This window comes from Segatella copri (assembly GCF_009494395.1).
Taxonomy (GTDB): domain Bacteria; phylum Bacteroidota; class Bacteroidia; order Bacteroidales; family Bacteroidaceae; genus Prevotella.
Genome location: NZ_VZCB01000095.1, coordinates 115,344 through 163,401, shown reverse-complemented (window position 1 = coordinate 163,401; position 48,058 = coordinate 115,344). Strand labels below are relative to the sequence as shown.

Below are 48,058 nucleotides of genomic sequence, written 5' to 3'. Positions count from 1 at the left end.
ATTAAAGGGTTACACTTATATCTAATAAACGCAGACCGTATCAAAAACTTGCATGAGATTTCATATTTTTCTTCATGTGCAATATAAATCACCCTATCAAGAATTTTGTGAATCAATAAGTCAATACGACAGTGAATATCCAAGCGTCAAAGATGCGACCATTCTCAACTAAAAGCATTTGTCCCTCCGTAGAGTTGCAGGACAATGGCTGTTTTCTCTTTTGCTCCGTACAACCTCTTGAAGATATCATCACGAAGTTGCGCTGCACCATTGGAGGTTAGACGGAAGCAAATGGCAACAACCATAGGGAATCCATACAGCGTTTGCCAAACATCTTTGGAAAGTTTTTGCCTCTTTTGGACTTCCGACATCAACAACATACCTTCTTTATATATGGCTCTTATCACGGCTTTGAGCCTCGGGGTTGTGACATAAAGCATATCTACCAACTCATTTTCACTCATCCACAAGTCCTCCACATTGGACGGAATGGAAAGCCTTCCATTTCCGTCCACGGTGATTACAGTCCTTTTCATGCCATCCCTCCCATTGCAGGCAAATGCCCCTTGATTCGACTTTCAAAGACTGATATGTCATGGTCAAGTTTGGTGCTTGTCACCTTGGCATATATCTGTGTCGTGGTGATATTCGTGTGACCAAGAATCTTGCTCACGCTCTCTATCGGCATTCCGTACTCCAAGGCTAAAACAGCCCAACTATGACGTGAGACATGAAACGAGACACGCTTCTTGATGCCACACATTGCAGCAACTTTCTTTATGCGCTTGTTGATGCTGTCAAGGTTGCCGATATTGAACAAGTGACTTCCTTTTCTGAAAGCCTTGTATCTCCCAATAATCTGCATGGGAATGTCCATCAACTTGATTTGGAACGGAACGCCTGTCTTCTGACGCTTGGAAACAATCCAAGGAGCACCGTTTATCATGCTGATGTTATCTTCCGTCAAGTTTTTGATGTCGATGAAAGATATACCTGTCCAACAGCCAAAGATAAAAAGGTCTCTCGCAAATGCCATGTTCGGGTCATCCAACTTTATCTGTGTCATGGCGGTAAGCTCGTCCAAGGTCAAGAACTCACGTTCCTTGTGGTCTGGGTCAACGTGGTACATGGCAAATGGATTTCTCGGTATCTTGCCGTTGTAGTGAGCTGCCGTTACAATATGCTTCAGTGGTATGGAGTAAATCCAAATGGAGGACTGCGCAAGTCCGACGACATTCTTCAGATACAGGCAATAGTCACGGATGAATTCCTCAGTAAGCTCGTTCATGGACATATCGCTACGCTTGTACTGATACTTGATGAAATCGGCAACATACTTTCTTACCGTCAGATACTTGCGGTAGGTGTTCTTGGCTCTATCCTTGCCCACACGCTTGGCAAAAGCTGCGTTCTCCTTGTCAAAGGCTCTGAGCAATGTCTCGTATTCCGTGCCTATGCCTTGGTAGGCGTTTCTCACCATTTCAGCGGTAACGAACGCCTCACGGTCGGAAAGTCGTTGGTAATGCTTGGCGATTTGAGCCTTGATGTTGTCAAGCGCAAAGTTCACCTCCTTGGCTTCCTTGCTCTTGCCAATGGCTCTGTTGCCCTTGGCATCCCAGATTGCCTTGGTCACGCTCTGCTTGCAACTGAACTGTGCGATAGTTCCGTTGATTGTCACTCGCCCCATGATTGGGACAATTCCATTTCTCTCCTTGCTTCCATTTACATAGAAGACTGTCTTGAAAGTGCATCTCATAATTCTTACTTTTTTGTTCGGTGCAAAATTAAACTATGAGAGTTGCATGGCAAAATCAAAACTTACGCAGAACGGGGAAATATGAACCGTCACCGTTAAAAATGCTTATTAGGGCGTTTCTGCGAGGTAATGATTTGAAAGCGTTTCTATTTCGTCAATCTGCGTTTTTTGCTTTTCCTCATCTGTGCCACTTCAAGCCAATGACTGCCACAACCACTTGAAACTCAAAATAAAAGCATCATTCTGCTATTTCTTGCTTTTTTAGGCGTTATTTTCATGCAAAAAACATGAAAAACTCGGTTTTTGCAACAATTTGGTTTGTAGTGCTTTATCAATAGTGTCCTTTGCGGAAAGCTTCTTTTTATCTATCTTTGCATCAGAAATTTCGAACATCGGAGTTTATGTTATGCTACGTTTATATAAATGTCAGCAGACTAAAAACTGAGCACGGCTCTGGTGGCTTGGGGATGAATAACATAAGTTGTCCTATATGACCCAAGTAAGTGCTAGGCAACGATTAATACCTCATAAAATATGAAAAAGGTATTATCTATAGGAGAAATCCTCAATGAGTATTTACTCCACAGCAACGCCCCTCTGGCTGCGGCTTATCGCAAGCACGTGCAGGAGATGATGGCAAGTAATGAATCTGTTGATTATATCAGGAAAGGAAAACGGTATGATTAATAAAGATTCTAAACAGAAATTGGATGAAGTAGTGGCTCTGGCTGCTCAGTTGCAGACAGATCCACAGAAGCTGGTTCAGGCTCTTGCTCCGGGGGCTGCTCAGCAGCAGGACAGGGATAGCTTTTTCAATGTGTCCACTTTAAAAGAGGACCTGGAGAAAGGACGGAAAATGAAACCTCCGAAGGAACTTATTCCCCATATTCTTGTGGAGCATGAGACTACGATTCTCTTTAGCGGCCCGGGTGTGGGTAAAACAGTCCTCGCCATTCAGATAGCTATCGAGTTGGCTGAACAGGGAATGCGGGTACTTTATGTCAACTTTGAGCTTTCGACTCAGCAATTGGCTCTGAGATATCCCAACAAGGATAGTCCTGATACACTCTACCACGCTAGCATCGATTATACCAAGATGCACGATGTTACCGACCAGAGCATGATTCTTTCTGAGATTGAGCGAATGGCACTGGAACTGAATATAGAGGTGATAATCATAGATAACTTTACCAATCTCTGTATCAATTCTAAGGAGGCAGCTGAAGCTGGAAAAACCATGCAGCAACTGGTAGCTATGCGTATGACTCACAACTGTACCATGCTCATCCTTGCCCATACGCCTAAGCGCAAGCAGGGCGATCCGCTTACAATCGATGACCTGGCTGGTAGCAAGCTTCTCAGTAACTTTGCCGATAACATAATTGGTTTCAACAAATCGAGAAAGGACAAGGATATGCGCTACTTCATCCAACTGAAGTATCGTTCTCTCCCAATCGAACTTGATTTCAAGAACGTGCAGGAACTTACGTTGACCAGTTCTGACGGATGGCTCCATTTTGAATATGGTGGCTATGATGAGGAACGGGCTCATCTGCCAAGATCAAGAGATGAAAGGGCAGAACTGGAGCGCGATATCATTCGTGAACTCAAGCAGCCTAACGGTTCTTCTTATCGGGATATTGCTGACAAACTGGGTACCAGTTCGAGTATGGTTCAGCGTGTTGCCAAGAGCAATGGCTTGAACAGAAAAGGCAAGTAAGCCTTACAAGAAGTAAGTATTTGTATCAGGGATGTATCATTCCGATTTTTGATACAAAATGATACTTAATTAATTGATATAGATATAGTTAAGCCGTATCATGAGTGATACGGCTGCTGTATCTGATACAAAGGGAATGTATCATCTTTGATACATGATAACCTTCTGAATATCAATAGGTTAATGATTGTTTTGTGTCGATTCGGAAATGATACACTCTGATACTTTTTTTTTATCATTAAATTTCAGAAAAAATGAAGAATGATATAAGATTTATTTTGGAGCGCTATCATGCCGGTGGAGCCAACCGCTATGTCTGTCCTCAATGCGGACGCAAGAAGTGCTTTACCGATATGTGGACCTGGAGACGGGCGAGTATGTGGCTGAGGACTGTGGTAAATGCGACCATACGGCATCCTGCGGCTATCATTATCCACCACGTCAATATTTCCATGATCATCCGGAGCTTAGCTGCAGGGATGATTATCAGACGGAATACGTAAACGGTAAACCCTTGCTGGGATTGGAAAAAAGGAGACAGGGCTCAGATAACGACCTGAACGTTCATAAGAACAGACTGATGACGCAACCGCAGGATAGGCGACAGACTGAGTTCTTCAGCCCTGAATGGGTACAGAAGGCAATGCTGAGACCGAGTGCTTTCAGTATGTGGTTTAAAGGTCTGAACATCGGTGGTGATGCCCGGCAGGTGCTAGCCGATTATTGTGTGGGAGGTACTGCCCGAGACGTCGTTGTGCAGGGGGTGAACTATGGCAGGGCAGTGGTGTTCTGGCTGATAGACGAACAGCAGCGGGTGCATGATGCCAAGCTGATGGCTTATCGCAATGACGGTCATCGGGTACAGGGATGGGCCAATACCATGCGTTCCATCTGCGAACGTTCTCATGTCGGACCGCAACTTCAGAATACCGAAAAGGTGCTCTTTGGACAGCATCTGCTTCCCCGCTATCCCGATAAGACGGTATGCATCGTGGAGAGTGAGAAGACATCGCTTATCTGTGCCTGCCGCTATCCACAGTTCCTGTGGCTGGCAACGGGCGGATGTGGCAATCTGCAGACCGATAAGCTGCTCCCCTTGCAGCATCGAAGACTCGTGGTTTATCCCGACAGCGGAGAGTATGACAAGTGGAAGGAGCAGATGGCTAAGAGCGGATGCCGGGATTATAGGGTAGTGGACTTCATGGAGCAGTTTGAGGCGAATACTGATATTGCCGATATTCTGTTGGGTGAGGCTCAACAGAAACCCGAAATCCTGCTGCCACCTCCTTCTGATGTCTGCCCTTTCTAAACATAAGGTTTACGCTCCGTAAGTATCATCTTTACGAGGCGTAAGTATGGGGGTAATAATTTTATTCATTGTGTAATTTCAAAAGATTGATAATATGACAGAATTTAAAGTCAGAGCCTATGGCAAGTCAGAGCTTGCCTGGCTTTATTTTCCAACAGCCAATTCGGCTCATACGGCTGTGAATCACTTGATGGCTTGGGTACGTCGCAACCCGGATCTCGTAAATGGGCTCCATAAGTTAGGCTATCGTAAGTCGGCCAAGTTTTTCACTCCTAAGGAGGTGGCTCTTATCATTGAATACCTGGGTGAACCGTAAAAAATCCTTATAAAGTATGCTATCTCACGCAACGTATGCTATCGTCTGAATGACCTTTCAAAATGTTGTATCTTTGCTATGTAAACCAAAGGGGTTTACTCGATGAAACTCTCTGACGGACAAGGCGATGGATCCTATGCCTTTGAAGAAAAATAGAGATGTGGATTAGACAGTAATTAACTCAAAATTTTGAAAGGTATGATTAAGTACGTTTTGAAGCAGAACAAGAACAAGAAGAGTCTTGCTTTTGGTAAGTGGTATGCTTTCCCTGTGGTAGAAGAGACGATGGATTTGGCAGAACTTGCCAAGCACATGGAGGAGCACAATACGGGATTCACTGAGGCGATGTGCCTGGGTATGATGACTGCCATGGTGAAGTGTATCAAGGAGCAGCTCCTGGCTGGTAAGAATGTGAAGATTGACAACCTTGCCATCTTCAGCGTGGGTATCCGCAATAAGGAGGGAGCCAAGACTGAGGCTGAATTTACTGCGGCAAACAATATTGCTGGTGTGAAACTCAGAGCTCGTGCTACCGGTACCTTGAGCAATGCTAACCTTAACAGTTCTGCCAGTGTGAAGAAGGCTAGTGTTGTGAGTAGTGCTTCAACCAGTGAAGGTGGTAATACTCCATCGGGTGGCAATTCCCAAACTGGTGACAGTTCTTCAGACAATAATGGCACCAATGTTGGCTTATAATACAAATTCCTATTTATAAGTTGATAATTAAGTATGAAAAATCCCTCGTCCGATTCTTTTCGAACGAGGGATTTTACATTATTCTTTTGTTTTCTTTCTTCCTTAAAATAAGGAATTTACTTCTTCTTAGTCAGCACATAGTGCTTAGCCATGGCGCCTTCTGGCTCAGTTCCGAGCGAGTCGGTCATGATGAGACTGTTGGCATCCTTTACCTTGAAGTAGGTTGTCTCGCCGCTGGATGGGCGGGTGATTTCCACCATGTTGTTAGCCAATACCTTGAAGATACCGCTTGCTTCGTCGTGACCATCCTTGCGCTCCAGATAGTCGGCTGAGTACTGATAGGTACTGTCGGCATTGAGCGTCAATACAGTCTTGATTCCCGGGCAGTCGGCAGCAGGGAGTGTTCCCTCATAGGTGCCGGCGATGGAATCGAGCACGATATCGTTAGAATTGAGCGAATCATTTCCTGCATAGCTGAGGCTATCTTGATCAGCTCCCTGGCTATTTGTCTTCTTGCCATTGCAAGAGACAACTGACAATGCAGCGATAACGGCTGCTGTCAAAACTAATTTCTTTTTCATACTATACTGCTTTTTTAAGTGAATACTTATTTTATTGAATACATCCCTTCTGGGTTTATAGAATGCTTCCTTTAAGAGTCCTTCTCCTGGGGATAAATTCTTTTCGCAAAAGTACGCTTTTATCTATTACGAGCAAACTTTTTGCATAGAATTTATAGAATATTATACTATTTTCTCAATTGATGATGACTGGCACAATCTCTTCTTCGTCAGGCCAATGAGGCAGATAGAGGAGCGGGCGAGGGGTTCCCCCCAAGCCCGTCCAATCTATCTGTTTCACAAAGTCGAAATCGGGAGGACCGAAGTCAAAACTTCTGCCATAAAGTACGATGGCACCTCTGCCTTCGTCTATCTTCCACAATCCGCCGCCGTAGGTGCATTGCTCGCCTGGAGCCAGCATGTCGCGATGCAGGTAGACGTGACCGAACTTCAGCACTCCGTCTCTATTGATGATGAATTTCTGAAACATCTCTATTTCTTCTCCCAGAACATTTTGTCGATGAAATCATAGCGCTTCTCCATCTGGGCATCAGATTTCACGACGGTATTCTCATCAATCTGAAGCACTGGGGCTACTGCCTTGCCGTTGGTGGATGGCCACTCCGGCAGACCCAGACCATTCGGATTGCCGGTCTTTATGAAATTGACGTAATACTGGTTGAAGATGTCGCTGATCATGTAATCGTCAGGCTGCCAGTCGAATACGCGGTTGGTTGGCAATGTGCCCATTGCATACTCGATGTCGGCAGAGTGAACGGCACCCTTATCTCGTGGAGCAGGAGCTGTACCTTCCTTGGCATCTACCACGCCGCCAGCCAAAGCTGCCACCTTGCCCTTGATTGCCATCGCAGGACGAGGATGACAATAGCGGTAGCGGTAAACTGGCTGTCCGCCGGTCAGCTTATGCATGTTGCCCCACTTCCAGGTAGTATAATCGAGGAAGATATCCGAAGCCAGATCTACACCCGGCTGCTCCAACACATCCTTGTCGCTGTTGATGCCGTAAAGGCGGAAGAGCTCATCGATGTTCTCTGACCCGAAAGTAGCCTTGGCGCCAGCCTTCAGATTTTCTACGGTAGGTTGTTTGCCCATCAATACCGCCCATGGAGTCATCTCCTGGTTGTTACCGCCAATGAGCAGAGGCACTTTGGTCTGTTCGCCCTTGGCAAATACCTCTACAGGCTGTTCTTTCATGAAATATCCGTCGATGTTATAGACCGGAACGGCTCTTATGCCCGCCAGTTTCATCAGTTTCTCGGCAGGCAGGGCACGAAGTTCGTCGAGGTTCTTCATTCCTACGTTCTTTTTCACCTTCTTGCCTGTTTCCTTACCCATCTTTTCGGCTATTTTCTGGGCAAGCTGCACGCCTTTCTCCTCGGCTTCCTTCTGGGTGGCAATCTTCTTGAATCCCATCACCGAACCGCTGGAACCCATTGCCTGGGCAAAGAGTCCCTGGCAGAGAGGGGAAGCCATCAGGGCGCTAACCGACATGGAACCAGCCGATTCGCCCACGATGGTGATGCGGTTAGGGTCGCCGCCGAAGGCCTCGATATTGTCCTTCACCCACTGGATGGCAGCCACTTGGTCCATGAAACCATAGTTGCCGGAACCCTTATAGGAGGTCTCCTTGGAGAGCTGAGGATGAGCGAAGAAGCCGAAGATGCCTTCACGATAGTTGGCTGTGATGGAGATGATTCCCTCGCGCGCCATTGCATCGCCCGCATATCTAGGTTCGCTTCCGCTACCAGCCATCAATCCTCCACCGTTGAAATAAATCAAAACCGGCAGATGCTCCTTCATGGTCTTTGCCGGAGTCCAGATATTCAGATAGAGACAATCCTCGCTGTTGGTCTTCGTACCGAAGTTCATATCGCCGAAGATGGGTTCCTGCATCGGGTTCGGTCCGAACTCCTTTGCCTCGCGAACGCCCTGCCATTTCTGGACTGGCTGAGGAGCCTTCCAGCGGAGATTTCCTACCGGAGGGGCTGCGAACGGAACACCCTTGAAAACTGTGATGCCTGAGAGGTCTTTTCCTTCGAGGATACCTTCGGCAGTCGTTACCTGAGTTTGCGCCATCATTCCCATACCAGGGTGCAGAAAGGCGATGGATAAAAGTAGTTTCTTCATACCTTAATCTTTAGTTTCTTAAATTTCATAGAATCGTTTTGCAAATCTTGATTATGCATTTCTGCAATGATAATGCAAAAATAAACAAAATATCGGTAACTTGGTTTGTTTACCTCAATTTTTTTTCATATTTTTGCAGAATATAATGTTGTATCTTTAAAATCCTAATGATTATGATGAAAGGTTATGAACAGAAGAAGTATCCGGTAGCCACCAAGCGCTACGTGCAGTGGTTGGAACTGGAATCTGATGAGGAGGCTATCCGTGAATATCGCCGCCTGCATTCAGAAGGTGTGCAATGGAAGGAGATTCGTGACGGAATCCGTCAGGTTGGTATCCTGGAGATGGAGATTTACATCTTCGGCAACCGACTGGTGATGGTTGTGGATGCTCCCGTAGATTTCGATTGGGACAAGAAAATGGCAGCGCTCGCCACCCTTCCTAGACAGGCAGAGTGGGAGGAAGTGGTAGGCAAGTTCCAGAAGTGCGGCAAGGGTGCTACGAGCGATGAGAAGTGGCACATGATGGAGCGCATTTTTTATCTTTACGATTAAAACAGTAAAGTATGAAGAAAAACCTAAATGATTTCAAGCGTCTCTTGCTGACGGCTTGCTGCACCTTGGTGCTTTCGTGTGGCTGGGCAACGGTCAACGAAAAACCTTTTGTAATCCCTGAACTCAAGCAATGGAGCGGGGCAGAGGGTATGTTTACCCCATCGGGCAAATACGTGGTGAAGGGCGGAAAGAACGCCCAGAAGGTGGCGAAACTCTTTGCTGCCGATTATCATGACCTGGTGGGGAAAACGCTCACGCCTAAGACGGGAAAACCCTCTGCCGGCGACATTGTGCTGGTGCTCCAGTCTGATAGGAAATCAGCCCGACTGCTCGGCAAGGAAGGCTATCGCCTCACCATCGGTGACGTAACTACCATCACGGCTTCTTCGGTAGAAGGACTGGTATGGGGAACCCGCACCGTGCTGCAGCTTTCAGAGCAGCAGCGTTCGGCAGGTTTCGTGCTGCCAAAGGGTTCTGCCCAGGATACGCCTGCCTATGGGCTGCGAGGCTTCATGATGGATTGTGGCAGAAAGTTCATCCCGATGTCTTATCTGCGCTCGCTGGTCAAGATGATGTCTTATTACAAGATGAACACCCTGCAGATTCATCTCAACGATAATGGATTCCGACAGTTCTTCGGTAACGATTGGGCGAAAACTCCGGCAGCCTTCCGCCTGGAATGCGACACCTATCCGGGACTTACGGCGAAGGATGGCAGCTATTCCAAGGCTGAGTTCATCGAACTCCAGAAACTGGCAGAGCAGTATGGCGTCAACATCATCCCCGAGATAGATGTGCCTGCCCATTCGCTCGCCTTCACCCTTTACAAGCCGGAAATCGGTTCCAAGGAATATGGCATGGATCATCTCGACCTCTTCAATCCCGAGACCTACAAGTTTGTGGATGGGCTCTTCAAGGAGTATCTGGAGGGTAAGAACCCCGTGTTCCGGGGCAAGGTAGTGCATATCGGAACCGATGAGTATTCCAACGCCAAGAAGGAGGTGGTGGAGAAATTCCGTTACTTCACCGACCATTATATTAAATATGTGGAGTCGTTTGGCAAGCAGGCAGCCGTTTGGGGCGCACTTACTCATGCCAAGGGCGACACCAAGGTGAAGTCGGAGAACGTGATGATGCTTTGCTGGTACAATGGTTATGCTGACCCGAAGGAGATGAAGCGCCTGGGCTATAAACTGGTGAGCATTCCTGACGGATTGGTTTACATCGTTCCGGCAGCGGGCTATTATTACGATTACCTGAATTGCCAGTATCTTTACGATTCTTGGACTCCGGCGCAGATTGGCAACGAGAAGTTCAAGGAGAACGACCCTGCCATTCTCGGCGGAATGTTTGCCGTATGGAACGACCATGCAGGCAACGGCATTACGGTGAAGGATATTCACGACCGACTGTTCCCTGCCCTGCAGACGCTGTCGGCAAAGTGCTGGACGGGTGCAGCCACCTCTTTCTCCTTTGAAGATTTCAATCGTCTTCGTCTTGCGCTCAGAGAGGCTCCTGCGGTTAACGAGGCGGCACGCTGGCAGAAGGGCAAGCAGCTCTGGATAGAGACATTGAACCCTGGTCAGACCACGGGCGAGAAGGAAGTAGGCTATGGCTATCGGGTGGAGTTCACCATTGAGGGAGCTGATGAGCCGAAGGGCACGGTGTTATTCTCATCAGATAACGCCATCTTCTATCTTTCTGACCCTGAAAGCGGCCAGCTTGGTTTTGCCCACGAGGGTTATCTCAACAAGTTCAACTACAGGGTAGAGAAGGGAAAGAAGGTAACCCTGGCGATTACGGGCGACAACAAGAAGACTTGTCTTTATGTAAATGGCAAGTTGCGCGAGGAGTTGGGGCCTATCACTCTTTATGCGATGCAGCAGAAAGACCTGGCTACATTCCAGAAGAGCGATGCTACAGCCACTCAGCCTATCGTGTATAATCCTTCTGCCAAGATGCACTATCAGCGCACCCTGGTGTTCCCGCTCCAGAAGGCAGGCGATTTCAAGAGCCGGATTACGGGAGTGAAGGTGGAGCAGAAGTAAGTAGAAACAACTGAGACTCTGAGATTGAGATTATAAGCAAAAAAAATCACTTTTCCAATTGGAGAAATATATTTCTCCAATTGGAAAAGTGAAAAAGGTTGCTGGATGTGAAAGCCCTGTTATAAAGCCTTGGCTTTTTCAGGTTCATTCGTTGTCACGTAATCGATGCCTTGCTTGAAGAAATATTTGATGGCTTTCAGATTATTGACAGTCCAGACATTGGTGATCAGACCGAGCTTCTTGGCTTCCTTGATCCAGGTTGGATGGTCTAAGAAGACGCTGTCTTCGTAATCGATACCAGCATAACCTGCATCTTTGGCATCAAGCGGAGAGAGGTCGCCATTGAGATAGGAAACCTTGGCTCCTGGAGCGTGGAGAACGAGATAATCGCAGGCGTGCTTGCTGAAGGAGATATACTCTGTTCTTGCTTCTAGCCCCGCCTCTCTTACCATCTTCAGGGTGGCGTCGATGCAGCGGTCTTCATCGCTCTTCTGGATGTGCTCCTTTACTTCGAGGATGAGTTTCATATTGCCCAATGACTTGGCTGCATCGAGATATTCCTTCAAGGTAGGAATCTTCTCGCCATTCTTGAGTCGCTTGTCTCTGATGTCGGCATAGTTGGCATTCTCTATCTTGATGCCATCTACGTCATCATCATGAAAAACTACCACCTCGCCGTCACGGGTGATGTGAACATCAAACTCAGAACCGTAAACCCCAATCCTGTGGGTGTTCTGAAGTGAGGAGATGGAGTTCTGTGCAGAACCTTCCGTCTTCCAATAGCCTCTGTGGGCAATCACCTGCAGGGCTCTATCCTTGGCTGAGGATGGGAGAATCACTCCCATCAACAGCATTATATAAATCAAAACTCTTTTCATTATTCTTTTTTTTTTATCATAGAAACGTTTTTTCTATAGCACTTATTGCCTTAGAATCCCATTTTAAACATCACACCGACCACAGAACGGGAACCGCCGATGTAGGTTGGGAAATCAATCTGACGGCCGGAGTTACCTGCATCCACGATGTATTTCTCATCGAGCACGTTCTTGCCGAAGGCGCCAATCTCATAATAAACCTTGCCTGGCTGGAAACGGTAGCCGGCGGTGAAGTTGAGCAATCCGTAGGCATCCTGTATGAACTCAGGCTCGTTGCTCTCCTCGAAGAATACCTTCGACTTCCATGAATAGGTTGGGCGGAGATAGAAGGAAGCCTTCTCGCCGGCTGGCACGTTCAAGTCGAAACCGAAGGCGAAACTGTTCTTTGGAGTAAGGCGGAAACGGTTGCCGGCATAGAGCTGTGCGTTTCCGTTCTCATCCTTTTCGTTGAACTTGCCTTCGATGTACGACCAGTTGCCGAAGAGATTGAGGTAGCGACATGGAGAATAGCTGATGCTTGCCTCCAGACCGAGACTGTGGGCACGACCTGCATCATCGTATTCAAACTTGCTGGTGGTGGCGTTGAAAACCGATGTCTGATAATTATACCAATCATAATAGTAAGCACAGAAATCGTAGTTCAGACGGCCTTCCAGGATGCTTCCCTTCACACCAGCCTCGTAGCTGTAGATGATTTCAGGGTCGAGAGTCTCGAAATCCTTAGGATCGTTGTTGAAGTAGAGTACTCCCGGACGACGGCCACGAGCCACGCTGGCGTAGATGTTGTTGCGGCCAATCATATAGTTGAGGGCTGCACGACCTACCCATGACCAGTAGCTGTCCTTGGCTGTAACCTTGGCGCCACCCTCGGTAGGGTAATAAAGCACGGCACCAAACATGCTTGGTACGGTAGAGGATGAATAGCCTGTTTCCTGGTTCTCATAAGTTCCGCGGATACCCAGGGTGAAGTTCAGGTTCCTGGTCAGCTTGAAGGTTCCGTCAGCGAAGACCTCTACAGCCTGGTTGGTACCGTAATTCTTGCCCTGCTCGGTATAAGCAGTATCGAGCGTTTTACCAGAAATGCCCTGCAGGGTAGTCTGAATCATCTTGCCGTTATCGCCCATGCCTGCCAGAACCTGGTCTAAATCCATTCCCACAGCACCCAGAGCAGTCTTCAAATCGCCATAAATATCAGGAGTGGCGGTCTGTGGCTTCAGTTTGCCATCGGCATCTGTCTCCGGACTCTCAGGGAACCATTTGCTCATCAGCTGTGAGAGCGTCAAATCCACCATCGGCTGATAATCGGCAGGAAGATACTGGCTGAGCAATCCCTTCACATGATCTATCTGACTGCTGAGCGAAGCCTTCACACTCTTCTGGATAAACACCGGATAGAGGTATTGGAGATTCGCCTTGGCGTTGACATCCTGCGATGAATTCTCGTAGAAATAGCTGGCTCCCACGAAGCCCGAGAAGAATTTCTTATCATCATAATTGAAACGGAATTCCTGGCTGAACTGGGTTCCTTTTTCCTTTTCCTCGCAGAGCAGGAGTGGGAGATAGGTACCGTCTGCATCGAAATGCTCATCGCTGTTGAAGGCTCTGAAACCGGTGATGGAATTGAACGACCAACGGTTGTTGATGTTGTGCTCGATATTGAGCAGGGCGCCACCTACGTTTCGCTTGATGCCCAACTGCTTGCCGGCTTCCAGGTTGGCAGGACTGTTAGGGTCGCTATTGCCAAAGGCTGGATTGATGCTGTGGAAGGAAGTGCCTGGATAATCATCGTGCTGATAATCGAGTACCACGCCTACAGAAGTATCATCGTTAGCCCACCACTGGGTAGAGTTTCTGAAAGCCAGGGCATTCTTGCCGTTCAGTCTGCCACCTGCCTCGTTCTTGATGAAGCCGTCGCGGGCATCATAGTCGAAAGCAAAGCGGTTGGCAAGCTTGTCCTTGATGATTGGGGTGTTGATGAAACCTGTTACCTGACGCTGGTTGTAGCTGCCATAGTTCATGGAGAGTTCGCCCTTGAGTTCGTTTACAGGTTTGTGGCGGATGATGTTGATGCCGCCAATCTCAGCACCTCTTCCAAAGAGGGTTCCCTGAGGCCCCTTTACCACTTCCAGTCGCTCCAGGTCGAAAAGTTCTACGGCAGAAGAACGACTTCGTGAAGTTGAAACGCCATCCATAAACACGGAAACTCTTGGCTGGGAATAAGCCTCGCCGCCATCAGAAGTCACACCACGGATTACGTAGCCGGGGTTGTTTGGGCTCTGCAGCTGAATCTGAACGCCCGGGGTAAACTGAGCCACGTCGTCCATCTGATGAAGGTTGAGTTTCTCCATCACGCTACCGGTTACGGCACTTACAGCTACAGGAATCTCCAGGCTGCTCTGCTTCTTCTTCTGGGTAGTAACGATTACCTCGCCCAGGGCTTGTGTGTTTTCCTTCATCACCACCTTCATGTTGTTGTCGTCAGCATCTTTGGTGATGGTGTTGTAACCTATATAAGTAAAGGTGAGCTTGTCGCCATCGTTCACGTTGACGTGGAACTCGCCATTCAAGTCAGTCTGTACATTCGTGTTGCCGCAGCGAACCACCACGCCAGGCAAAGCTTCGCCCTGTTCGTTGGTAACCTTACCGCTTACGGCATTCACGCCCAATGCTTTAGAATTAGTTTTGTTACCTTCTGGAGTGTTGTCGGCTTTCGCCTCCAGACATGTGGCACCCTGCACGAGCAGGGAAGCCATCAATACAATCTTTAATTTGTTCATAACCTATTTATTATCTTGCATAATTTTTTTCGGGTGCAAAAGTAGAATGATTTTGTTACATAGTAGTTTCTATCGGGTGAAGAAAAGATGAAGTTGAAACCCGTATTTCTTCTTCATTTTTCTTTCATCTGTTTGTAACATGATGGCAACATCCTATAAATACCTTTGCAGCGGTAAAAAGTGTTACAGTAATTTTAAAGAAAGAAATGAATAAGGTATTTAGTTTTATTGCGTTGGCATTTCTGGGATGCGGAACGGTTTCTGCTCAGCAGGTGAATGCTTCTAATGTTCAGCGCCCCAAACTGGTAGTGGGTATTGTTGTTGACCAGATGCGATGGGATTATCTCTATCGCTATCAGAAACGCTATGGAGAAGGAGGATTCAAGCGATTGCTCAACGAGGGATTTTCTTGCGAAAACACCCGTATTCCGTATGTTCCATCGGTTACAGCCATCGGTCATACTTGTCTCTATACCGGAAGTGTTCCATCTATCCATGGAATCGCCGGAAACAATTTCGTGAAGAATGGCAAGAAGGTGTATTGCACGGATGATGAAACCGTGAAACCGGTGGGCTCCAACAGTAAGGCGGGCTTGATGTCGCCTAGAAATCTATGCGTTACCACCCTGGGCGATGAGATGAAGATTGCATCCAGCGGCAGAGCCAAGGTGGTGGGTGTGGCCTTGAAAGACCGTGCTTCCATCCTTCCTGCCGGACATAATCCGAATGGCGCTTACTGGTTTGATGATGAGAGCGGTAAGTTCATTACCAGTTCTTATTATATGAACCAGTTGCCAAAGTGGGTGGATGCGTTCAACAACCAGCATCTGCCTGAGCGTTATCTTTCGGAAAAATGGAACACGCTCTATCCTAAGAATACTTACATCGAGAGTACGGAAGATGAGAACGAGTATGAGGATGGAATCCGCAAGGGGGTGAAGGCTACGCTGCCGCTCAATCTCCCGGCTCTTTATAAGAAATATGGTTACAGTATTATCCGCAAGACTCCTTTTGGCAATTCGCTGACGATAGATTTGGCGAAGGCGGCGATAGACGGAGAGCAGTTGGGTGCAGATGATGAAACCGACTTGCTGGCAGTAAGTTGCTCCAGCACCGATTATATCGGTCATCAGGTGGGAACTCATGCGGTAGAAACCGAGGATACTTATCTGCGACTGGACAAGGCGATAGCTGATTTCCTTTCTTATCTCGATGAGAAGGTGGGAAAGGGCAACTATCTGGTTTTCCTGAGTGCCGATCATGGAGCGATGAACAACGCCCGTTTCCTGCAAGACCGCCGCATTCCTGCGGGCAGTTGGGATGGTGATGCGGTGACTAAGAAGCTGAACCAGACCCTGGCTCAGGAGTATCCTAACGTGGGTAATCTGGTGAAGACCGTGATGAACTATCAGGTGTTTTTCAATCGAAACATCATCAAGGAAAACAAGTTGGATTTCGCCAAGATCAAGCAGAGCGTGGTGGATGTTTTAATGGAAGACAGCTGCGTGCAGTACGCCTGCGATATGGAGAAAACGATGACCGAGAGCATTCCTGAGGATGTGAAGATGCGTATCGTGAATGGTTACAACCGTGAGCGTAGCGGAGATGTGGCCATCGTATTGAAGCCGAATTTCTATGCCCATGGCATGAAGGGAACCGATCATGGTGAGTGGAATCCGTACGATACTCATATTCCGCTGGTTTTCATGGGTTGGGGCATTCAGCACGGTGCCACCACCAAGCAGACATTCATGACCGATATTGTGCCAACCATCGCCGCCCTGCTTCATGTGCAGGCACCAAATGGCTGCGTAGGTCAGCCGATATTCTAAGTTTTAACCCTATCTTCATTTTTCTCTAACATCTTTGAAATATGAAACTTATACCTTTGCACTCGGAAAGGGGCGATGAACTGTTTCGTGTAACATGCATCTGCCACTTCGCCAGCAAAATAAGATGTTTTAAAGATGTAAAAAAGAAAAATGAAGGTAATTTTTGTAATTCAAGGAGAGGGTAGAGGTCATCTCACCCAGGCGTTGGCGCTTAAGCAGATGCTTCTGCACGAGGGCCATGAAGTTGTGAAGGTTTTAGTGGGCAAGAGCAAGAATAGGGTGATTCCCGAGTTCTTCCAAGATAAGATAGGTACTCCTATCGAGGTTTTTGACAGTCCGAATTTCTTGCCGTCTAAGGACAACCGCAAGTTCAATCTCCTGCGCTCCCTGGCTTACAATACGCTCTTGGTTCCCAACTATCTTTCAAGTATCCATTTGATACGGAAGAATATCCAGGAGAGTGGAGCCGACATCATCATCAATTTCTACGAGGTGTTGTGCGGCATTACCTGTTCCCTTTTCCGTTTCGGAATCCCGGAGGTTTGCATCGGTCATCAGTACCTTTTCCTCCATCCTTCTTTCCAGATGCCTGGAAAGTATTCTTTTTCAGAATCATTGTTGAAGTTCTTTACCCGCATCACCTGCGTGGGAGCCACAGCCAAGTTGGCACTCTCCATCCGTGACTATGAGGATGAGCCTGTGCACGGCATCAAGGTGGTTCCACCGTTGCTCCGTCAGGAAGCCAAGACCATCATCCGCCATCATGGTGACTACATCATGGGCTATATGCTGAATGCCGGATTTGCCGAGGATGTAAAGGCGTGGCACGAGAAGCATCCCCATACCCGTTTGCATTTCTTCTGGGATCAGCCAGATGCGCCCGAAGAACTGAAGGTGGATGATACGCTCACCTTCCATCACATCAACGACGAGAAGTTTCTCAAGATGATGGCAGGTTGCAAGGCTTTCGCCACCACCGCCGGCTTCGAAAGCGTCTGTGAGGCACTCTACATGGGCAAGCCATGCATGCTGATTCCGGCTCATGTGGAGCAGGAATGTAATGCGATGGATGCAGAAAAAGAAATGGCTGGCATAGTAAGCGAGGATTTCGACATTGATAAACTGAAGGCTTTCGCCCGTGATTACGAGGAGGATGTGGAGTTCAGAATGTGGGAGAACCATGCTGAATGCCGAATCGTTGCCGCCATAGAAAACGCTTACGATACTTATTATCATAGAAAGGAGAACCAGGCTTATGAAGAAGAAAATGATTCCATTGTTGTTGCTTCTTCCCTTGTTGTTCCTGCTCGCCGTGTATGGCAAGGATAGCAAGAAGGAGGAGTCGCGAGTGGTAGTGATTGCCATTGATGGTTTGAGATGGCAGGAGGTGTTTGAGGGCGCCAGGCGCGACAGTCTGATGCCGTTTCTCTGGGAGATGGGCAGGAAGAAGGGCTGCATGATAGGCAACCGTAACCGGAAATCGAAGATGGAGGTGGCAAACGGCATCTGGAAATCCTATGCCGGTTACAGCGAGATGCTCTGTGGCGTGACCGATGATGAGCACATTTTTGATAACCGCAAGCAGTATAACCCCAACCGCTCGGTTCTGGAGTTGGCTGAGGCTTGTTCTGAGTATAAGGATCGGGTGAATGCCGTGGCGAGTTGGGATGTGATTCCTTATATCCTGAATTATCGCAGAAGCGAGTTGCCGGTGGATTTCCGCTCTCCTTACAGGGTGAGCAAACAAGTTAGAAATGATAGCGTTACTCTGAACCGTGCCTTGAAGACGCTCAAGGAGAAGCATCCCAAACTTCTCTTCGTAGAGTTTTGCGAGACCGATTATTATGGGCATCATGGCAAATGGAAGGAGTATCTGAATGCTGCCCATCAGAACGATCAGTTTGTTCGACAGTTATGGGAATGCTGCCAGCAGGACCCATTTTACAAGGGCAACACCACCTTTCTTATCACTTGCGATCATGGTAGGGGAGAAAGCCTGGGCGTTCACGCCAACCGTGGCGAAGTAGATTCCAAAGCTTCCTGGACAGAACATGGTAAAGAAATCAAAGGCAGCAACCAAACCTGGCTGGTGGCTTTCGGAAAAGACATTCAGCATCTGGGAGAAATGGAAGGGGGCAGAACCATCTACACCAAGCAGGTGGCTCCTACCATTGCCAGCATCTTGAAGGTTCCGTTTACGAATGATGATAATCAGCAGCCGGTGGCTTCGCCGATTTATAAGATTCTCAAATAAAGTTTTGGATAGATATCAACATTTAATTGACAGACAACAAAATAGATTGGCCATTTAGCCGTTATTATACTATATAATTAAGGTATATTCTAATTTGGGGATAATATGAAAAAATGGCATTTATGGATAGCGGCTTCCATCGGCTTGGTGGTCATCGCTGGAATGATGATTCGGGAGTTTGACGTGGAAGCTCTGAGCAGGATAGATTTGTCTCCCAGGTTCTTTCTGGGGGTAGTAATGGGCGTGTTGCTCTTTGCGGTCCAGAATCTGATACTCACCCTCCGTTTCCGTCATCTCTGCCAGCGTAAGTTATCCGTAGCCGAGGCGTTCCGTATCAATGTGCTCTGCGAGTTTACTTCTGCCGTCACTCCTTCGGCGGTGGGTGGAAGCGGTTTGGCTTTCATCTATCTCAACCGCGAGGGAGTTTCTATGGGCAGAAGTATCTTCACCATGTTTGCAGCCCTGCTGGCTGATGAGGCTTTTCTTGCCATTAGTTGCGTGTTGCTCTATTTCTGTGTTCCATCGCATCTCTTGTTCTGCTTGGCTGATGGAGTGGGGATTTCTGCGGATGCTACGAACGAATGGATTAAGGGCGGAGTGCAGGTTATTTTCATAGTCAGCACCCTTATCGTGGCTGTCTGGACGGTCATCCTCTACCTCTTGTTGTTGCATCGTCCTCAGATTCTGGGCTGGGTATTGAAGGGATGCTGCAAGATTCCTTTCCTTCGCAGATTCCTGCCCAAGGTAGAGAAGTTTTCCGAGGAGATGACGATGGCTTCGGAGGAGGCAAAGCTGGAGGGCGGAAGATTCTGGCTGCAACTGATGGGTTATACTTCCCTGGCGTGGCTGTCGAGATTCGCCATCGTGGTAGCTATTCTCATTGCCTTCCATTGTCAGGGCAACATGCTGGTGGCTTGGTGTCGCCAATGGGTGATGTGGATGATTTCCATCCTGAGTCCTACGCCTGGCGGAAGCGGCGTGGCGGAGTTGATGTTCCGCCTTTATTATGCCGATTTCCTGCCCGATGCCTCGGTAGCCATCCTTGCCGCCATGCTCTGGCGTGCCATCTTCTATTACCCTTTCCTGGTGATGGGCACCCTGGTTTTGCCGAAATGGATTGCTAGGAAGAATGTTTCAAAAAGAATAAACGAAAAAGATGACTAGACGTCTTGCCGAGTCATCTTTTTCGTTTATTCTAGAAACTGACATAGAGTCGGGCACTAAGCGTCGTGAAGTCTCCATTGTCGTTTTTGATGTATTGGAACGATGGCTGAAGGGAAATGGATTCCGTCAGCTGTCTTTTCCACGTTACTTCCAGCGAATATTCCGAACCCTGCTGGAAGCGGGCGTACTGGCCAGACAGGCCGCACTCGTTCTTATCGTCCTGATAGGCGCCGCCAAGTTCGGCGTATCGGTAGCAGGCATTCTGGTGACTGGTGTTCTCGGAATACTGTACCATGCACGAAATGTTCTTGTCGCCAGCCTTCCAAACACTCTGCTCTCCGTAAACCCACCAGGCACAGGTGACCTTGCCCTTGGATTCATCGGCAGAAACCATTTCGCCATCCTCGTTGATTGGATATTGACGGGTATGGACGGCGGCACCCGCAAAATATTTTCCACCTTTATGTTCATACTCCAACTGCGACATGTTGAAGATTCCATCCTTCTTCGGGCGAACCTGGAAAGGATTGTCGTGGGCTTTCCAGCCATTATATCCCGCACCATTATACAGACTGTTTCTGAAAGTCCATCCTCCCTTGGTTACATCAAAGTAAAGGGTCAAGCCCGAATACGGATAGTTGGCTATCGGATAGCTGGATGCAACCGTAGGAAAGATTCCCTCAGAACTGTTCTGGAAAAGCGCCGTAACATCAGAGGTAAAGAAATCCTCGTTTACGTTTCTCACACCCACAAACAGATGGCCCGAATTCCACTCGTGCATGTAGCCCAGCACGGCAAGCATGGCGAAGTTGTTGTCTGCATCTATGTTCGAAAATCCCTGCCAGTCATCAATAATGCCATCGTTGGTCTTTGCCACATGCAGCGTAGCCGCCTCGAACGAATCCTTTCCTTTTCCTATCGGAACACTCAGTTCCAATCTCAGTTGATTGATCAGATTGGTATTCTTGTTCATGTCCCATTGCCATTCAGAAATATATTGTCCGTTAAAGCTCTGTGCATAAGCAAGGCAAATATTGATGCTGCCTAAAATAATAAAAATAATTCTCTTCATTTCTTTATGTTTTTGTATAATCTTCATGTTTTGTATCATTTCTTGTTCACTTACTCGCCGCCTGCGAGCATCTCGCTAATTCATGCTGCAAAGGTACTGGGTATTTGAAAATCCTGCAATACTTAATAATCGGTATTTTCATTTCTTCTAAATAGTGGAGGCTTTATCTTTATCCCCATTTCTAGGTATTTTTATTTATTCTAAATAGTTTAGGATCCGTCTGACCCTCTATTTTCAGGTAATCAGAGGGAATTAATAATAATATTTTTTAAAAACTTTGCCTTATCAGATATTATTCGTACCTTTGCGTTGTCTTTAAACAGTTTAATCAGTAAGAAATCAGTTAAAAATCAGTTTAATCAGTTGGAAAAATGAAGAAGATATTAAATCCATATTTGAACAAGGAGGGTTACAACTGCGTTTGCTGTGCCCCCAACAATCCTGTAGGATTGCATCTTGAGTTTTGGGAAGAGGGTGAGGATGTGCTTACCATCTGGAATCCCGGCGAGAATTATCAGGGCTGGATCAATACCCTGCATGGCGGAATCATCAGTATGCTGATGGATGAAGTGGCAGGCTGGGTCATCAACCGCAAACTGCAGACCACGGGTGTGACGATGCAGCTCAACGTGAAGTACAAGAAGCCTGTAATGACCACCGATTCGCAGATTACGGTGCGTGGTCACATCGCCAGTCAGCGCCGCAACATCGTCACCATCCACCTGACTCTGGAGAACTCCAAAGGCGAGATTTGTGATGAGGGCGAAGCCATCTACTTCACCTTCGGTCCTGATAAAGCCAAGGAGATGGGATTCGACAGCTGCAAGGTAGAGGGGGAGGAATAACTCTCCCCTTATGGTGAGGAATTTGATAAGGAAGCCTTTCTTATGAAGACTTCCTTTTATGAAATCTTTTTACGATGCAGCAACGGCTTTCTTGTTAAAGAGGCAAATCGACAGAATGATGATTGCGATGCTTACAAGGCTGAGGCTTGCTTCCGTCATCGGAGTGCTGGCGATGTAAGTATCGTAGCATTCTTCAGGAATCAGGCAGAGCGTATTGTTGGTGATGTGGATGATGATGCCCGGAATCAAACTCCTGGTTCGGTAACACATCCACGCCATGAATATTCCCAGAATGATGGCTCCTGGAATCTGTGCCGGATTGAGATGGATGAGGCCGAACATGATGCTTGAGCCGATGATAGCATACCAGGGACTGATGTTCCATTTCAGCATCTTTCGCATCATCAATCCGCGGAAGAGGTATTCTTCGGCTATAGGAGCAATGATGCAGAGCACCAGGATTCCAATCGGATTATGTGCCTGGTTAACAAAATCCTGCTCCATGTAATTAGGCAAATCCATGAAGTTCTCTAATGCAGTCATAGGAATGGTCTGGAACAATCCCACCAAGAAAACCAGCAAGAAGATGATTGCCTTAGGCATCTGCTTAATCTTTTCTAGGCGAACACGCAGATGGAATTTCTTCCGGCATTTATGAATCATATATAGCTCTGCAGCCAGCATATAAATTGCCATGGCCCATGCAGAACTATTGATGGTTGTCTTCGTCAGGAATTCGATAAATTCGCAGCTCAAAGCTGCTGTAATGCCAACCGGAAAGGCTGCAAGCATGGACTTCAGATAGACGGAGATGGCACTTCTGGTGCCAGGCCATGCACGATACAGAAACCATCCCTTGGTTCCGTTTCTTCCTTTTGACAGGATTGTTGAAAGTTTCTCTTTTTTCATAAAGTTGTAGTTTTGTTTGTTACTGAAATCTTATCTCTTGTAGAGATACTGCCAACGAGCGCTATGAAAGCTTGCTTTCAGATTGCCGAGTGCAGCAAATATGGGGGCAAAGATATAATAAAATCCTGGCTTGTTGGGTTAAGTGCATGTTATCTTTATGTTAAAATATCGCCACCCTCGAAGAAGTTTAGTTTTGTTTATCATGTTCTGTCTGCGTTTAAAAGTTCCTTGAATCACAATTCCCCAGAAAGCCGTTTCCTGCCCATTTTGTGGTCTTCATTGGTGACCAGCGCCTGCCATCTATTAAGACCAGCCTCGGTCGTCATAGATGACCGACTTTTGGCACAAGAAGACTGTTCTTTCGATTGCCGGTGCAAAGATACAAAAATTCTAAGCAGAAAGCAAGCTTTTTCCGGTAGAATGTTGAAAAATAGTGCGTAAGTAGCTGATGTGTAGAGGTATAAGTGTTTTCGGTTTGTGCATCTGATTGCAAAAGTAACCTTGGATTGTTTTTGATGTTTGAAAAGCGGGGAAATGTGGAGTGGTGTCATTAAGGGTCAGTGTCATTAAGTGTCATTAAGGTTTTCGGGGGGCGCAAATATCTCTATAGTATAATAATAAATATTATTTATATTATACTATGGCTCTAAATGACATTTGCTTTTTTCTTAATGACCCTTAATGACACTGACCCTTAATGACACGATAGAGTTTCTGAAAGCTATTCTGGAAGGATGTGGTGTTGAATGTATCGTATTGATAATCAGCTTGATAGTCGTTGGTTGAACTGTTTCGTTTCCCTCGTTTAATGCTATTAAAACGCACAGAATCTCCTTCGCTCTACCCCAGTTTTTCTTGCTTTTTTACTAGAATCTTGACAAAATATATCAAGAAATTCCTCGTTTTTCCCCTTTCATTCAGCCTTTTACCCCTCTTATTTTTTCCTTCAGAAGGGGTGAAAAGTGTTATCGGAACCACTTTTTCTTGCTTCTAAGGGCATTTTTCTCCTCCTTTCTCTGTAAAAAAACAATCCGGCCTTTCTTGTCATTTTTGCTTGGGTAATGTGATTTTCTGTTGACAATGGAGTCTGGCTATTTAGGGGATAAGGTCATTAAGGTCAATGTCATTATCGGTCATTAAGGTTTTCCAATCCCTTAAAAGTCCTTTACGATTTGCCATGGAAATCGCCTTAACTAAAAAGAGTATTTTATGGGGTAAAATCTTTGTTTTATAAGGCTAAAATCCAGCTTTTTTCAGAAAAGTGTGGTTTCCAGCCCCTATTTTCATAGGAAAAGTGTATTTAAGTAGGGGATATAATAATGGCAGGTTCCCAATTAACGCATCAGGAACCTGCCATTTTCTTTTATTTTACGCCAATCTCAACCTCAGCGAATTAAGCACTACGCTCACACTTGAGAAGGCCATCAGGGCACTTGCCCACATCGGGGTTATCTGGAAATCAATGCCGAAGATATGAAGGGCGCCGGCTGCCAACGGGATGCAGATGATGTTGTAGATGAACGCCCAGAACAGATTCTGCCAAATCATGTGAACCGTCTTCTGACTCAGTTTTACGGCTTCCGGAAGTGCCAGGAGGTCGTCGCTCATTAGCGTAATCTGCGCCACATCCATCGCCACATCCGTTCCCTTTCCTATCGCCATGCTCACGTTGGCAAGGGCCAGGGCCTGGGTGTCGTTGATTCCGTCGCCTACCATCGCTACCTGCTTGCCTTCGTCCTGAAGTTTCTTTACCAATGCCTGCTTGTCGCCAGGCAGCACCTTGCTCTGGTAATGCTTGATGCCGGCTTTCTCCGCCCAGTAGTGAGCCGCTTCCTCCTTGTCGCCACTCATCATATACACCTCTATTCCCTTTTCCTGCAACTGCTTCATCGCTTCCTGGGCATGAGGCTTGAGGGTCTCTCTCGTCTCCAGATCCAAATCCTCCTGCTTGGTGAAATCGATGTTCTGGTTAGGAATGGTGAGGGTGCCGGTCTTGTCGATGACGAGGGCGTTGATCTTGTGGAGATTCTCCAGTGCCGACGCATCCTTGATGAGAATCTGCTTCTGCGCCGCTTTGCCGATGCCCACCATCAGGGCGGTAGGAGTAGCTAAGCCCATGGCGCAAGGACAGGCGATGACCAATACGGCTACGGCTGAAAGGATGGCCTGCGGAAGAGCAGCGTTGCCGCCTATCAGCCACCATATTATAAAGGTGATGAGGGCGATGGCTGCCACGGCTGGAACGAAAATCAGAGCCGCCTTATCCACAATGCGCTGCACGGGAGCCTTACTGCCCTGCGCCTCCTGAACCATGCGGATGATGTGCGCCAGGGCGGTGTTCTCGCCAATCTGCTTGGCTCTCATGCGAAGCTTTCCCTGACTCGGAATGGTGCCAGCCAGCACGTTGTCGCCTGCCTTTTTCATCGCCGGAGTCGGTTCGCCGCTGATCATCGCTTCATCTACATAGGCAGCATCGGGAGTCATGAAACTCTCTGCCTGGGTAACCACGCCATCCACCGGAATCTTCTCGCCGGCTCTTACCTCTATCATGTCGCCTATCTGAATGGTGGAAATCGGAACTTCCTCCATCTTGTAGTCGTTGGTGCCTTCTATCTTCTCGTAAGTCACCAGTCGGGCGGTTTTCGGCTGCATTCCCATCAGTTGTCGGATGCTGCTCGCCGTACTGTCCTTTGCCTTTTCTTCCAGGCATCTGCCGGTCAGTACGAAGGTGATAATCATCACGGAAGCATCGAAATAAGTGTGCCATTCTATGCCTCTCGCTCCCCATACCATTTCTCCGAAGAAGGTGTTGAAGGTGCTGAAGAGGAAGGCGATGAGGGTGCTGAGTGCTACGAGCGAATCCATGTTTGCCGTATGATGTAGGAGCTGCTTCCAGGCGGAAACATAAAACTGTTTGCCGCAGTAGAGCAGGTTGGCGAGTGCCAGGAGCAGACAGGTCTGGTTGGCGAAGGAACTCGAATGATGAGCCGAAGCAACGCCATCTGAAATCATATTCTGTTCCATACCCAGTGAAATCCAGCCCATGGAGAAACACATGGTCAGGATGGCGAAGAGCCAGGAAGCGAGGGCTCGGCGGCGCAGGAGGGTGAACTCACGACGGTTGATTTCCTCCACGCTTCTGTCGTTTTCGATAACGAGGTCGTAGCCGGCGTTGCTGATTTCCCGTTTCATATCTTCCAGAGAGATAATGTCGGGGTTATAATCTACCAGGGCAGTTCGGCTCGCCAGGGAAACCGAGGCGGAGTTGATGCCATCGAGCGACAGCAGCTTCTTTTCTACATTGGCAGAGCATACGCTGCAAGCCATGCCTATTACTGGAATTGTTTTCTTCATCTGTTTTTATATAAATGTTATGAATTTTATAAGCAGAAGCTTTGATATCTGCTTTTCTGCCTGCAAAATTACATATTAATTATGACCCCCGCAAGATTTATGGAAGAAATATCCCGATGGATAGATGAAAACCACTATAATAAGGTAGATGAAAAATGTGATGGCTCAGGTAAGGGCACAAAAAAAGGCAGGTTCCAAATTGCCTTGGAATCTGCCTCAATCATTTATGGGAGATGATTATTTGACTTCGATATTCTTGGTAGCCTTAGCCTCCTCCTTAGGAGCAAGCTTTGGAATCTCAACCTCAAGAACACCATCAGCTACCTTTGCTGAAATCTTCTCACGGTCAGCGTCCTCAGGGAGTGTGTAGCTCTGCTGATAGTTGCTGTAAGAGAACTCGCGGCGCAGATAGTGCTCGTGCTTATCTTCATCCTTGTGTTCCATCTTGTTCTCGATAGCCACATTCAGGTTGCCATCGTTATCGATGTTGATGCGAACCCATTCCTTCTTCAGTCCAGGGGCTGCAATCTCCATCTGGTAAGCTTTCTCGGTCTCCTTCACGTTAATGGCAGGAGCGGTAGCATTCATACGTGGCATCATGTCGGTGTTGAAGAATGCATCATCAAAGAAGTTACTCAACCAATCTGAATTATTATTTCTACGTGCTAACAACATAATTAAAACCTCCAATTTTATTTTACTCGTCCTCTCGGTTCCTTGCGGTCCCGTCGGGATTTCTGCTTGTTATTTATTTATCTGTTCTTTTGATTGCCTTCACCTCGAAACTCCGTTGTCCTTTCGAACTCCTTCATCTTTTAGCTTCAGCTTTCACTCTCTTACTGAGCAACTTGTGTGCCAGCGGAAAATGAATGGCAATATTGGCAGCAAAGTATAATTATTTTAAACTTTTCTGTCAAATTGTGCGGTTGTTTCGAATAAAAAATGTAACTTTGTCACCAATTATAAAACAATCTTTAGGACAAAGCATAATAACATAAGAAAATGATGAAGAAACAACTACTATCTATGGCGATGCTGATGGTGATTTCGCTTTCTGCCAGCGCCCAGCAGCTTCTTCCTTATCAGAATCCAAACCTTTCTGCTGAGGCAAGAGCCAACGATTTGCTTTCCCGTCTTACCCTGGAAGAGAAGACGAAGTTGATGATGGATACTTCGCCAGCCATCGCCCGATTGGGCATTCCGCAGTTTCAATGGTGGAATGAGGCGCTTCATGGAGTGGGAAGAAACGGATTTGTTACCGTTTTTCCTATCACGATGCACATGGCGGCTTCGTGGGACGATGACTTATTATATAAGGTGTTTACTGCCGTGAGCGATGAGGCGAGAGCCAAGGCACAGGAGGCGAAGAAGAGCGGCAACATCAAGCGCTACCAGAGTCTGAGTTTCTGGACTCCGAACATCAATATCTTCCGCGACCCACGATGGGGACGTGGACAGGAAACTTATGGAGAAGATCCTTATCTGACCACAAGAATGGGACTTGCTGTGGTGAATGGATTGCAGGGACAGACCTTTGATGGCAAACCGATGTCGGCTCCGGGAGTTCTGGCTACGGCTTCCTCCCAGGTTCCCCAATATGTCAAGCTCCTGGCCTGTGCCAAGCATTTTGCCGTGCATAGCGGTCCGGAATGGAACCGGCACATTTTCAATGTAGAGGATTTGCCTGAACGGGATTTGTGGGAGACTTATCTGCCCGCTTTCAAATCGCTGGTGCAGGATGGAAATGTGGCTGAGGTGATGTGCGCCTATCAGCGCATTGACGGAGCGCCATGTTGCAGCAATGCCCGATATGAGCGTCAGATTCTTCGTGATGAATGGGGATTCAAGGGACTGATAACTTCCGATTGCGGAGCCATCAACGACTTCTATGTGCCAGGCAGACATGGTACGGCGAAGACTCCTGCTGAGGCTACGGCGCAGGCGATTGGTGCCGGAACCGATGTGGAGTGCGGAAGCGTTTACCGTTCGCTTCCTGAGGCGGTGAAGACAGGAATGATCAGCGAGGAAAAGGTGAACGAGAGCTTGAAGCGCCTGCTGATAGCCCGTTTCCGCCTGGGTGATTTCGATCAGGACGAGAACGTGCCTTGGACTCAGATTCCATCTTCCGTCATCGCCAGCAAGGCGCATAAGGATTTGGCAGAGAAGATGGCAGAAGAGGGAATCGTGCTTCTTCAGAACCGGAACAATCTTCTGCCGCTGAAAGCATCTGGAATGAAGTTGGTAGTGATGGGGCCGAACGCCAATGATTCCATCATGCAGTGGGGCAACTATTCGGGTTATCCTACTTCTACCACCACCATCCTGCAGGGCATCAGAAAATATGTAAAGGACGCCAAGTATATTCCTGCCTGCACGTTGACAAGAAATGAAGTTTCTGAAAGCCGGTTCAATCTCCTGACTTCTGCTGATGGCAGCAAAGGCATGAAGGCTACTTATTGGAACAATTCTGAGATGAAGGGCGAGCCTGTGGCTACTGCCATGATGACTTCGCCAATCAATCAGAGCAATGGCGGAAATACCGTCTTTGCACCGGGCGTGAACCTTACCAACTTCTCAGCCCGATACGAGGGCCTGTTTACTCCGGAAGAGGATGAAACCTTGAACGTCAGAATGGGATGCGATGATGGCTACCGACTCATCATTGATGGCGATACGGTGGCGAATGTATGGAAGGGACGTGCCCGTGTGCAGATGCTCAACAAGCCAATTTCCGTGAAGGCGGGAAAGCCGATGAAGATACAGGTGGATTATTTCCAGAAGACCGATATGGCGGTGATGCAGTTTGACATTGTTAAGAACTATACGCCAACCGAGTCTCAGCTTCTGGCTGAGGTAGGCGATGCTGATGTGGTGGTATTCGTAGGCGGTATTTCTCCTAGTCTTGAGGGTGAGGAGATGAAGGTTTCTGAGCCGGGATTCAAGGGAGGCGACAGAACCGACATCGAGTTGCCGCAGGCTCAGCGCAAGGTGATGGAGATGTTGCATCGGGCAGGCAAGCGCGTGGTGTTCGTCAACTGTTCGGGCAGTGCCATCGCCATGGTTCCTGAAACAGAGAATGCAGAGTCTATCCTTCAGGCTTGGTATCCGGGCGAACGGGGTGGCGAAGCCGTGGCAAAGGTACTCTTTGGCGAGGTGAATCCATCGGGCAAGCTTCCGGTAACCTTCTATAAGAGCGTGAATGATCTTCCTGATTTCCTCGATTATACGATGAAGAATCGCACCTACCGTTATTTCAAGGGTGAGGCTCTCTTCCCATTCGGACATGGATTGAGCTATACATCTTATGAATATGGAAAGCCGACATTGAAGAAAGTTAAGAGTGAAGAACGAAGAGTGAAGAATGAAGAACGAAAAGTGAAGAATTCTTCGGCTTATTCCTTGAGCTTCTCTTTATCTAATAAAGGTAATAGGGAAGGAACGGAAGTGGCACAGGTTTACATCCGTAGAATGGATGATGCTGAGGGTCCTATCAAGACCCTGAAAGCCTTCAAGCGCATTACTTTGAAGGCGGGCGAGAAGCAGCAGGTAACCATCAGTCTGCCTCGCCAGAGTTTCGAGGGTTGGGATTCCCAGACCAATACCATGCGTGTGGTTCCCGGCAAATATCAGATCTTCGTAGGTGGTTCGAGTGCTGAGGCTGCGAAGAATGTGATAGAAGTGAAAGTGAAATAAAATGCTGATATAAAAAGAGAAAAGCTCGCCAGGACTTTGATGGTCTTGGTGAGCTTTTCTCGTTTTATTTCCCGAATCTGGAAGTATCTACTTCTTCATGCTGCTTGGCCTTGTAGCCGCCGAAACGATAGGTGAGGGAGAGGCCTATGATTCTGCCAAAGTACATGTTGTTGATGACGTGCTGACCTCGGTAGGTGTCGTGGAGATGGTTGTCGCCTGTCTCGAAGATGTCGTTGCAGTAGGCTTTCAGCTGGAACTTGTCATCCTTGAGAGGCTTCCAGGTGAGGGCAGTGTTGAGATAGCCTGAGGCTGGGATGTCGATGATTCCCTGGATGGCGTTGGTATGGACGGAAGCATCGAGGTTGAGAAGCACATGCTTGCCAAAGAGAAAAGTGCCGTTCCACTGGGCTTGACAGAACCATTTGCTGCGGTCGAATGGAAGATCATAGAAATGGGAATTCTTGTCGTTCTGATATACGCCAGTGAAGGTAAGGCGATTCTGCCACCAGTTGCCTATGTTGATTGGGGCTGTGAACATCAAGCCTACCTGGTTTACATGGTCGAAGTTGACATGCTTGTATTCCATCTCCTTCTTCTTGTCGCTTTGGTAAGGAAGCTGACGGAATTCATCTTTCGAGTTGTTGAAGAAGAGACTTGCCACGTATCTGCTGTGCAGAATATAGGTAAGCGAGAGGCTGAGATCTCGTGATGGCTTCAACGTCGGGTTTCCAACAATCTTTCCATATCCGCCCGCATTATAGGTGGTGAAGTCCTTCACCGACCAATAAGTAGGGTAGTCTCTGTCGCAATCCAAGTCGAATTGGATGACGTGTCCTGCCTTAGGAAGATAGGTGATGGAGAGTGTAGGGAAGAGGTTCCACTCATCCCAGATTGGGGTGTGGTAATATTCTTCCATGAGCGATGCTTCCATCGTGAGTTTTTGTCCGAATGACTTGCTGGCTCCGACGTAGAAACTCATTTGGTCTTCGTTTTGAATGGTGTTGCCATCAGAAGACTTGTTGTTGTTTTCCTGCGAACTCTTGTCTCTTGATGTGGTGTAATTGATGCCGTAGTTCAAGCCCCAGTCTTTTCCTAAGTCGTGCTCCTGCTTGAGGTAAACGTGCCATTTGTCGATTCGTTGCTGGCTTGTGATGTCGTAAATCTCATCGTAGAGACTGCTTTTCAGCCATTGTTCATCCGGTGAATTATAATAGGTGTATTCTGCTCCTGCCGAGAAGCCGAATGGGGTAGAGTAATCCAGGCGGAAATTGTGAAACTGACTCTTGGCATGGATTCTGAGTAGGGATGTGAAATCGCCATCATCCTCTGAAGTTCCTCTCGTGTTATTGAGTTGTGAGGTGTAGGTAAAGCTGAGTTGATGATTCTTCGCCAGATGATAGTTGATTCCCAGTCTGATGTTATGATTGAGATGGCGTTTGTTATTGTCGCTATGTGTAGAGAAGGCATAGGAAGTGCCATCAGTCAAGGTGTGGGCAAACTCATTTTCATAGTAATAATATCTCTTGCCATGACCGAAGGAATAGAGCATGTCTATTTCCCATTTCTTGTTGGTGAAGAGCAAGGAGGCGCGCTCTGTGTAACTGTTGCGGTTCTGGTGGGTGTAGCCGCCGAAGAACTCGCCTTGCAGGGAGTGAAAACCTGTGTTGTGCTTCAGCAGAAGGTTGATGACCTGTCCCTTTACCTGATAGCGGGCTGGGGCTGAATAGATGACTTCAGCGTTGGCGATGCGGCTGGTAGGAATCGTTTTCAGAAGCGAATAGAGCTGCTCGCTCGTCATGGTGGTAGCCTTGCCGTCTATCATCACGGTTACGGATTGGGCGTTGAGGGTCAAGGCTTCATCTTGTTCGCTCACGCCAGGCAGTTGCTTGATGGCTTCATAGGCATTATCCACCGGATGGTTTTTGATGAGTTGAGGCAGGTCATAGGTCAATGCTGCTCCTTTCACCTTTACGATAGGTCGGTTGCCTTTTACCATCACATCGGGGAGGGAATGGATGATGCTGTCCATTCTCAGGGAATCATTTCTGTTTCCTTGTGCCCAGCCGGCAAGACTGATGGCCAGGCAAGCGCTTAATATAACCAATCTTTTCATATTCTTCTTATCTTTTTATCGTTCTTTCGGAAGGAACCCTCCCGATTTCGGTTGCAAAAGTACTGTAAAAAACTCGTGTCAGCAAGGAATTTTGATTATCAAGTCTTATCAGAAGTGTTATTTAGTCTTATCAAATCAGAAATAATTCCCTGAAAAGTATCTTACTTATCTTCTTTTTTATTACTTTTGCAAGCATGAAAGAGAAACGAAGAATATTCATATTGACAGTTATGGCTTGCTTTTGTACATTGGTAATGCAAGCACAGGAAGTGAAGAGTGTTTCCTTGGATTCCATCCCGAAGGCATCTTTACCTAAGGAAGGTATGTCGTTGGAATATTCTCGTCCTTCGCTCGGTGGATTTCCTGTACTTCAAGGCAAATCTTATTACTCTGAATCGAATGCACCTTGGATGTCGGAAGAAGGAAAACCTTTAGAGATTGCGCCGAATGCAATACCTCATATTTCTCTTCCTTCCCCGAATTTGGGTACGATGGCGGTATATTTTTCGGGTATTGAAGTCCCAGGACTGATGAATAGGCAGACTGCAGGGGTTGTTTATCAACAAAATTTCGGGCGTTTTGTTTTTTCTCCTTATGTCGGGATAGAAAAGATAAACACGGGAGTATATGGATTTGGCAATCTCACCAAAGCTTCTTTTGGTGGACGAATGGCTTATCAGGTAAACGACTGGCTCACAGTGGGATTCTATGGACAATATGTTCCAACGAAAACCTCTGACCCTCGAAGCGTCATCATGTCTCCTTTCAATCCCAAGAGCAGCTATGGTGGCTTCATGGAAGTGATGTTCAATCAACATTGGGGGATAGGAGCCAAGATGGGACGAGAGTTTGCGCCACAAAAGAATGGTAAATGGGGATGGAAGAATACCACGGAGGTTTATCCGATTTTCAGAAAATGAGTATTTAATTCATCTGGAAAAATCTTTAATAAAGGAAAGAATGAAGTTACATCTTAAATACATAGTTACGCTCGTCATCACGGCTCTGGTCTGCATCTTCGCATATCAGACCTATTGGCTCGTGGGGCTTTATCAGTCTCAGGAAAAGGAGGTTGAAGCGAAAATTAAGGGTGGAATGGAGTACGCTCACTTCATGGAGATGAAGAAGCGAATCGAACGATTGCGCAATGATGATAAAGGGCCTCATAGACAACTGACGGGTTCTGTTGCTTTTTCTATGGATGAAGACGATGATATAGATCAAAAGGTAAAGGTGAAAAAGGTTCGTGGAGGAAAGATCGTTCAGTCTGTTCAAACAACTTTTACCAAGCAAAAGAAGCGTAGTGAAGATGACAAGGACCAGGAATTGATGATGATGATGTCGGGTAAGCTGGCAACTATGGTGCAACAAGCGCTGTTTGGCAAATTGAATGAAATCGCCAAACCAGACATCAATGACTATGACAGTGCATGGGTTGTCAAGATGCTTTCAGACAGTTTGTTGGTGGGCGACGATATTCATCCGCTTCCGCATCAGATTCAGCTTTTTGCAGGAAAGAAGGTTTTGGCGAAAGTGACGACGAAGGGGTATGTGCCTTCCGCCAATGTCAAGCAATACCAATATGTGGTTTGTAATGAGGGGGAGGCGAATGAGGAGAAATATGTCCTTACCCTAGAGCCGCTTACGATGACTGTGCTCAGCCAGATGGCAGGCATCCTTGCCACTTCGCTCTTCATTATGCTCATCCTGGCTTTCGTCTTCTGGTTCCTGATTCATACGATGCTCAAGCAGAAGACGCTTGATGAGATGAAGAGTGATTTCACCAATAATATCACGCACGAATTGAAGACTCCGATAGCCGTAGCCTATGCTGCCACCGACTCCCTGTTGAACTACGGAATGCTCCAGCATCCTGATAAGGCGTGCAAGTATCTCACCATCGCCCAGGAGCAGTTGCAGACGCTCAGCGGATTGGTGGAGCAGATTCTGTCAATGAGTATGGAACGACGGAAATCGATGCTTCTCAATATCGTGGAAGTTCCAATGAAGGAGGTGATTGAACCATTAATCTCCCAGCATCAGCTGAAAGTGAAATCAGGAGAAAAAACGGATAAAAAGGTGAATATTTCGTTGTCCGTAGAACCGGAAAATCTGATGGTTCATGCCGACCGGATGCATTTCTCAAACATCGTGAGCAATCTCATAGACAATGCCATCAAGTATTCTGAAGATAGCGTGAAGATAGAAATCAAGGCTTTCCAAAAAGCCGAGGATGAAGTGCTGGTTTCCGTATCAGATAATGGAATCGGTATTGCCCACGATAAATTGCCTTATATTTTCGACAAGTTCTATCGGGTGACGGATGGCAATAAATATACGGTCAAGGGCTATGGTCTCGGGCTTTTCTATGTCAAGAGCCTGATGGAGAAAATGGGCGGTTCTGTTTCCGTAGAAAGCGAGCCGGGAAAAGGAAGCTGCTTCACCCTGCATTTTCTTAAAGGTAAAAGGGTAAAAAAGTAAAAAAGAAACAATGAATAAGATAAAAGTATTACTGGTAGAAGACGAAACATCCTTGGCGATGATTCTGAGCGACACCTTGGAGGCGCAGGGCTTCGAGATGCGCACGGCGCATGATGGCGAAGAGGGGCTTCGTATGTTTGATGAACAGAAGCCTGATGTGCTGGTAGCGGATGTGATGATGCCCAAAATGGATGGTTTCGAGATGGTGCGCCGTATCCGCAAGACGGATTCCCGTACTCCTGTGCTTTTTCTCACGGCTCGTTCGGCGGTGAATGATGTGGTAGAGGGATTTGAATTGGGTGGCAATGATTATCTGAAGAAGCCGTTTGCCATCCAGGAGCTCATCGTCCGTATCAAGTCGCTTTGTCATCGGGCTTCAGTAGGAAATATTTCTTCTGAAGAACAGGAAGGGGGGAATGGTTCTCCTGATAATCCGGATGCTGCTGATCAATGGCTCTCCATCGGTCGTTATCGCCTGAATGTTACCAGTCAGATTCTGCAGTTGGATGGTAAAGATACAGAACTGTCACATCGTGAATCAGAAATCCTTCGTATGCTTGTGGAGAGCAAGAACAATGTGGTAGAGAGCAAGGATATTCTCCTGAAACTTTGGGGTGATGACAGCTTTTTCAATTCCCGCAGTCTCCATGTTTTCATCACCAAGCTCCGCCACAAGTTATCTGCCGATGAAAATATCAGAATCATCAATGTGAGGGGAATTGGGTATAAAATGATTTATTAGAGAAAAATGACAATGGTTAAAAAGAAGAAGATAATAATTGCTTGTGACTCTTATAAGGGCTGCCTTTCGAGCAGAGAGGTGAATGAGGTGATTGCTTCGGGAGTGAAGGAATGGAATGCGGAAGATGCTTCTCCCGAAATAAAGAAATTGTCTCTTGATTATGCTATTCCAGAAATGAAAAAAATGAATTCAGATGATGCTTCTCCCGAAATCATTACCCTGGAAATGAGTGATGGAGGAGAGGGAATGCTCAATGCATTCCTCTCGGCAATGAAGGGAGAGCGAGTGAGGATTCATGCCCATGATGCGCTGATGAGATGGATTGAGGCGGAATACGGAATCGTGGATGATACCGCGATTATCGAGATTGCGCAGACCGCCGGACTGGCTCTGATTGAGCCTGAACAGCGCAACCCGATGAAGGCTACTTCATGGGGCGTGGGTGAGATGATTATGAATGCTTATCGCCGGGGTGTGCGCCATTTCATCGTGGGCTTGGGCGGAAGTGCCACATCCGATTGTGGCATCGGAATGCTTAAGGCGATGGGCGACGACTGGAAGAAAATCCGCCAGGAATGCAGTTTTGTGCTGGCTTCAGATGTTACCAATCCGCTCTGTGGTGAAAATGGGGCGGCTCATGTCTTTGCGCCTCAGAAGGGAGCTGATGCTAAGATGGTGCAGATGCTGGATGATAGGGCGAGGAAGTTTGCCGAGGTAAGCTCCAGGCATTTCGGATATGATAGAAGTATGGTTTCCGGGGCTGGTGCTGCCGGAGGTTTGGGTTATGCTTTCCTGCAATATTTCAAGGCTGAGGCTCGTCCAGGGGCTGAGCTTCTCTTGGATGAGATTGAGTTTGATGCGCTCATTCTGGATGCTGATCTCGTGATTACGGGCGAGGGACATAGCGACCGTCAGACCTTGATGGGGAAACTGCCGCAGCGCATATTGGAGCATATTACCAATCAGAAAATCTGGTTAGTATCGGGTGGCGTAAGCGACAGGCAGGCGATGCTGGATGCAGGCTTTGATAGAGTTGTTCAGGTTACTCCTGATTGCATGCTTTTAGAAGAGGCTATGAAATCAGAAGTGGCTCGTCATAATATCGTAAAGGCGATTCATGAGCAATTTGCTTTGTAGTTTCAGTTATTATCCGTATCTTTGCGCCCGATTATCAAAACAGGGTAAAAAGAATAAGAAATAATGAAGTATATAATTTTTGATTTTGATGGAACCATCGGCGATTCGCAGAGTCTCATTGTGAAGACCTTGCAGGATACGATGCGGGCCAAAAAAATGGAAGTGAAATCGGATGAGGCTTGTGCCAAGACCATCGGTTTAAGACTGGATGAGGCCTTCGTTTCGCTCTTCGGAATGAGTGCTGAGGAAGGAATGGAATGTGCGGCAACCTATCGCGAAATCTTCCTGGATAACAAGAAGACGATGATCGTGCAGCCCTTCCCTCATGTAATAGAAACCCTGAGAGAATTACATCGCCAGGGTTTTATTCTGGGTATGGCAAGCAGCCGCAACCATTGCTCGCTCGACGGATACGTGAAGCAGATGCAGCTGGAAGATATTTTCTCTTCTATTGTGGCTGGCGATGATGTAGGGCATGTGAAGCCTGCACCCGACATGGTTTTCATGGCTTTGGGAGAAATGAAGGGAATGAAGAATCCCGTAACTTCAGCAGAAGCAGGAGATGTGGAGGATATGCTTGATGAAGTCTTGGTGGTTGGTGACATGACCTTTGATGTAGATATGGCTCACAATGCCGGTTGCAAGGCCTGTGCCGTAACTTACGGAAACGGAACCCGCGAGCAGTTGGCTTCTGCCGAATTTATCATTGATGATTTTGCAGAACTCCTGGGGCTGGTCTGAGATTAATTACAGAACTGTCGTATGTGGAGAAGTTAATGGAAGTTAGGAAAGTAAGGGGGAAGTTAAGGGACAAATGTCCTACGTTTTACACCGGAAGACTATTGTCTCTTAACTTCCCGAACGACCGTAGGGAGTGATAACTTCTTTAACTTCAACCAATTTCCTCACTTGAGAAACTTGATTTATTTTACAGTAAGGTTCTGTGTCTTTACCTCTTTACTGTTTCCTCCCACCATAATCTGGAAGTCGCCTGGTTCAATCACATGCTTTAATTCTGCGTTATAGAATTTGAGCATTTCAGGAGTGATATCGAAGCTGATTTCCCTGCTTTCTCCTGCAGCCAGATGGATTCGCTGGAAACCTTTCAGCTCCTTGACTGGGCGAGAGATGCTGGCTACCATATCACGGATATAGAGCTGAACTATCTCGTCGGCATCTCGGCTACCTGTATTCTTTAAGTTGATGGTGGCGGTAATCTTCCAGTCATCCGTATTGACTTCATGGCTGCTTAGCTTCAAATCGCCATACTCGAAAGTGGTGTAGCTCAATCCATAGCCGAATGGATAGAGAGGACCATTGCTTACATCCAGACAATTGCTGGCAAACTTGGCAAACTTCTCATTATCGTCTGGTACAGGGCGACCGGTGTTCTGATGGTTGTAGTAGAGAGGCTCCTGACCGGTAGTCTTAGGCATCGAAGTGGTGAGCTTACCCGATGGCGATTTGTCGCCGAAGATGACATCGCAAAGTGCATCTCCCACTTCAGAACCACCAAACCATACGTTCATGATGGCAGGAATGTGTTCTTTCTCCCATGACAAAACCGTAGGGCGACCGGCAAAGTTGAGCAATACGATAGGCTTACCCGTCTTTGCGAGTTCTGCCAGAAGTTCCTGTTGCACATCAGGCATTTCCAGATTAGTGCGGCTTGCGCATTCACCGCTCATGTCGGCTGTTTCGCCCATAGCGCATACTATCACGTCTGCTTCCTTTGCTATCTGCAGTGCCTCGTTCTTCATCTTTACCTCATCTCCCCAGGCTATAGACTTGCCCAGTTCGCCGTTCTTCTGAAGTTCATGGTTGCGCCAGATATTGCTACCTTGAGCATATAATAAGGTGGCTTTTCCATTGAGCGCTTTCTCCATCGCCTCCTTGATGGTGGTGTATTTCTCAGGAGCCTGAGCTACACTCCATGTGCCGGCAATATTGTTGCGGGTATCTGCAAGAGGACCAATCAGAGCTATCTTTCCCTGCTTCTTCAGAGGAAGAAGATTTCCTTCATTTTTCAGAAGCACGAAGGTCTCGGCAGCCACATCGCGAGCTATCTGTCGGTTTTCGGCAGAGTAGATGTCGGTCTTGTTTCGCTTGGTATTGCAGTAGCGGTAAGGATTGCTGAACAATCCCAGTTTGTATTTTGCTTCGAGGATGCGTCGGCAGGCTGTGTTGATGTCTTCCTCCGTCACCTTACCCTCTGTCACGCTTTGTGCCAGATGCTTGACGAAGGCATTGGAGCACATATCCATATCCGTGCCTGCCAGGAGTGCCTGTTCTGATGCTTCTTTCAGATCCTTGGCAGTGCCATGGTTCAGAATCTCGGCGATGGATGCATAATCTGTTACGAGAAAGCCCTTGAATCCCCATTGTTTTCTCAAAACATCAGTCATCATCCAGTGGTTGGCGGTGGCAGGGGTGTAATCTATCAGGTTGAACGAAGACATTACGCTGCCTACGCCAGCCTTTACTACGGCTTCGTAAGGAGGCAGGTATTGGTTCATCATACGTATGCGACTCATATCTACAGAATTGTATTCCTTGCCGCTCTCTACGGCTCCGTAGAGGGCAAAGTGCTTGAGGCAAGCCATGATTCTATCGGCTCTCAATATCTCCTCTGTGCGCATATCGGCGCCCTGGTAACCCTGTGTGAGTGCGGCACCCATCACGCCGCTCAGGTAAGGATCCTCTCCGTTACCCTCGCTGATTCGTCCCCATCGGGCGTCGAGTGCAATATCTACCATGGGCGAGTAAGTCCAGTTGATTCCTGCAGCACTGGCTTCCTTTGCCGATACTTCGCCTACCTTTTTCATCGCTTCTGTATCCCAGGAGCAGGAGAGGGCGAGAGGGATAGGGAACATAGTCTCGTAACCATGGATTACGTCCATGCCCACCAGCAGCGGAATGCCCAGACGGCTGTTCTTGATAGCGATGTCCTGGAGAGCCTTGATCTTGTCGAGTCCCTTGATGTTGAATACGCCGCCCATGTTGCCCTTTGCAATGTCGCCACCCACCTGGGTGTTCAGGGCTCCACCGGTAGTGATGTCGCCAGCCACCATCAGGTTGAGCTGACCGATTTTCTCCTGCAGGGTCATCTTTGCCATCAGCTGGTCAATATACTCCTTCATCGGCAGGATTTTACTTTTTTGAGTTGTAGTAGCAACTTTCTTCTTGCTTGCAGGTGTATGTGCGATGGCAGGAACCATCAGCGAGCCAGCCAGCAGAAATGATAGTGATATGAATGCTGTTCTCATATTTATATTGTTAGTTTAAAACGTTTATATTGTTAGTTTTTTTAATCTTAGAAGCAGAGTGCTGCTTATGGATGATGGTGTTTACACCAGTTGCTGGAATAAAAAAGGAGAAGACCCGATGGGGACTTCTCCTTTTTATTTCTCCATCAACTTATTCCTCCATCAACTTGCGATAGCGACCTTTCTTGATCTCTGTATCGCCCAGGCGGCGTGCCTTGTTGATTTCGTACTCAGAATAGCTGCCCTCGAAGAAGAAGACCTCACCATTGCCCTCGAAGGCAAGAATGTGGGTACAGATTCGGTCGAGGAACCAGCGGTCGTGGCTGATAACCACAGCACAACCGGCAAATGCTTCCAAACCTTCCTCCAAGGCACGCAGCGTGTTCACGTCGATATCGTTGGTTGGCTCATCGAGGAGCAAAACATTACCTTCCTGCTTCAATGCCAAGGCCAACTGCAGACGGTTGCGCTCACCACCCGAGAGAACACTGCAGAGCTTGCTCTGGTCGGTGCCCGAGAAGTTGAAACGGCTGATGTAAGCACGCGCATTCACATCTCTTCCACCCAGACGCAAGGTTTCGTTGCCCTGGGAAATCACCTCGTAAACGGTCTTCTGTGGGTCGATGTCCTTGTGCTGCTGGTCAACATAGGCCAGCTTCACGGTCTCACCCACTTCGAATGTACCGCCATCAGCCTGCTCCAATCCCATGATGAGGCGGAAGAGGGTAGTCTTGCCGGCTCCGTTAGGACCAATCACACCTACGATGCCGTTAGGAGGAAGCATGAAGTTGAGGTCGTTGAAGAGAACCTTCTCGCCGAACGCCTTCTTCACATGCTGAGCTTCGATAACCTTGTTACCCAGACGAGGACCGTTAGGGATGAAGATTTCCAGCTTCTCCTCGCGCTCCTTCTGCTCCTGGTTGAGCATCTGCTCGTAAGAGTTCAGACGAGCCTTACCCTTAGCCTGACGTGCCTTAGGTGCCATGCGAACCCATTCCAACTCACGCTCCAATGTCTTGCGGCGCTTAGAGGCAGTCTTCTCCTCCTGAATCATTCGCTTGGTCTTTTGGTCGAGCCATGAAGAGTAGTTGCCCTTCCATGGAATACCCTCGCCACGGTCCAATTCCAGAATCCACTCGCTCACGTCGTCGAGGAAGTAGCGGTCGTGGGTTACGGCGATGACGGTTCCCTCATACTGCTGCAGGTGCTGCTCCAGCCAGTCGATGCTCTCAGCATCCAGGTGGTTGGTAGGCTCATCGAGCAGGAGTACGTCCGGCTTCTGCAGGAGTAGGCGGCAGAGAGCCACGCGGCGGCGCTCACCACCCGAGAGATTAGTTACAGGCCAATCGCCTGGAGGACAGTGCAGGGCAGCCATTGCACGCTCCAGCTTGGAGTCGATGTTCCAGGCATCGGTTGCATCAATGATATCCTGCACCTCAGCCTGACGCTGCATCAGCTTGTCCATCTTATCAGGGTCTCCGTAATATTCCTCGAGACCGAATTTATTGTTGATGTCCTCGTATTCTGCGAGTGCATCATAGATTTTCTGCACACCCTCCATCACGTTTTCCTTCACGGTCTTGTTCTCGTCGAGCGGAGGATCCTGAGGCAAGTAGCCCACAGAGTAGCCTGGGCTCCAAACCACCTCACCCTGGGTAGGTTGCTCAAGTCCTGCGATGATTTTCATCAACGTAGATTTACCGGCACCGTTCAAACCGATGATACCGATTTTTGCTCCGTAGAAGAACGATAGGTAGATGTTCTTCAGAATCTGTTTCTGGTTTTGTGGGATAATCTTAGATACGCCCACCATCGAAAAGATAATCTTCTTGTCGTCAACTGTTGCCATATAATATTAAAATGTATGATTTTTAATTTTTCCGCAAATTTAAGAAGAAAATCGCAAATTACCAAATAAAAAGCGCATGAAGTTAGCTTTTAATTCATTTTTTTATCGTACCTTTGCACTCGCAATTGGTTTGCTGCCACCTTCTGCCGCCTCAGGCAGGATGAGTGCGTAGTGATTAAAAGGGAATCGGGTGAGAAGCCCGGACAGTCCCGCTGCTGTAATCGTCTTATTGCGGCAAGCACCATGGTCACTGACATTTTTTCGGGAAGACCGCTTGCCATGAGTTTTGCATCTTTTTATGTTTACATAGAGTGAGATGCTGGGAGGACGCAAGTCAGAAGACCTGCCGTTGCCATCGGAAACAATATGATGAAAGAGTGTCTTTAGGATAAGAGATTCCGATGATTCTATCCAACCCCGTGGAATGGGTTCGTGATGGAGACACAGATAATAATATAAAAGATAGAATGAATGAAGGCATTGAGGATATTTTGTCTCGGTGGCTTGCTACTGTTGTATGCACAAGTGGGTATGGGGCAAGATTCCATTCGTACCGAGCACTTGCAGGAAGTAAAAGTGAATGCTCGGCAGCACCGGATACTTACGAGCACATCGCCTCTCCAGCTTTTGGACAAGGGGGATATGTTGAGGCTTGGCGTTACGGATATGGCCGACGCCTTGCACCGCATGCCAGGCATCAATCTGCGCGACTATGGTGGGGCAGGAGGAATGAAAACGGTAGCTGTGCGTGGATTCGGAGCGGGACATACGGGAGTGAGTTACGATGGTGTGCTGCTCAGCGAATGCCAGGGCGGCGAAATTGATGTGTCCCGTTATTCGCTCGACCAAGTGCAGACATTGCGACTCACCATTGGTGACAACGACGACATCTTCATCTCGGCCCGACAAGCCTCGGTGGCAGCTTTGCTTGCCATCGAGACCATGAGCGAGATTCCCATCGACAAGCAGCCTCACCTCTCTACTCAGTTGCAGGTGGGGTCCTTCGGATATGTCTCGCCTTATCTGCGCTATGTGCAGAGATTGTCTGATAGGTTCACCCTCCAGGTGATGGGTGAGTACACCTATGCCGAAAACGACTATCCTTTCATCTTGCACAATGGTAAATATACTACCCATGAGCGAAGAACCAACAGTCGTATGAACTCGGGGCATGGCGAACTGAATATGCACTGGATGATGGGTAGGCGAGCCGATGGCATGAGCCGGAGCCAATTGTGGGCAAAGCTCTACTATTATGACAACGACCGACAGTTGCCTGGCATCGTGAGATATTATACCGATGTAACTGCCGAGCAGTTGCACGACCGCAACGCCTTTGCTCAGGCGAGATGGCAAGCCAGAAGTCTTGATGACCATTGGATGCTGAAGGTGCAAGCCAAGATGAACTGGGCGAGCTCTGCCTATCAGGACACGCTCGTGGCAAATCGGCGCAATGATGCTACCTACTGGCAGAGGGAATATTATACTTCGGCAGCACTGATGTGGATGCCGGATGATGGCTGGGCGCTGGATTACTCCGCCGACTGGATGATGAACTCGCTCAACAGCACCCTCGCCACCGACCTGCGACCTCACCGACATGGCATCCTGCAGTCGCTCTCCGTCCGATATGCGAAGGGAAGATGGGTAGCTCTTGCCAGAATGCTGGCTTCGGTTTACCTCAACAGCGTGGGGCGCAAGATAGAGACTCAGCAAGGCAGCGCCAATCCTACCAAAGCAGGACAGACTGCCAAGGATGCACGCCGGCTTTCGCCATCGCTTTCGCTTTCTTATCGGCTCCTGGGGAATGGTACTGCCAGCGATGAACTTTATCTCAGGGCTTCGTACAAGGACATCTTCCGGGTTCCTACTTTCAACGAGAACTATTTCTTCCATTATGGAAGTTCTGATCTGAAGCCTGAGAAAACCCGACAGTTGAATATCGGGCTTACGTGGAAAAAAACTTCTTCAGGAGATGGGGGAAACGGCGAATCCCTACGTTATAAGGGATGGAATATTCAAGCAACGCTGGACGGCTATTGCAATCGGGTGACCGACAAGATTGTGGGCGTTCCTTACAATATGTTCGTTTGGCGTACTGTGAACTTGGCACGGGTTGATGTAGTTGGCGTGGATGCCTCTTTGCGTGGTATCTGGCAGATGGCTCCGGGGCAGCAACTCTCGCTGCAAGGGTCGTATAGCTACCAGCACGTGGTGAATCATACCGACCGCTCGTCCAGATATTATGGCAATCAGGTAGCCTATATCCCTCTGCACTCGGGCAGTATTGCCTTGGGGTGGGAGAATCCTTGGGTGAATGTCTCGCTCCATGGACAGGGAATGAGCAAGCGATGGGCCAACAACGAACACTATGACGGCACCGAAGTGGATGGCTACTGGGACATGGGGTTGACGCTCTATCGTCAGCTGGACGGACTGAGTCTTTTGGGGAAATCCCTGAGAGGTGTGAAGGTCAGGATGGATGTGAAGAATCTGCTGTCGGAGCAGTATGAACTCGTGGGACATTATCCGATGCCTCGCCGCAGCTGGATGTTAAGCATCGGATATAACTTCTAGATAGTAACAAATTAGATTCAAATATAAACAGAAAAAAGACAATGAAAAAGTATTTATTAGGTTTGGCGGTGCTCTTGATGGGCACTGCAGTGATGACATCATGCGATCCTGCCGAAGACGATCCTGAGACTTATCTCCAGGTGTATAGTACGGGCGCTTACGTTGTGAATTCTGGTAACATGTATAGCAAGATCGAGAGCTCTCTCACAGCCATCGACTATGCTTCAAGCACAGCTACACAGAACGTATTCAAGACTGCTAACGGTCGTACGCTCGGTAATACTGCCAATGACGGCATCGTATATGGCAACAAGATTTATCTCGCCGTAGACCAGAGCAACACTATCGAGGTAATCGACAAGAAAACCAAGCAGAGCATCAAGCAAATCAAGACCACAGAGTTGCTGGGCAATGCCGAGGGCGCCGAGCCTCGCCATATTATCGCTGGTGGTGGAAATGTATATTTCACTACATACGGAGGCTATGTAGCAGCCGTGGACACCACAAGTTTTGCTCTTCAAAAGAAGTGGCAGGTGGGCAACTATCCTGAGGGCTTGGTCATCGGTAATGGCAATCTCTACGTTGCCAACAGCAACTATGGTGCTGGTGGTGGAAACATCTCTTGCATCAATCTTTACAACGACAATGTAGAGACAAAGAATATCGAGGGTGTGAACAATCCTACCAGCATCTATTATGCTTCGGGGCGTGTCTATGTCATCGACAACCCTGTGTATGGACCTGCTCCTGACTATGCGACCACTGGCGAGAATGCCCTCCGTGTGGTACTCTTCGACAAGGGCAAGTCACAGAAGGTGGCAGATGGCAACTATGCTGTATGCGTAACCCCTGGTGCTATAACACGTACGCAGGTGGTTCGTCCTTATTTCTTTGTGCTCAATGCACCTTTTGGAGGCACTCCTAGTGTGAGTGTGCTTGCAGCAGGAAGTACACAACCACAGGCGATGACGCTCTCTGAGATGCCTGTGAGCCCATGCGGCATTTTCGCCGATCCATTGAACGGTCATATCTTCGTGCTCTCTTATAAAATGGGCGATAAAGGTACTCCCGACTATAATGGTAACGGCTATGTGGTGGAGTATGACAGCGCAGGTCAGAAGCAGCATGAGTATGAGACTGGCGTAGGTTCTTGCGCTATGTTCTTTGACTCTGCCTACAAGACAGCATACGCAGAATAAGATGTCGCGAGACAGATGATTATATAACTTATCCAATCCATGGGGAAGTGTCGTTTCGGCGCTTCCCTTTTTTGTATGTGTGTCGGACAAATTATATTATTTTTTTCTCTAAATTAATGCCGCATCTATCACACTTGCACTTAACTCTTTGACTATAAGCAGATAATGCGTGGCAATAAGCGCTTTTTTATTGCCACCTTATTGCCACGGTAAAGAAGAAATTACGTCCCGATGTAGCATCTGATACGTCCCGACGTAATAACCGTTATGTCCCGACGTACAGCCAGATACGTCGCGATGCAGTTTCCGGAACGTCCTGGCTGCCATCTGGTAAGGCTTTTTTCCAACTTTAAGTGAGCCTCTTTTGGACTTCAAGTAAGCCTCTTTTGAACTCCAAATGAGCCTCACTTGAACTTTACGTAAGTGTTATTCAAACTTTACGTAAGCGTTATTCCAACTTTACGTAAGCGTTCTTTATCGGTAAATAACTCTCCGTCTGTAGAGGAATTAGACTTGGCTGCAATACGCTTTTTTCTTGAATTACCAAGGAAAAAAATGTTTTCGTCATAAAATCAATAGATTTATTTTGTATTGTCTTCGAATTATATTATCTTTGCAAGCAAACTTTAAAAGAAAGGATATTTTATGGATGCAACTTATATTGACCTGACCATTCGCCTGTCTCTCGCCCTGCTTTTAGGAGGTGCGATAGGAATAGAGCGAGAATATCGTGCCAAGGAGGCTGGTTTCCGTACTCACTTCCTCGTGGCATTGGGAAGTGCGCTTTTCTGTGTCGTTTCCCAGTATGGATTTGGATTTGACTTAAAGGATTCTTCGCGTGTGGCTGCGCAGGTGGTTTCGGGCATTGGATTCCTGGGCGCCGGAACGATTATCTTCCAGAAGAACGTAGTGAGAGGTCTTACCACGGCGGCTGGTTTGTGGGTGACAGCGGCTATTGGTCTGGCGTGCGGTACGGGAATGTATATGGCTGCAGCTATTACCACGGCGATGGTGCTGCTGGGACTGGAAGTATTGAACTACTGGATTCCGCAGTTGGGAACAACTACCGTCGACTTGACCTTCTCCGCGCCATCGCGTGAAAGCGTGAAGGAGTTTATCAAGCAAATCAAGCAGAAAGGCCTGGAAGTTCATTCATATGAGCTGAAAGAGCGCCGCTTCTCGAAGGAGGAATTTCTGGAAGCGAACATAGAAATCAAGGCAAAGCGCGATTTCCATACCATGGAGATTCTTGATTACATGAAAGATTTCTCGGATGTCACGATTTCAACGATAAAATAAAATAGGTTAGGAGGAAAAAAGTGAAGGAGCCAAGAACATTTGTCTTAGCTCCTTCACTTTTTTATGATGTTTTTTAGAAAATCCTTTTTATGAAGTTTCAAAAAATCCTTTGAAATCATTAGAAAAACCTAGCCAGATAGTCATAATGCTCGCCTTCTTCCACGAGTTCACCATGCAACCCGCAGGTTTCGGCAATGGACTTGAGTAATGGGAAATCTACGTAGAGCCAATCGAAGCGGTCGCCTTTTACATTCTTGTAAATCATCTGATAATCAACTTCTCCGTAATAGGCTCCATTCAGATTGATGTCGAAACTTCCATCCTCATTCTCGTAGATGTATTTCAGATCAGAGGAATCGATGAGAATCTGACCGCCCGGATTCAGCAACGCTTTCAGACGCAGGAAGAGAGCTGGGAGATTTTCTATTTTTCCGGCAATTCCCGTTCCGTTCATCAGAAGGAGAATCGTATCGAAACCGCCTTCAAACTGCTCCTGATTCTCTCCGGAATGATTTCCGCTGCTCAGATGCGGATCGAAGAGATTGATGCATTCCGCATCCTTCACCCCTCTCAACTTCATCGCTTCGCAACTCAAAGGCGAAATATCAATCGCCTTCACTGCCAGTCCCTTCTCCTGCAAGGCGAGCGCATGGCAGCCGGCTCCGGCTCCAATATCCAGCACCCGTCCCTTGGCAAGCTGCAAGGCCTTCTGTTCCAGCATCGGCATTTCCCGGGTGCTTCTGAACAGATGTTTCACTGGCATTTCGTCTTCCTCAAACATGGAAGAGAGCACTCTCAGTCGGGCTGCTTTCCCATGCTGCTGGAAGTCGAGAATGGCTGCGCCCATCGGGTCTTTATCTGCTGATAATATTTCTGTATTCATTTTCTTTCTATCTGTTTTATCTTAAGTTTATTGAATTCTTCTGCAAAAATACAATAAAGTTTTGATAAAACAGATATATTTCAGAAAAAACTAATCAGTTTTTTACTCGTATCTGATTGCCTCGATAGGGTCGAGTCTTGCTGCCTTCTTTGCCGGATACCAGCCGAAGAACACGCCGGTGAAGGTGCAGACGGCGAAGCTCATGATGATGCTCCAAGGCTCTATCTGAGTGGCTATGTGCAGGAAGGCATTCAGACTCAGCGACAGACTCACTCCCAGGATTACTCCGATGATTCCACCGGTCACAGAGAGCAGAATCGCCTCGATGAGAAACTGGTTCAGAATGTCAATTCCTCTAGCTCCCACACTCATTCGAAGACCGATTTCACGGGTTCGCTCGGTAACGGAAACGTACATGATGTTCATAATTCCAATACCGCCCACCAGCAGGGAGATTCCTGCCACACTACCCAGAAGAATGGTGATGGTAGACATGGTGGAATTCATCATGCTGGAGATTTCCTCCTGCGAACGGATGTTGAAATCATCCTCATCGGCCTCGGTGGTGGCAGTAGCGTCCTTCAGCTTATGGTTGCGACGGAGGATTTCTGAAATCTGATCCTGAGC

The 48,058-nt window shown here is 47.6% G+C and carries 37 protein-coding genes and 1 riboswitch (1 of these 38 running past the window's edge); of the genes, 21 read left to right on the top strand and 16 right to left on the bottom strand.

The window, feature by feature from the left end; translation table 11 throughout:
* Window positions 1-164: 164 nt before the first annotated feature.
* Window positions 165-536 (bottom strand): hypothetical protein, encoded by a 372-nt coding sequence (locus F7D73_RS13775; protein WP_153125578.1) that lies wholly within the window; start codon window positions 534-536, stop codon window positions 165-167.
* Window positions 533-1,756, bottom strand: coding sequence for a site-specific integrase (locus tag F7D73_RS13770; protein WP_153125576.1), 1,224 nt, complete (start codon window positions 1,754-1,756; stop codon window positions 533-535). Before F7D73_RS13770 ends, F7D73_RS13775 begins: the two co-directional genes overlap by 4 nt.
* Before the next feature lie 534 nt (window positions 1,757-2,290).
* Between F7D73_RS13770 and F7D73_RS13765 the strand changes: the two genes are divergently transcribed.
* The 5 genes from F7D73_RS13765 (at window position 2,291) to F7D73_RS13745 (ending at window position 5,797) form a co-directional block, all read left to right on the top strand.
* Window positions 2,291-2,443, top strand: coding sequence for a hypothetical protein (locus tag F7D73_RS13765; RefSeq protein ID WP_153125574.1), 153 nt, complete (start codon window positions 2,291-2,293; stop codon window positions 2,441-2,443).
* Window positions 2,436-3,476, top strand: coding sequence for an AAA family ATPase (locus F7D73_RS13760; protein WP_194256927.1), 1,041 nt, complete (start codon window positions 2,436-2,438; stop codon window positions 3,474-3,476). Before F7D73_RS13765 ends, F7D73_RS13760 begins: the two co-directional genes overlap by 8 nt.
* 325 nt (window positions 3,477-3,801) lie before the next feature.
* Window positions 3,802-4,785 (top strand): DUF6371 domain-containing protein, encoded by a 984-nt coding sequence (locus F7D73_RS13755; protein WP_153125570.1) that lies wholly within the window; start codon window positions 3,802-3,804, stop codon window positions 4,783-4,785.
* Between the two features lie 94 nt (window positions 4,786-4,879).
* Window positions 4,880-5,101, top strand: a complete 222-nt coding sequence (locus tag F7D73_RS13750) for a DUF4248 domain-containing protein (protein WP_153125568.1) — start codon at window positions 4,880-4,882, stop codon at window positions 5,099-5,101.
* 198 nt (window positions 5,102-5,299) lie between these two features.
* Window positions 5,300-5,797 (top strand): DNA-binding protein, encoded by a 498-nt coding sequence (locus tag F7D73_RS13745; RefSeq protein ID WP_153125565.1) that lies wholly within the window; start codon window positions 5,300-5,302, stop codon window positions 5,795-5,797.
* Window positions 5,798-5,913: 116 nt separating this feature from the next.
* Here F7D73_RS13745 and F7D73_RS13740 read toward each other — a convergent pair whose 3' ends face one another.
* From F7D73_RS13740 to F7D73_RS13730, 3 genes are all read right to left on the bottom strand, one after another.
* Entirely contained in the window at window positions 5,914-6,378 is a 465-nt protein-coding gene (locus F7D73_RS13740; protein ID WP_153125563.1) for a copper resistance protein NlpE, read from the bottom strand.
* A gap of 175 nt (window positions 6,379-6,553) precedes the next feature.
* The gene (locus tag F7D73_RS13735) at window positions 6,554-6,847 is read right to left on the bottom strand and encodes a hypothetical protein (RefSeq protein WP_153125560.1); all 294 of its coding nucleotides are present in this window, start codon (window positions 6,845-6,847) and stop codon (window positions 6,554-6,556) included.
* Between the two features lie 2 nt (window positions 6,848-6,849).
* A complete protein-coding gene (locus F7D73_RS13730; protein WP_153125558.1) occupies window positions 6,850-8,505 on the bottom strand; it encodes a carboxylesterase/lipase family protein in 1,656 nt (551 codons plus the stop codon).
* A 176-nt stretch (window positions 8,506-8,681) separates the two neighbouring features.
* Here F7D73_RS13730 and F7D73_RS13725 point away from each other — a divergent pair, with 176 nt between their 5' ends.
* Window positions 8,682-9,059 carry an L-rhamnose mutarotase gene (locus F7D73_RS13725; protein ID WP_153125591.1) on the top strand — a complete coding sequence of 126 codons (378 nt, stop codon included), beginning with the start codon at window positions 8,682-8,684 and terminating at the stop codon, window positions 9,057-9,059.
* Between the two features lie 11 nt (window positions 9,060-9,070).
* On the top strand, window positions 9,071-11,107 hold the full coding sequence (locus tag F7D73_RS13720; RefSeq protein ID WP_153125556.1) for a family 20 glycosylhydrolase: 2,037 nt from the start codon (window positions 9,071-9,073) through the stop codon (window positions 11,105-11,107).
* Between the two features lie 119 nt (window positions 11,108-11,226).
* On the opposite strand, the gene F7D73_RS13715 is transcribed toward F7D73_RS13720, so the two are convergent.
* On the bottom strand, window positions 11,227-11,985 hold the full coding sequence (locus tag F7D73_RS13715) for a glycerophosphodiester phosphodiesterase family protein (protein WP_153125554.1): 759 nt from the start codon (window positions 11,983-11,985) through the stop codon (window positions 11,227-11,229).
* 50 nt (window positions 11,986-12,035) lie between these two features.
* Window positions 12,036-14,762, bottom strand: a complete 2,727-nt coding sequence (locus F7D73_RS13710) for a TonB-dependent receptor (RefSeq protein ID WP_153125552.1) — start codon at window positions 14,760-14,762, stop codon at window positions 12,036-12,038.
* 206 nt (window positions 14,763-14,968) lie between these two features.
* Here F7D73_RS13710 and pafA point away from each other — a divergent pair, with 206 nt between their 5' ends.
* The 4 genes from pafA to F7D73_RS13690 all read left to right on the top strand — a co-directional run bounded on the left by pafA (window position 14,969) and on the right by F7D73_RS13690 (window position 20,012).
* On the top strand, window positions 14,969-16,594 hold the full coding sequence (pafA, locus tag F7D73_RS13705; protein ID WP_153125550.1) for an alkaline phosphatase PafA: 1,626 nt from the start codon (window positions 14,969-14,971) through the stop codon (window positions 16,592-16,594).
* Window positions 16,595-16,744: 150 nt separating this feature from the next.
* Window positions 16,745-17,923 (top strand): glycosyltransferase family protein, encoded by a 1,179-nt coding sequence (locus F7D73_RS13700; RefSeq protein WP_153125548.1) that lies wholly within the window; start codon window positions 16,745-16,747, stop codon window positions 17,921-17,923.
* Window positions 17,850-18,848, top strand: a complete 999-nt coding sequence (locus F7D73_RS13695) for an alkaline phosphatase family protein (protein WP_153125546.1) — start codon at window positions 17,850-17,852, stop codon at window positions 18,846-18,848. The genes F7D73_RS13700 and F7D73_RS13695 overlap by 74 nt, the downstream gene beginning before the upstream one ends.
* A gap of 105 nt (window positions 18,849-18,953) precedes the next feature.
* Complete coding sequence (locus F7D73_RS13690) at window positions 18,954-20,012, top strand: lysylphosphatidylglycerol synthase transmembrane domain-containing protein (protein ID WP_153125544.1); 1,059 nt, start codon at window positions 18,954-18,956, stop codon at window positions 20,010-20,012.
* Window positions 20,013-20,043: 31 nt separating this feature from the next.
* Here the strand turns inward: F7D73_RS13690 and F7D73_RS13685 are convergent, their stop codons facing one another.
* Complete coding sequence (locus F7D73_RS13685; RefSeq protein ID WP_153125542.1) at window positions 20,044-21,084, bottom strand: carbohydrate porin; 1,041 nt, start codon at window positions 21,082-21,084, stop codon at window positions 20,044-20,046.
* A 371-nt stretch (window positions 21,085-21,455) separates the two neighbouring features.
* On the opposite strand from F7D73_RS13685, the gene F7D73_RS13680 reads away from it, so the two are divergent.
* Window positions 21,456-21,929, top strand: coding sequence for a PaaI family thioesterase (locus tag F7D73_RS13680; protein WP_153125540.1), 474 nt, complete (start codon window positions 21,456-21,458; stop codon window positions 21,927-21,929).
* 69 nt (window positions 21,930-21,998) lie between these two features.
* On the opposite strand, the gene F7D73_RS13675 is transcribed toward F7D73_RS13680, so the two are convergent.
* The 3 genes from F7D73_RS13675 to F7D73_RS13665 all read right to left on the bottom strand — a co-directional run bounded on the left by F7D73_RS13675 (window position 21,999) and on the right by F7D73_RS13665 (window position 26,867).
* A complete protein-coding gene (locus F7D73_RS13675) occupies window positions 21,999-22,838 on the bottom strand; it encodes a CPBP family intramembrane glutamic endopeptidase (RefSeq protein ID WP_153125538.1) in 840 nt (279 codons plus the stop codon).
* A gap of 1,368 nt (window positions 22,839-24,206) precedes the next feature.
* Window positions 24,207-26,192, bottom strand: a complete 1,986-nt coding sequence (locus F7D73_RS13670; protein ID WP_153125536.1) for a heavy metal translocating P-type ATPase — start codon at window positions 26,190-26,192, stop codon at window positions 24,207-24,209.
* A gap of 237 nt (window positions 26,193-26,429) precedes the next feature.
* Complete coding sequence (locus F7D73_RS13665; protein ID WP_089544284.1) at window positions 26,430-26,867, bottom strand: Hsp20/alpha crystallin family protein; 438 nt, start codon at window positions 26,865-26,867, stop codon at window positions 26,430-26,432.
* A 330-nt stretch (window positions 26,868-27,197) separates the two neighbouring features.
* Between F7D73_RS13665 and xyl3A the strand changes: the two genes are divergently transcribed.
* Entirely contained in the window at window positions 27,198-29,885 is a 2,688-nt protein-coding gene (gene xyl3A, locus F7D73_RS13660) for a xylan 1,4-beta-xylosidase (RefSeq protein ID WP_153125589.1), read from the top strand.
* Between the two features lie 64 nt (window positions 29,886-29,949).
* Here xyl3A and F7D73_RS13655 read toward each other — a convergent pair whose 3' ends face one another.
* Entirely contained in the window at window positions 29,950-31,998 is a 2,049-nt protein-coding gene (locus F7D73_RS13655) for an outer membrane beta-barrel protein (RefSeq protein ID WP_153125534.1), read from the bottom strand.
* 230 nt (window positions 31,999-32,228) lie between these two features.
* Here F7D73_RS13655 and F7D73_RS13650 point away from each other — a divergent pair, with 230 nt between their 5' ends.
* The 5 genes from F7D73_RS13650 to F7D73_RS13630 all read left to right on the top strand — a co-directional run bounded on the left by F7D73_RS13650 (window position 32,229) and on the right by F7D73_RS13630 (window position 37,099).
* Window positions 32,229-32,918 carry a hypothetical protein gene (locus F7D73_RS13650; RefSeq protein ID WP_153125532.1) on the top strand — a complete coding sequence of 230 codons (690 nt, stop codon included), beginning with the start codon at window positions 32,229-32,231 and terminating at the stop codon, window positions 32,916-32,918.
* Window positions 32,919-32,958: 40 nt separating this feature from the next.
* Window positions 32,959-34,479, top strand: coding sequence for a sensor histidine kinase (locus tag F7D73_RS13645; RefSeq protein ID WP_153125530.1), 1,521 nt, complete (start codon window positions 32,959-32,961; stop codon window positions 34,477-34,479).
* Window positions 34,480-34,489: 10 nt separating this feature from the next.
* Complete coding sequence (locus tag F7D73_RS13640; RefSeq protein ID WP_153125528.1) at window positions 34,490-35,221, top strand: response regulator transcription factor; 732 nt, start codon at window positions 34,490-34,492, stop codon at window positions 35,219-35,221.
* A gap of 6 nt (window positions 35,222-35,227) precedes the next feature.
* Entirely contained in the window at window positions 35,228-36,358 is a 1,131-nt protein-coding gene (locus tag F7D73_RS13635; protein ID WP_153125526.1) for a glycerate kinase family protein, read from the top strand.
* Window positions 36,359-36,421: 63 nt separating this feature from the next.
* The gene (locus F7D73_RS13630; RefSeq protein ID WP_153125524.1) at window positions 36,422-37,099 is read left to right on the top strand and encodes an HAD family hydrolase; all 678 of its coding nucleotides are present in this window, start codon (window positions 36,422-36,424) and stop codon (window positions 37,097-37,099) included.
* 182 nt (window positions 37,100-37,281) lie between these two features.
* Here the strand turns inward: F7D73_RS13630 and bglX are convergent, their stop codons facing one another.
* Both bglX and ettA read right to left on the bottom strand, forming a co-directional pair.
* A complete protein-coding gene (gene bglX / locus F7D73_RS13625; protein WP_153125522.1) occupies window positions 37,282-39,624 on the bottom strand; it encodes a beta-glucosidase BglX in 2,343 nt (780 codons plus the stop codon).
* Window positions 39,625-39,775: 151 nt separating this feature from the next.
* A complete protein-coding gene (gene ettA / locus F7D73_RS13620) occupies window positions 39,776-41,473 on the bottom strand; it encodes an energy-dependent translational throttle protein EttA (RefSeq protein WP_117662098.1) in 1,698 nt (565 codons plus the stop codon).
* Between the two features lie 112 nt (window positions 41,474-41,585).
* Window positions 41,586-41,838, top strand: a riboswitch (cobalamin riboswitch).
* Window positions 41,839-41,953: 115 nt separating this feature from the next.
* Here ettA and F7D73_RS13615 point away from each other — a divergent pair.
* The 3 genes from F7D73_RS13615 to F7D73_RS13605 all read left to right on the top strand — a co-directional run bounded on the left by F7D73_RS13615 (window position 41,954) and on the right by F7D73_RS13605 (window position 46,548).
* Window positions 41,954-44,050 carry a TonB-dependent receptor plug domain-containing protein gene (locus F7D73_RS13615; RefSeq protein WP_437182326.1) on the top strand — a complete coding sequence of 699 codons (2,097 nt, stop codon included), beginning with the start codon at window positions 41,954-41,956 and terminating at the stop codon, window positions 44,048-44,050.
* A gap of 41 nt (window positions 44,051-44,091) precedes the next feature.
* Entirely contained in the window at window positions 44,092-45,249 is a 1,158-nt protein-coding gene (locus F7D73_RS13610; protein WP_153125518.1) for a YncE family protein, read from the top strand.
* A gap of 645 nt (window positions 45,250-45,894) precedes the next feature.
* Entirely contained in the window at window positions 45,895-46,548 is a 654-nt protein-coding gene (locus tag F7D73_RS13605) for an MgtC/SapB family protein (protein WP_153125516.1), read from the top strand.
* 118 nt (window positions 46,549-46,666) lie between these two features.
* Here the strand turns inward: F7D73_RS13605 and F7D73_RS13600 are convergent, their stop codons facing one another.
* Window positions 46,667-47,431: a class I SAM-dependent methyltransferase gene (locus F7D73_RS13600; protein ID WP_153125514.1), complete on the bottom strand. Its 765-nt coding sequence runs from the start codon at window positions 47,429-47,431 to the stop codon at window positions 46,667-46,669.
* Between the two features lie 102 nt (window positions 47,432-47,533).
* Window positions 47,534-48,058: the 3' end of an ABC transporter permease gene (locus F7D73_RS13595; protein ID WP_153125511.1), read on the bottom strand. It continues 714 nt past the right edge of the window; the window shows 525 of its 1,239 coding nt (coding positions 715-1,239); its start codon lies beyond the right edge, outside the window; the stop codon is at window positions 47,534-47,536.

What these genes read in the sequence shown, in the direction of transcription:
- F7D73_RS13775 (WP_153125578.1), bottom strand. Translation starts at nt 536, where the DNA reads ATGAAAAGGACTGTAATCACCGTGGACGGAAATGGAAGGCTTTCCATT.
- F7D73_RS13770 (WP_153125576.1), bottom strand. Translation starts at nt 1,756, where the DNA reads ATGAGATGCACTTTCAAGACAGTCTTCTATGTAAATGGAAGCAAGGAG.
- F7D73_RS13765 (WP_153125574.1), top strand. Translation starts at nt 2,291, where the DNA reads ATGAAAAAGGTATTATCTATAGGAGAAATCCTCAATGAGTATTTACTC.
- F7D73_RS13760 (WP_194256927.1), top strand. Translation starts at nt 2,436, where the DNA reads ATGATTAATAAAGATTCTAAACAGAAATTGGATGAAGTAGTGGCTCTG.
- F7D73_RS13755 (WP_153125570.1), top strand. Translation starts at nt 3,802, where the DNA reads ATGCGGACGCAAGAAGTGCTTTACCGATATGTGGACCTGGAGACGGGC.
- F7D73_RS13750 (WP_153125568.1), top strand. Translation starts at nt 4,880, where the DNA reads ATGACAGAATTTAAAGTCAGAGCCTATGGCAAGTCAGAGCTTGCCTGG.
- F7D73_RS13745 (WP_153125565.1), top strand. Translation starts at nt 5,300, where the DNA reads ATGATTAAGTACGTTTTGAAGCAGAACAAGAACAAGAAGAGTCTTGCT.
- F7D73_RS13740 (WP_153125563.1), bottom strand. Translation starts at nt 6,378, where the DNA reads ATGAAAAAGAAATTAGTTTTGACAGCAGCCGTTATCGCTGCATTGTCA.
- F7D73_RS13735 (WP_153125560.1), bottom strand. Translation starts at nt 6,847, where the DNA reads ATGTTTCAGAAATTCATCATCAATAGAGACGGAGTGCTGAAGTTCGGT.
- F7D73_RS13730 (WP_153125558.1), bottom strand. Translation starts at nt 8,505, where the DNA reads ATGAAGAAACTACTTTTATCCATCGCCTTTCTGCACCCTGGTATGGGA.
- F7D73_RS13725 (WP_153125591.1), top strand. Translation starts at nt 8,682, where the DNA reads ATGAAAGGTTATGAACAGAAGAAGTATCCGGTAGCCACCAAGCGCTAC.
- F7D73_RS13720 (WP_153125556.1), top strand. Translation starts at nt 9,071, where the DNA reads ATGAAGAAAAACCTAAATGATTTCAAGCGTCTCTTGCTGACGGCTTGC.
- F7D73_RS13715 (WP_153125554.1), bottom strand. Translation starts at nt 11,985, where the DNA reads ATGAAAAGAGTTTTGATTTATATAATGCTGTTGATGGGAGTGATTCTC.
- F7D73_RS13710 (WP_153125552.1), bottom strand. Translation starts at nt 14,762, where the DNA reads ATGAACAAATTAAAGATTGTATTGATGGCTTCCCTGCTCGTGCAGGGT.
- pafA (WP_153125550.1), top strand. Translation starts at nt 14,969, where the DNA reads ATGAATAAGGTATTTAGTTTTATTGCGTTGGCATTTCTGGGATGCGGA.
- F7D73_RS13700 (WP_153125548.1), top strand. Translation starts at nt 16,745, where the DNA reads ATGAAGGTAATTTTTGTAATTCAAGGAGAGGGTAGAGGTCATCTCACC.
- F7D73_RS13695 (WP_153125546.1), top strand. Translation starts at nt 17,850, where the DNA reads ATGAAGAAGAAAATGATTCCATTGTTGTTGCTTCTTCCCTTGTTGTTC.
- F7D73_RS13690 (WP_153125544.1), top strand. Translation starts at nt 18,954, where the DNA reads ATGAAAAAATGGCATTTATGGATAGCGGCTTCCATCGGCTTGGTGGTC.
- F7D73_RS13685 (WP_153125542.1), bottom strand. Translation starts at nt 21,084, where the DNA reads ATGAAGAGAATTATTTTTATTATTTTAGGCAGCATCAATATTTGCCTT.
- F7D73_RS13680 (WP_153125540.1), top strand. Translation starts at nt 21,456, where the DNA reads ATGAAGAAGATATTAAATCCATATTTGAACAAGGAGGGTTACAACTGC.
- F7D73_RS13675 (WP_153125538.1), bottom strand. Translation starts at nt 22,838, where the DNA reads ATGAAAAAAGAGAAACTTTCAACAATCCTGTCAAAAGGAAGAAACGGA.
- F7D73_RS13670 (WP_153125536.1), bottom strand. Translation starts at nt 26,192, where the DNA reads ATGAAGAAAACAATTCCAGTAATAGGCATGGCTTGCAGCGTATGCTCT.
- F7D73_RS13665 (WP_089544284.1), bottom strand. Translation starts at nt 26,867, where the DNA reads ATGTTGTTAGCACGTAGAAATAATAATTCAGATTGGTTGAGTAACTTC.
- xyl3A (WP_153125589.1), top strand. Translation starts at nt 27,198, where the DNA reads ATGAAGAAACAACTACTATCTATGGCGATGCTGATGGTGATTTCGCTT.
- F7D73_RS13655 (WP_153125534.1), bottom strand. Translation starts at nt 31,998, where the DNA reads ATGAAAAGATTGGTTATATTAAGCGCTTGCCTGGCCATCAGTCTTGCC.
- F7D73_RS13650 (WP_153125532.1), top strand. Translation starts at nt 32,229, where the DNA reads ATGGCTTGCTTTTGTACATTGGTAATGCAAGCACAGGAAGTGAAGAGT.
- F7D73_RS13645 (WP_153125530.1), top strand. Translation starts at nt 32,959, where the DNA reads ATGAAGTTACATCTTAAATACATAGTTACGCTCGTCATCACGGCTCTG.
- F7D73_RS13640 (WP_153125528.1), top strand. Translation starts at nt 34,490, where the DNA reads ATGAATAAGATAAAAGTATTACTGGTAGAAGACGAAACATCCTTGGCG.
- F7D73_RS13635 (WP_153125526.1), top strand. Translation starts at nt 35,228, where the DNA reads ATGACAATGGTTAAAAAGAAGAAGATAATAATTGCTTGTGACTCTTAT.
- F7D73_RS13630 (WP_153125524.1), top strand. Translation starts at nt 36,422, where the DNA reads ATGAAGTATATAATTTTTGATTTTGATGGAACCATCGGCGATTCGCAG.
- bglX (WP_153125522.1), bottom strand. Translation starts at nt 39,624, where the DNA reads ATGAGAACAGCATTCATATCACTATCATTTCTGCTGGCTGGCTCGCTG.
- ettA (WP_117662098.1), bottom strand. Translation starts at nt 41,473, where the DNA reads ATGGCAACAGTTGACGACAAGAAGATTATCTTTTCGATGGTGGGCGTA.
- F7D73_RS13610 (WP_153125518.1), top strand. Translation starts at nt 44,092, where the DNA reads ATGAAAAAGTATTTATTAGGTTTGGCGGTGCTCTTGATGGGCACTGCA.
- F7D73_RS13605 (WP_153125516.1), top strand. Translation starts at nt 45,895, where the DNA reads ATGGATGCAACTTATATTGACCTGACCATTCGCCTGTCTCTCGCCCTG.
- F7D73_RS13600 (WP_153125514.1), bottom strand. Translation starts at nt 47,431, where the DNA reads ATGAATACAGAAATATTATCAGCAGATAAAGACCCGATGGGCGCAGCC.